This is a genomic window from Streptomyces sp. NPDC101166, from assembly GCF_044768125.1.
Taxonomy (GTDB): Bacteria; Actinomycetota; Actinomycetes; order Streptomycetales; family Streptomycetaceae; genus Streptomyces.
This window is the reverse complement of sequence record NZ_JBIWPF010000011.1, coordinates 70,571-126,861: the sequence shown is the minus strand read 5'-3', so window position 1 is coordinate 126,861 and position 56,291 is coordinate 70,571. Positions and strand designations below refer to the sequence as shown.

Below are 56,291 nucleotides of genomic sequence, written 5' to 3'. Positions count from 1 at the left end.
GCGCAGTTCGAACGCGTAGCTGGTACGACGGTCGATCGGTACGACGATCAGTTTGGGGCCGCCGGGGCGGTAGAGCGGGGTGAGGGTGTACTCGGCGGTGCCGGACGCGCTCGCGCAGCGCACCTGGTCGGTGTCCAGCCAGCCCAGCTTCCACTTGTGCCAGCCGAGCAGGTCGTTGTTGGACCCCCAGTCCTCGCTCATGATGTCCCAGTGGCCGACCGCGCCCCCGCCTTCCTGGGTGTACAGGTCGGGCAGGCCGAAGACGTGGCCGTTCTCGTGGGGGAGGACCCGGTAGCCGGTGCGGTCGTAGGTGCCGGAGCCGTCGTCCTGGCGGGAGTAGACGAAGGACGCGTTGGCGACGGGGACGCCGTCGGCCACCGGGGCCTCGATGTTGCCGGCGAACGTCACCGACAGGACCGTGTCCAGCGCGGAGGGGCCGGCGTTGGGAGTGACCAGCACGTTCATCAGGTCGTACGAGCGAAAGTCGACCTTGGGGTCGGCGGCGGCCACGATGTCCTGGATCAGTCGCCGGTAGCCGGGGTCGAAGGGGGCGCCGCGCTCCATGCCGTACTCCTCGAAGGACTTGGGCATGCGCAGCCAGCCGGGGATCGGGGTGTCGGCGCGGTAGTCGAGGCGGCCGTAGGACGCGGTGCGGAACCATTCCTGGGTCTGCGGGAAGAACTCGCTGTAGCGGTCCAGCGCGTTGCCCGCGCCCGGCGCGTCGGAGAAGTCGATCATCAGCGTGAGGGCGCGGACCGTGCCCGTGGAGCGCGCGTAGCCGCCGGGCGTCGGCACGCCCTCCGACATCTGCACGGTGGGGCTGCCGTAGATCAGGCACGGGGCGTGGGCGGCGGTACGGGCCGGGGAGACCGGGCCGGCCCCGCCCGTCGCCGGGTTCGGGGGGAGCCGTCCGGAACCCGCGGAGGTGCTCACCGCCAGGGTCAGAGCCGTCACGGACGCGAGCGCGGCCGCCCGGCGGGTGCGTATCCGACGGCGGGGCGCGCGGGACAGGGGGGCAAGGGGCGCATCGCCAGGGGTGGCCAGAGGGGTGTCCCCGAAAGCGACCGTGGGCCTCTCCGCGGCGGGGACGGTGGGGCGCAGTCCATGCTCCGCTTCCGTGGCGGGTGAATGCCCCGTTTCCGTGGCGGGGGTATGCCCCGCTTCCGCGGCGGACCCATGCCCCGCTTCCGCGGCGGGCGCGATGGGACGCGCGCCGTCCCCCAGCCGCCCCGGCCCGGCGCTCGTCTCGGGGTGCTCGCGCTGCGGCTGCATGCGGGGACCCTTCGCTCCGGCAGCCGCCGGTCACCGACTGCACCCTTGATATCACCCTCCGTCGCCGACTGGTGGCGCGCGCGTTGGGGCGGCCGATCGTGGGTTACCGATAGGTAGGCATCAAAGGTGACTCAGGTCACAGGAAAAGGGTTCGGCTGCCGGAATTAACGGGGAGCGCTTCCCCGTTTAGTCAGTGTCCGAGCGAAACGGGGAACGCCTCCCCGGTTCGGTTTACAGATCAACCAAGTCGAAGGAGCACACCGTGCAGACCGCTCACCCCGTGACGCGCAAGGCGACCCGGCCGCGCGCCGACGCCCTGCGCAACCGGGAGCGGATCGTCACCGCCGCCCGCGAGATGTTCGTCGAACTCGGCCCCGATGTGCCGCTCGACGACATCGCCCGCCGGGCCGGTGTCGGCAACGCGACGGTGTATCGCAACTTCCCCGACCGCGGCGCGCTGGTCCGCGAGGTCGTCTGCTCCGTCATGGACCGGACGGCCGAGGCGGCCCGGCAGGCGCTCGCGGAGTCCGGCGACGCCTTCGGCGCGCTGGAGCGCTTCGTGCACGTGGCCGCCGACGAGCGCATCGGCGCGCTGTGCCCGATGGTCGCCAGCACGTTCGACGAGAACCACCCCGACCTCGTGGCCGCCCGGCTCCGCGCCGAGCAGTTGATCGACGAGGTCATGGAGCGCGCCCGGCAGGCGGGGCAGCTCCGCGCCGACGTGGGCATCGGTGACCTGCTGGTCGCCGTGGCCCAGCTCAGCCGCCCGCCGGCCGGCACCGCCTGCCTGAGCGCCGACCGTTTCGTCCACCGCCATCTTCAGCTGTTCCTGGACGGACTGCGGGCCCCGGCCCGATCCGTTCTGCCGGGCGCGGCCGTGACCATGGAGGACCTCCGCCAGGCCTGACCCACCTGAGTCACCTCACCCATTCGACCTACGTCACCCAGCCAGACCCGAGCTGACCCGCGTCAGCCTGCAGACATTCCGGCCGTCGCCGTTTCCGTCGACGCGCCGTGGCTTTTCTCGCCTTTTTTCCGTCACGAAGTCCCGAAGTGGGTACCTCCATGTCTGAAACAGCCAGCAAGGCTCCCGGCGCCGTCCAGGCGGACCCGGGCCGCTGGAAAGCGCTCGTCTTCATCGCGTTGGCCCAGCTGATGGTCGTCCTCGACGCCACCATCGTGAACATCGCCCTGCCCTCCGCCCAGCAGGACCTGGGCATCTCCGACGGCAACCGGCAGTGGGTCGTCACGGCCTACGCCCTCGCCTTCGGCGGTCTGCTCCTCTTCGGCGGCCGGATCGCCGACCTGTGGGGCCGCAAGCGGGCCTTCGTCGTCGGCCTGGCGGGCTTCGCCGCCGCCTCCGCGCTGGGCGGCGCGGCCACCAACGAGGCGATGATGTTCGGCGCCCGCGCACTCCAGGGTGTGTTCGGCGCGCTGCTCGCGCCCGCCGCGCTCTCCCTGCTCGCCGTGATGTTCACCGATGCCAAGGAGCGCGCCAAGGCGTTCGGCATCTACGGCGCGATCGCGGGCGGCGGCGGCGCCGTCGGCCTGATCCTCGGCGGCTTCCTCACCGAGTACCTGGACTGGCGCTGGACGTTCTTCGTGAACATCCCCTTCGCCGTCGTCGCCGCGGCCGGCGCGTACTTCGTCATCCGTGAGCCGGAGGGCGGCCGCAACCGTTCGCCGCTCGACATCCCCGGCGTCGTCCTGTCCACCCTGGGCCTGGTCGCTCTGGTGTACGGCTTCACGCGCGCCGAGTCCGAGGGCTGGAGCGACTCCCTGACCGTCGGCATGTTCGTCGCGTCCGGTGTGCTGCTCCTGACGTTCGTGCTGGTCGAGGCGAAGGTCAAGGCCCCGCTGCTGCCCCTGCGCGTGATCACCGAGCGCAACCGCGGCGGCGTCTACCTCTCGCTCGGCCTGGCCATCATCGCCATGTTCGGCCTGTTCCTCTTCCTCACCTACTACCTGCAGGTCGTGAAGGGCTACACGCCGGTGAAGACCGGCTTCGCCTTCCTGCCGATGATCGTGGGCATGATCACCGGGTCCACCCAGATCGGCGCCCGGCTGATGACCCGGGTCCCGCCGCGGCTGCTGATGGGCCCCGGCTTCCTGGTGGCCGCGCTCGGCATGCTGCTCCTGACCCGCATGGAGATCGGCTCCTCCTACGCGACCCTGCTGCTGCCGGCGATGCTGCTGCTCGGCCTGGGCATGGGCTCGGCCTTCATGCCGGCCATGTCCCTGTCCACGCAGGGCGTCCAGGCTCGGGACGCCGGTGTCGCCTCCGCGATGGTCAACACCTCGCAGCAGGTGGGCGGCGCGATCGGCACCGCTCTGCTGAACACCGTCGCCGCGTCCGCGACCACGTCCTACATCACGGACCACATGGCCTCGGCGACCTCCGCCCCGCAGCGGCAGCTGGTCCAGCTGGAGGGCATGGTGCACGGCTACACCAACGCGATCTGGTTCGCCGTCGGCATCCTGGTCACCGCCGCGGTGATCGCCCTGACCCTCGTCAACGCCGGCAAGCCTGACATGGGTGCGGTGACCGGCTCCGACGCCGAGGACGCCGACGACGCGGTGCCGGTCCCGGTGGTCGCCCACTGACACCCGGCCGACAGGGGCGGGTCCTCAGCGACCGGCGTCCGCGCCCCGGCTGAGCCTCACCTCAGCCAGGGCAGGTCCGCCCCCGCCTCATTGGGCTGCAGTCCCTCGGCGATGATCTCCATGATCTCGCCGAGGGACTTCTGCTGTTCCGGGGTGAGCCGGTCGAAGAGCGCGTTGCGTACGGCGTTCACATGGCCCGGCGCGGCGCTCTTCAGCATCTCCAGTCCCTGCTCGGTCAGCACCGCGAACTGGCCGCGCTTGTCGGAGGGGCAGTCCTCGCGGCGCACCCAGCCGTTCTTCTCCAGGCGGGCGACGGCGTGGGAGAGGCGGGAGCGGGTGATCTTCGCCTGCATGGCCAGCTCGGTCATGCGCAACCGTCGGCGGGGGGCCTCGGCGAGTTTGACGAGGAGCCCGTAGTAGACGTGCGGCATCCCCGCGTCACGTTGGAGCTGGCGGTCCATGTGGTCTTCGAGGAGGTACGTGGCGTGCAGGTAGGAGCGCCAGATGCGCTGCTCCTCTGCGGTGAGCCACTGGGGCTCTTCAGCGGGTGCGGCAGCCGTCTTCATGTACTCCACTGTACGGGCTTCGTCCTTGAAACTTAAACAAGTGGTGCGTACAGTGAGATGGAGATGAAGTTTAGACTTCAAGCAAAGCTGTTGAGGGCCCCGGCCCTCGGAGGGAGTCACCGCCATGTCCGCCCCCGCCGCCCAGGAACGCGCCGTCCCGCAGGAGCGGGAGCGCATGCCCGCCCTGTACCTAAGCCACGGCGCCCCGCCCCTCGCGGACGACCCTGTCTGGCCCGGTGAGCTCGCCGCCTGGTCCGCCGACCTGCCCCGCCCCAAGGCGATCCTCATGGTCTCCGCCCACTGGGAGGAGGCCCCCCTCGCCCTCGGCGCTGTGGAGACCGTCCCCCTGGTCTACGACTTCTGGGGCTTCCCCGAGCACTACTACCAGGTGACCTACGGCGCCCCCGGCGCGCCCGAGCTCGCCGAGAGCGTGCGCAAGCTGCTGCGCGCCCCCGGTGTGCCTGTCCAGGACATCCCCGACCGCGGTCTCGACCACGGCGCGTATGTCCCGCTCGTCGAAATGTTCCCGGCCGCGGACATCCCCGTGCTGCAGATCTCCATGCCGACCCTCGATCCGGTGCGGCTGATGGAGATCGGACGCCGGCTCGCGCCCCTGCGGGACGAGGGCGTGCTGATCGTCGGCTCCGGCTTCTTCACCCACAACCTCGCCGCCCTGCGCCACACCGGCGGCGGCGTGCCGGGCTGGTCGACCGAGTTCGACGACTGGGGGCGGCGGGCGCTCGACGCGGGGGACGTCGACGCGCTCCTGGACTTCACCCGCAAGTCCCCGGCGGGCCTGCTCGCCCATCCGCGCACCGAGCACTTCGCCCCCCTGTTCGTGACCATGGGCGCCGCGGACGCGGTCGGTGAGCTGGGGTCGCAGCGGTCGGTGATCGACGGCTTCTGGCTGGGCCTGGCCAAGCGGTCGGTGCAGTTCGGCTGAGTGCGCAGAGGGGCACCGCGCCACGCGGCCCGGCCGAACACCGCCCGGAACCGCCGCGCCATGCCTCATTGGCGTAAGCGCCGCCCTGAAGCGCCGCGCCGCCTCGGCTGGGGCGCTGCCCGACACCGTCGCGCCGCGCCGGCTGGGGCGCTGCTCGGAATCGCTGGGCCGTGCCGCGCCGGCTGGGGCGCTGTCCGGAATCGCCGCGCCGCGCAGCCCCGGCTGATGCACTGCCCGGAACGGCCGCGCCCTGCCGCCTCGGCTGGGGCGCCGCCCGGAACCGTCGCGCCGCTAGGGCGCTGTCCGGAATCGCCGCGCCGCGCAGTCCCGGCTGATGCTCTGCCCGGAACGGCCGCGCCCTGCCGCCTCGGATGGAGCGTCGCCCGGGATCGCCGGGCCGCGCCGCCTCGGCTGGAGCGCCGCCCGGAGCCGCCGCGCTACGCACCCCAGCTGATGCGCTGCCGGAAGCGCCGCGCCCCGCCGCCCCGGCTGGAGCGCTGCCCCGACGTGCCGCGCCGCGCCGACCCGTGCCGTCACAGCTCCTTCTCGTACCAGGCCACGTCCCAGTACCTGCCGAACTTGCGGCCGATCTCCTTGTAGGTGCCGATGTAGCGGAACCCGAAGCGTTCGTGCAGACGGGTGGACGCCTCGTTGGGCAGTGCGATGCCCGCGTACGCGCGGTGCAGATCCTCGCCGGCCAGCGCCTCGAAGAGCGCCTTGTAGAGGAGGGTGCCGACACCGCGACGGCCGGCCCCCGCGGCGACGTAGACCGTCACCTCCACCGACGTCGAATAGGCGGCCTTCGGGCGGTGGGGGCTGGACGTGGCGTACCCCAGAATCTCCTGTGAACCGGAGTCCACGGCAACCATCAGGCGGTACGGCCCGTCTTCAGGGTGGGAGAGCAGCCAAGGGCGGCGCTCTTCCACCGTGAAGGCCACCGTGTCGAATGTGATGGGCGTCTCACGTACGTAGTGGTTGTAGAGCTCTGTGAGGGCTTCGAGGTCCGCCTCGACTCCCGGTCTGACCTGCACCTCTGTACGGTCCGACATCCTCTCGCCTCCCTGCGTGGCCGGACAGGGTACTGCATGATCAGAAAATTCGTGGGGCGGGTTGGGAATTCTGTCCTGATTCCAGTCGTTGTTTCCATCGGATGCCGGGCACACGAGAAGAGTGCCGAGCGTCTACGGACCACCCGCTGACCCACCATCGCAAGGGAGCACGCATGGCAACCCGTGCCGTCGCCCGTCGTCAGTCCGCCACCGGCGAGACCGGCGCGGCAAGCAGTGTTCGCGTCCACGGCGGGGAGCTCGCCGACCGCGATCTGGTCGGCATGTACCTCGACGAGATCGCGCGCACACCACTGCTCGACGCCGCAAAGGAAGTCGAGCTGTCGCAGATCATCGAGGCGGGTGTGTTCGCGCGACAGGTTCTCGACGGATACGAGGAGTCCAAGGCGGACGCCTCCCGTGAGGAGCTCGAGGCCCTCGTCGCCGACGGGGAGCGAGCCAAGGACGTCTTCATCCGTTCCAACCTGCGCCTGGTCGTCGCGGTCGCCCGCCGCTACCCGCGCAGCGGCCTGCCCTTGCTCGACCTGATCCAGGAGGGCAACGCCGGACTGGTGCGCGCGGTCGAGAAGTTCGACTACCGCAAGGGCTTCAAGTTCTCCACGTACGCCACCTGGTGGATCCGCCAGGCGATCACGCGCTCGATAGCGGACCAGTCGCGCACGATCCGGCTGCCCGTCCACCTGGTGGAGGAGCTGGGCCGCATCCGTCGCGTCCAGCGTGAGTTCAACCGGGAGAACGGCCGTGACCCGGAGCCCGTGGAGATCGCCGAGGAGCTGGGCTCCACGCCGGAGCGCGTCATCGACGTGCTCGACTGGGCCCGTGACCCGGTCTCGCTGAACATGGCGGTGGACGACGAGGGAGAGACCCAGTTCGGCGACCTGCTGGAGGACACCTCCGCGGTCTCGCCGGAGCAGTCCGTTCTGACGCTGCTGCGCAGCGAGGAGCTCGACGGCCTGATCGACCGCCTCGACCCGCGCACGGCCTCCATCATCAAGATGCGCTACGGCATCGAGGACGGCCGGGAGCGCACCCTGACGGAGGTCGGCAAGCAGCACGGCCTGACCCGTGAGCGCATCCGCCAGATCGAGAAGCACGCCCTGTTGGAGCTGAAGAAGCTGGCCCGGTCCACCGGGTTCGAGGCGGCGGCGTAGCCGAACGGACCGGTGCGGTCATCGTCAAGGCGCGATGGAGACCGTGGACACGGTGTGCGCCGCTCCTCGCGGGCGGCGCCGCGCCGCCGCGTGGACGAGCTGTGAGCCGCCTCGCGCGCACTGTGGCCGAAGTCCCGCGCGAACATGGCGATACAACGCCGCTTAACCGGTGACACCGGGGGAACAAGAATTCAAGGCACGGGAGTTCGGATCCACCGGACCCCGAAGCCATGAGACGACCACGTGGTTGCGCCGCACCTCGGTTCGCGCCGAGCGTCTGCTTCGCATGCCACACGCAAGGACCCTTCGGACCACGTCCCGACGCACCCCCCCGGCGGCGGGACTGCCCCAGGCCGGGCCTCGGCGCCTTCCCCCCCCAAGGCGCCGGGCCCGGCCTTCTTCTCACCCCGGTCACGCGCGCTCGGCTCTCCCGCCCACGCCTGGACATGCCGAAGGGCGGGTCACCCCGTACCTGAACCCCGGGGTGGCCCGCCTGAATGGCAGATTGTGTCACAGGGGCATAGCCTGCAACTGTGACCAGTTCCACCCCCGCCCCGGTCTCGGCCTCGACCTCGCTGACCGAGCGGCGCAAAGCGGCGACACGGATGGAGATCGCCCGGGCGGCCGCCCGCCTCTTCGTGAGCCGCGGCCTCAAAGCCACCCGGGCCGAGGACATCGCCGGCGCGGCGGGCATCGCTCCCCGCACCTTCTACCGGTACTTCGCCACCAAGGAGGAAGCCGTCGCGCCCCTCTACGCGGAGGGCGCCCGGCGCTGGGCGGACGCGGTGCGTGACGCCCCGCCCGAACTGCCCCTGCCGCAGGCGCTGGAACATGCGGTGCGGCACACCCTCACTCCCGGCGAGGGGGTCTCGGCCGCGTCCTGGGAATGGGCCCGCACCCTGATCCGCCTCGCCGCGAGCAGCCCGGCCCTGGGCAAGGTCTGGGCCGAGGTCTGCCACACCTCGGAGGAGACGCTCGCGCAGATCCTGCGGGAGCGGCGCGAGGGCGCCCCTCAGGCCGGTGACGTCACCGGCCTGACCGCCGACGAGCGGTTCACCGCTGCGATCGCCGACGCCGCGGTGAGGGTGGCCGTGGAGAGCTGGTCCAGGGGCGACCACCCGCCGACCGGTCCGCAGGGCCCGGCCGAACTGGCCCTGCGCAACCTGGAGAAGCTGCGCGGCATCGGCTGGGGCGAGGGTCACTGACCGCCGTCGCCGGGTGAACTCGACGCCCCACCCGCGGTGTTCACGCCCAGCTCCCCACGCCCCAAGCCCCTACCCTTGCGGACCCGTCCCCGCCCTGCCCAGTCTCCCGCCCAACTCCCGCACGCACTGGATGAGTTCACCCGGTCCATGGACCGTGAACTCGCAGCCGACCAGGGCCAGGCGCATCGCCACCCATTCCACCGGGTCACTGGTGACCCCACGGAGGCGACAGCCGCCCGGCGCCCCCTCGTCGGGATCGTCGCCGACTTCCGAGGCCGAGACGAGCCAGGCGGGCAGCCGGGCCGTGACGAACTCGGCCGACTGCGCGAACGTGACGTCGTACGTGTACTCACGGGTGTCCGGGCGGCGGTGGATCGAGCGGCGCAGGTACTCCGCCGCGTCCCCCGCCGGCAGTTCCCGGGGGGTGAAGCGGGCGCCGGTGGCGAAGGGGTCGCGCACCCGGTCGACGCGGAAGGTCCGCCAGTCCTCCCGTTCGAGGTCGTACGCCACCAGGTACCAGCGCCGACCGGTCGACACCAGCCGGTACGGCTCGGTCAGACGGCGGGACTGCGTGCCGTCCTTCGCCCGGTAGGCGAACCGCAGCCGCTCATGGCCGGCCACCGTGGACGCCATCACGGTCAGCGTCTCAGGGGCGATGCTCGCGCCGTCGCCGCTGGTCAGCGGGGTGGTCGCGGCCTGCAGGGTGGAGACGCGGTGGCGCAGCCGGGCCGGCAGCACCTGCTCCAGTTTGGCCAGCGCCCGCACCGAGGCCTCGTCCACGCCCTCCAGCGCGTGTCCGGCGCCGGCCCGCAGGCCGACCGCTATCGCCACCGCCTCCTCGTCGTCGAGGACGAGCGGCGGCATGGCCTTGCCGGCGACCAGTCGGTACCCGCCGTCCGAACCCATCGTGGCCTGGACCGGGTAGCCCAGTTCGCGCAGCCGGTCGATGTCGCGCCGGACCGTGCGCCGGGACACCCCGAGCCGGCCGGCGAGCTCGCCGCCGGGCCATTCGCGGGGCGTCTGGAGGAGGGAGAGGAGCTGCAGCAGCCGTGCCGGAGTGTCCGTCGTCATGCCTTCGAGGATGCCGCACCACTAGGACATGATCTGACCTAGTGGGCTCCTAGTCTTCAGGACATGACTTCCACCGAGACACCGCCGACGTCCACACCCCCGAGCGCCGGGGACCGCCGCCGCTGGTTCGCCCTCGCGATCGTGATGACCGCGGCCTTCATGGACCTCGTCGACGTCACGATCGTCAACATCGCCATTCCGTCCATCCGGCAGGAGGCTGGCGCGTCCTGGAGCCAGATCCAGTGGATCACCGCCGGCTACGCGCTCGCGTTCGCCGCCGGTCTCGTCACCGGCGGTCGTCTCGGCGACATCCACGGCCGCAAGCGGCTCTTCCTCGTCGGCATCGGCGGTTTCACCCTCGCCTCCGCGCTGTGCGGATTCGCCGCGAACCCGGAGATGCTCGTCGCCTCCCGCATACTGCAGGGGGCCATGGCGGCGCTGATGGTCCCGCAGGTGCTGTCGATCGTGCACGCGACCTTCCCGGCGCACGAGCGGGGCAAGGTGTTCGGGCTCTTCGGCGCGGTCGTGGGTCTCGGCGCGGTCTCCGGACCGCTGCTGGGCGCGCTTTTGACGGAGTGGAACCTGTTCGGACTGGGCTGGCGGCCCATCTTCCTCATCAACCTGCCCGTGGGCGTCGCGGGTCTGATCCTCGGCAGCCGCTTCATCACCGAGTCCCGCGCGCCGAGGGCGCTCAAGCTCGACCTCGTCGGCGTCGCGCTGGTGACACTGGGTCTGCTGATGCTGCTCTACCCGCTCACCCGCGGGCGTGAGCTGGGCTGGCCGCTGTGGGGATACGTCTCGATGGCCGGCGCGCTCGTCGTCTTCGGGGCGCTGGTCGCGTACGAGCGGCGCAAGGGCGCGCGGGACGGCTCTCCGCTGATCGAGCTCTCCCTCTTCCGGGTGAAGAGCTTCGCCGCCGGCATCGCGGTCCAGCTCGTCTTCGGCGTCGCCCTCGGCATCTTCTTCCTGGTGTGGACGCTGTACATGCAGGAGGGGCTCGGCTGGACCCCGCTGCGCGCCGGACTGACCGGCGTCCCGTTCTCCCTCGCCGTCTCGACTGCCGCCGGTCTGTCCGTGCAGAAGCTGGTTCCGCGCTTCGGCCGCAAGGTGCTCCAGGCGGGCGCGCTGACCCTGGCCCTCGGCGTCCTGCTCTACATCTGGGAGTCCGCGCGCTACGGCCTCGGCATCACGTCCTGGCAGATGGCGCCGCCGCTGGTCGTGATGGGCGTCGGCATGGGTCTCATCGTCGCGCCGCTGACGGACGCGGTGCTGTCCGGGGTGCCGCGCGAGCACGCCGGGTCGGCGTCCGGGCTGATCAACACCGTGCAACAGATGGGCAACGCGCTCGGTCTGGGCCTGGTGGCGGTGGTCTTCTTCGGCCGGATCGGCGATCGGCTGACCCCGGCCCAGGTGGGCCCGGAGTTCGCGGACGCCTTCCGCTACGCGCTGGGCTGGGTGGCCGCGGTGATGGGCGCGATCTTCCTGCTGATGTTCGCCCTGCCGAAGCGGCCCGCGCAGCACGTGGAAGGCGCGGACGCGGCGGCCGGGGGAGAGGGCGCCGAGGAGGCGGCCGGGCAGCCTGCCGCCGAGCAGCCTGCCGCCGCTGGGAAGCTGCCCGGTCAGCAGGCGGCGTCCGAACTCGTCGGCTGAACGAGGTCTCCGAGGAAGGGCCCGGCGTGGGACGCCGGGCCCTTCGGCGTGTGCGCGGCCCTGCGACGACGTGGCCGCGAAGTCCGTTCATGCCCGAATCGAGTCCGAACCTGTTTACTTTCCTGAAAGCCGGGCGTAGCCTCCCTGTAGAAACCACACGTTCGGGCATGACTCGGAGGCGAAGCGGACATGTACGCACCGGAGCGACAGCAGGCGATCCTGAGGCTCGCCCGTGACGGCGGCCGTGTGGACGTCGTGTCGCTCGCCGAGGAGTTCCAGGTCACGGCGGAGACCATCCGCCGGGATCTGAAGGCCCTCGACCGCGCCGGCCTCGTCCGCCGCGTCCACGGCGGCGCCATACCCGTCGGACGCCTCGACTTCGAGCCGGACCTCGCCGAGCGCGAGAGCACCTCCGCCGACGAGAAGGACCGCATCGCCAAGGCGGCCCTCTCCGAACTGCCGTCCGAGGGCACGATGATCCTCGACGCCGGTACGACGATCGCCCGCCTGGCCGCCGCGCTCCCCCTGGAGGCCTCGCTCATCGCCGTCACGCACTCCCTGCCCATCGCGGCCCGCCTCGCGGATCACCCGGGCATGCAGCTCCACCTGGTCGGGGGGCGCGTACGGCACCGTACGCGCGCCGCCGTCGACGCCTGGGCGCTGCGCGCGTACGGCGAGATCCGCGCCGACGTCCTGTTCGTGGCCGCCAACGGCTTCTCCGCCGAGCACGGTCTGACCACGCCCGACCTGGCCGAGGCCGCCGTCAAGAGCGCGGCGATGGCGGCGGCCCGCCGGGTGGTGCTGCTGGCCGACTCCGCCAAGCACGGCCAGGAGCACTTCGCGCGCTTCGGCGACCTGAGCGACGTGGACCTGCTGATCACCGACAGCGGGCTGAGCCCCGACGACGCCGCCGCCATCGAGCGCGGCGGCACGGAAGTAGTGCGCGCATGATCCTCACCGTCACCCCCAACCCGTCCCTCGACCGCACGTACGAGGTCCCGTCGCTGGAGCGCGGCGAGGTCATCCGCGCCACCGGCGAACGCATGGACCCCGGCGGCAAGGGAGTCAACGTCTCGCGCGCCGTGACCGCCGCCGGACGGCGCACGGTCGCGGTCCTGCCTCTCGGCGGCGCGCCGGGCGCGCTCGTCGCCGATCTGCTCGACGCGCAGGGCATCGAGGTCGCACCGGTGCCGGTCGCCGGGGCCACCCGCTCCAACATCGCGCTCGCCGAGTCCGACGGGGTGCTCACGAAGATCAACGCGCCCGGCCCGGAGCTGAGCGCCGCCGAGCAGGAACTGCTCCTGGAGACGGTGCGAGAGCAGTCGCACGACGCCGACTGGATCGCTTGCTGCGGCAGCCTGCCCCGGGGCCTCGCGCCGTCCTGGTACGCCGATGTCGTCGCGCGGGCGCACGCCGGGGGAGCGCGCATCGCGCTGGACACCTCGGGACGCGCCCTCCTGGAGGCGCTGCGCGAGCGGCCCGACGTGGTGAAGCCGAACGCCGAGGAGCTCGCGGAGGCCGTCGGGCGGCCGCTGGCGACGGTGGGCGATGCGGTGAAGGCGGCTGAGGAACTGCGGCAGATGGGGGCGCGCGCGGTGCTCGCGAGCCTGGGCGCCGACGGGCAGCTGCTGGTCGAGGACGGGGGCGCCTGGTTCGCCTCCGCGCCGGTGGACGCCGTCCGCAGCAACGTGGGCGCCGGCGACTCCTCGCTCGCCGGCTTCCTCATCGCCGGCGGCAGCGGCCCGCAGGCCCTCGCCTCCGCCGTCGCGCACGGCGCGGCCGCGGTCCAGCTCCCCGGCAGCGTGATGCCGACCCCGGCCGATCTGGACCTGGCGGCGGTGACGGTCACGGCGGAACTTCCGACAGACCGCGAACTGAAGGAGCCGGTGTCATGAGCGCACCGCAGGGCACGACCGAGGCCCCCGTCGCCGTCCGGTTCGAAACAAGCTCTGGGCGGGGATGGCGAGCGGATGTGTTACTCGCCGCTCCGGGCGGGCAGCAGGGCAACGGGTCGCGAGGCGACCTGAGCCGCTGTGCCGCACCGCGGAGGCGAGGGGTCCCCCGCCCCGCCTCCACCGCGCCCTTCCCCTCCGTCTCCCCCCTCTCCGCCCCCGTCCCCACCCCCGCCCACCCCACGCTCCGGGCGATACGCGTGCGAAGGAGCCCGCGATGAGTGACATGATCACCGCGGACCTGGTCGACCTCGACCTGTCCGCCGATACCAAGGAAGCGGCGGCGCGATCCCTCGCCGAGCGCATGGTGGCCCAGGGCCGGGTGACCGACCTGGACGGCTTCCTCGCCGACGTCGCCGCCCGCGAGGCGCAGATGCCGACCGGCCTCGACGGCGGCATCGGCATCCCGCACTGCCGCAGCGCCCACGTCACCGAGCCGACACTCGCCTTCGGGCGCACCGCCGACGGCATCGACTTCGGCGCGCCCGACGGCCCCGCCGACCTGATCTTCCTGATCGCCGCCCCGACCGGCGCCGACGACGCCCATCTGACGATCCTGTCCTCCCTGGCCCGTCAGCTGATGAACGCCGACTTCACCTCCGCACTGCGGTCGGTGCGGGACGCGGGCGCCGCGGCCGCGCTGATCCGCGGCGAAGAGCCGGCGGCCGGCACGGACAGCGAGTCGGTCACGGACACCGCGGCCGACTCCGGCCGCACCACCGGCACCGCCGGTGAGCCCACCCAGGACGCCGCCGTGGCGTCGGCGGCGGCCTCCGCCGACGCCACGGCGGGCAGCACCACGCCCGCACCGGCTCCGAGCGACGCCCCCGGCGGGACCGGTGCCGAACGCCCCTTCCGCGTCGTCGCCGTCACCTCCTGTCCCACCGGCATCGCGCACACCTACATGGCGGCCGAGTCGCTGGAGAACGCCGGCCGTGAGGCGGGCGTCGAGCTGGTCGTCGAGACGCAGGGCTCGGCCGGCTTCACCCGGCTCGACCCGGCCGTCATCGCCGCCGCCGACGGCGTGATCTTCGCCCACGACGTGCCCGTCCGCGAGAAGGACCGTTTCGCCGGCAAGCCCACCGTGGACGTCGGTGTGAAGGCGGGCATCAACCGCCCGGCCGAACTGATCTCCGAGGTCCGCGGCAAGGCCGAGCGCGGCGAGGTCAGCGCCTCCGCAGGCGGCGGCACGCCGGTCGAACGCGCCGGGGAGTCCGGCGACGGCTACGGCACCAAGCTGCGCAAGTGGCTGATGACGGGCGTCAGCTACATGGTCCCGTTCGTCGCCGCGGGCGGTCTGCTGATCGCCCTCGGGTTCGCGATCGGCGGCTGGGAGATCAGCAAGGCGCCCGCGGTCACGGAGCACTTCTCCTGGACCCAGGTCGACAGCTGGGCCGCCCTGATGTTCCAGATCGGCGGCGTCGCCTTCGGCTTCCTCATCCCCGTCCTCGCCGGATACATCGCGTACGGCATGGCGGACCGGCCCGGTCTCGTCCCCGGCTTCGTCGGCGGAATGATCTCCTCCACCATCGCCGCGGGCTTCCTCGGCGGCCTGGTCGCCGGTCTGCTGGCCGGTGGCGTGGTCCTCGCCATCCAGCGGATCAAGATCCCGCCGGTGCTGCGCGGCATCATGCCGGTGGTGGTGATCCCGCTGATCTCCTCGATGATCGTCGGCTTCCTGATGTTCGTCGTGGTCGGCAAGCCCATCGCCCAGGCCCAGAAGGCCATGACGGACTGGCTCGCGGGACTGACCGGCTCCAACGCCATCCTGCTCGGCATCCTGCTCGGCCTGATGATGTGCTTCGACCTCGGCGGCCCCGTCAACAAGGTCGCGTACGCCTTCGCCACGGCCGGCATCGCCGTCCAGAACCCCAGCGACTCGGCGATGAAGGTCATGGCCGCGGTCATGGCGGCCGGCATGGTCCCGCCGCTGGCGATGGCCCTGGCCACCACCGTGCGCGGCAAGCTCTTCACCCAGACCGAGCGCGAGAACGGCAAGGCCGCCTGGGTCCTCGGCGCCTCCTTCATCTCCGAGGGCGCCATCCCGTTCGCCGCGGCCGACCCGCTGCGCGTCATCCCCGCCTCGATGGCGGGGGGCGCGGTGACCGGCGCCCTGTCGATGGCCTTCGGCGCGACGCTGCGCGCCCCGCACGGCGGCATCTTCGTGGTCCCGCTGATCGGCAACGCGGTCCTCTACCTGGTCGCCATCGCCGCCGGCGTGTGCGTCACGACCGCCCTGGTCGTCGTCCTCAAGGGCCTGCGCAAGACGGCCCCCGGCGCTTCCGCCGCCGGTCAGGACGCCGGCGCGGCCGCCCCGACTGCGCAGGAGAAGCAGCCGGTCGCGGCGTGAGCCGCGGCGAGCGGTACCGGCCACTCGGCTGACACGATCGGCCGGTCGCGGCCCCGACCCGTGAGGGAGGGCCGCGACCGGCCGTTTCCGTGTGCCCACGCGCCCGCCGAACGGGGCGCTCGAGGCGTCCACCGCACTGCCTGCGAGATAGATCACGATTCGATACCGAATCCCGGATCTTGCTGTGTACTGTGCGCATGCCTGAGGCCCTCTCGATCCACCAGACGGCGAGCGTGGCCGCACTGGCCCTCGTCCTCGCCGCCTGGCTGTTCGTCCTCTTCCGCCTCCTGCGCCGAGGCCGCCCCGGCCCGGCCGCACGAGCCTCCGCCGCGACGGACGGGGCGAGCAGCGACCGCACGGGCGGCGACGACCCCACCGGTGCGAGCGACCGCGCGGGCACGGGCGAACGCACGACGGGAAGCGACCCGACGGGCCGGAGCGGCGGCGGGACGGGAGGGCGACGCCTACGGCGCTCAGGGGAGCGTGCGCGTCCCGCCCGCCCCGACGGGCGCACCCGGCGCGTGCGCAGCTCCAGGGCGGACAGTCTGCGCCTCAACTCCGACGGATGGCGCCGGGGCGCGGCCGCACGCCCCGCTGATCCCGCCGCGCCGCAGGACCTTCCCTCGCTCTCGGGCATGCCGCGTCAGCGACAGGGCCGCCCCCACCTGGAGGCCGTCGAACTGACCCGGGCCGAACAGGCCGCCTTCACGGACCTGGTACGACGGCTCACCGACGGCGACGGCTGAGCCGGCCGCCGGGCGGACGGCTCACACCGGGCGGCGCTCAGGACACCTGCGCCGCCCGCCGCTCCATTGCCTCACGTGCCGCCGCCTCCGACGGATACACCTCGCACATGTGCCGCCCGTCGGGCGTCGCCGTGTGCTCGACCTCCCACAGGGAGATCTCCTGGCCGTCGCGCAGCAGGAACGCGTGCTCGTACAACGCGAAGCCCAGGCCGATGCGCCCGGCACGGCACGGGCGACCGAACGCCTGCGTGATCTGGTGCGCGAACGCCGTCGTCAGCAGCGTCGCCGTGTCCGGGCCGGGCCGGTCGGCGTTCTCCGCGCGGCGCAGCAACCGGCGTGCGTGGTCGGCCGAGTCGTCCGGCACGTACACATGCCGCGGCGCGGGGATCGGCGCCAGTTGCACCAGCACCGGCAGCTCGAAGTCCGGGGTGTCCGGCGGCAGCGGCAGCCGGGCGGTGGCGGCGCGCAGCTCCTCCTCGTCCACATACACCTCGTGCTGCGGCTCGCTGCCCGGCTGAGGGTTGTGCACGAGCTCCCACAGCGTGAGCGCACAGCCGTCGGCCAGTAGCCAGGTGTGCCGGTACGTCTCGCGGTGCAGCCCCGCGCTGTGGTGCGCGGAGTGCAGCGAGCTGTCATGCGCCAGTGCGCAGTCGAGCCGCCTGATCGTGTCGTCGGGCAGCTCGAACGAGTTCAGGGCACGGCCGAGGAGCCGCGCGAGATGCTCCTCCGGAGTCTCGGGCGACTCTGCTGGTCCGTGCGCTTCCGTCTCGTACGGAACGCTCAAGGTCTCTCCCGGCGTCGCTGCATGTCACCTTGTGGGTGCATACCGTAGCCCCTCGGCCGGACATCATGTCCAGGAACCGAGAAAACGTCCGTCGGGAAAACGTCGGGGCCACGCGAGATGTTCCCGCCCCGCCCGACGATCCGTCAGAAACCGCCGGTCAGGACCCCGTTCCACCGGAACGGTGGCACGCGCCGACCGGCGGTCCGGGCGCGCGGCCCGGCGCACGGCCCGCGTGCGCGCGGTCCGGCGCTGCCGCCATGTCCTGCACGGCGGCGGCGCCCCGCCGTGTCAGACCGCGCTGCCGGCCGTCCACTCGCTCCACGCCATGTTCCAGCCGTTCAGCCCGTTGTCCGGGGCCACCGGCTTGTCGGGGGAGTTCTCGACGATCAGCACGTCCCCGACGATCGAGTTGTCGTAGAACCACTTGGCGGGCGTGTCGCCCTGCGCGCCCCGAACGTCCCGCAGCCCCACGCAGCCGTGGCTGGTGCCCACCCGGCCGAACGGCGGCTCACCCTTGTACCAATAGTTCCCGTGGACGAACGTGCCCGACGTGGTCAGCCGCATCGCGTGCGGCACGTCCGGGATGTCGTAGGCGTTGGCGAGGTCGACCGTCCTGCTGTCCATGTGGAGCTGCGTGGACTTCTCCGAGATCACCATCTGCCCGTTGTAGGTGGTGAACTCCGCGCTGCCCGTCGAGACCGGCACCGACTTCAGCGTCTTCCCGTCCCGCACGACCGTCATCATCTGCGTGTTCACGTCCACCGTGGACACCTGGGAACGTCCGACGGTGAAGCTGACCGTCTTCTTCTGCACCCCACGGACGCCGTTCGCGCCCTGCACCCCGTCCAGGTCGATCTTCATCGTGACCTTGGAGCCGGCCTTCCAGTACTCCTGCGGCCGGAAGTCGAGCCGCCGCGACCCGAACCAGTGCCCGACCACCTTCTGCCCGCTGCTGGAGGTCACCGTGATGTGGGACTGCACGGCTTTCCTGTCGGTGATCGTCTTGTCGAAGGTGAACGACACCGGCATCCCCACGCCGACCGTCGTCCCGCCGTCCGGCGTGTACGACCCGATGAAGCTGCCGGCCGCGGTGACCGTGGTGAAGGACGAACCGGCGGTCACCGTCTTGCCGTTCGCGTCCTTCGCGCTCGCCGCTATCTCGTACTTCGTCCCGCGCTCCAGCTGCTCCTTCGGCTTCCAGCTCCTGCCGTCGGCCGCCAGAGACCCCTCGACCGCCTTCCCCGACCCCGCCACCGTCATCTTCACGGCGGTGAGTTCCCCGCCGCTCACCGTCACCCCCGTCGAGTTGATCGACGCGCCCGTCGAGCCGTCCGCGGCCGAGATGGCGATCCTCGCGGTCGCCGTCCTGGCGGAGTCCTTGCCGCCCTTGCCCCCCGCGCCGTCGTTGTCGGCCTTGGCGGTGCCACCGCATGCGGTGAGGGTCAGGGCGCCGACCACGAGGGCGGCACACGCCCCCAGTACGCGCCGCGCTGCTATGTCCGGCGTTGTCACGGGCTGCTCCAACTTCATGCGATGTGCGAGATCCGTTCCCTTACGCGGAACAAGAGGACCCCGGCGGCCGACGGGGTTCCGGGCCGGACGCCGTTGACGCCGTCGCGTGACAGAACCGGGACAATCGCCCTTCGCCCGGCGCGTGTTGAGCCGATCCGTCAGCCGTCGCGGCCGTCGCCGCCGCCGTACAGCTCCGTGTACGACGGCCATGCCCCGCCCGCTCCTTCCACCGGCTCGGCAGCCCGCACCGCCCGCACGATCGCCCGCGTCACCATGTCCGCGCCCGCCGCGAGCACCTCGTTCAGCGCGAGCGGGTTCCCGGCCGCGGACGGTCCACCCGCGGTGAGCGGACGCGCGCCCGTCGCCAGCGCAAACACCGTGTCCCCGTCGTTGAGCAGATGCACCGGCCGCACCGCCCGCGCGATGCCGTCGTGCGCCGTTCCCGCGAGCTTCTGCCCCTGCGCCTTCGTCAGGTCCGCGTCGGTGGCGACCACGGCCAGCGTCGTGTTCAGCGGAGGCGGAGCGTTGCGCGCCGCCGACTCGGCCAGACGCCGGCGCGCCGCGTCCCGCACACCGTCCCCCGGATACTCCACCCGCCCCTGGAACATCTCCCCGTACAACACCCCCGTCTCCGGATCCAGGGCCGAACCCACCGCGTTGGCCACCACCAGGGCGGCCACCGTGATCCCTGAGCCGAGAACCACGCTCGCGCTGCCGATCCCGCCCTTCAACGGTCCGACCACCGCGCCGGTCCCCGCGCCCACGCAGCCCTGCGGCACCGGCTCGCCCGGCCCGGTCGCCGCGGCCGCCTCGACCGCCGCCCGGCCGGTGGCCGCGTCCGGACGGGCCCGGAAGTCGCCGCCGCGCCCCAGGTCGAAGACGCAGGCGGCGGGCACCACCGGCACCACGTGGGTGGGCTCCGGCCCGACGGAGACTCCCCGTCCGCGCTCCTCCAGCCAGGCCATCACCCCGGACGCCGCGTCGAGCCCGTAGGCGCTGCCGCCGGTCAGGACGACCGCCTCCACCCGCTGCACCAGGTTGCGCGGATCCAGGGCGTCGGTCTCCTTCGTGCCCGGACCGCCGCCGCGCACGTCCACGGCGGCCACGGCCCCGCCCTCCGGCGCCAGGACGACCGTCGCACCGGTGAGCCAACCCCCGCCGGCCCGCGTGGCATGGCCCACCCGCACACCGGCGACATCCGTCAGAGCGTCAACTGTCATACGGGCCAGTCTCGCGCGTCCGCCTCGGCCTGCGGTCGTACGCTCGCCGCCGCCGCGACTGTGGCGTGCGGCTGGGAGGAGGATGCCGTTGCCACTCCGACTGCGGCTGCTGCTCCAGTTCCCGCGGTGGCTTTTGGGCGCGGCTCCGGATCCCGCTGCGGCTCCGACCTCGGCTCCCCCCGGCGGGTCGATGACGGCACGGCCGGTCCGGTGCCGGGCCGTACCCTGGACGTATGACCACCCCCTCGGCCCCTGAGCCGCGCGAGCAGCCCAAGCCCGCGCTGATCTTCGACGACCCGCTGGACCAGCAGTCCTCGGACGACACGGACCGCGGGTGGGGCGAGCGCCCGGGCGCCGGCGGCGACAGCGCGGCCGACCTCAGGCGCTTCCTCGACGAGAAGCCGCCCCACCACATCTGACCACGCACCGGCTTCGCCGGACGCGAGGCGACGTCGTCCACGTGCGCGGCCGCGCCCCCGGGGCCGCCGCCCCGTCGGTTCAGCGCCCGCCGTAACCGGGGCCCTGCTGCCCGCCTTGCTGCCGCTGGGCGACCAGCGCGTCGCGGATCTCCTTGAGGACCTCCAGCTCGGTCACCTCGATGACCTCGTGGGTGCTCTCCTTCGCCTTCTTGCGGGCCTCCATCCGCGCCAGGTACTTGGCCATGGGCAGGACCATGAGGAAGTAGACCACCGCCGCGGTGATCACAAAGCTGAGCGTCGCGCCGAGGACCGAGCCCCACAGGATCTGGATGCCCTCCTCGCCCTTGCAGCTCGAGCTCAGGCATGAGCTGTAGTGGTCGAGGTTCTGGGTGCCGATCGCGCCGACCAGCGGGTTGATGATGCCCTTCACCACCGCGTTGACGATGTTCGTGAAGGCCGCGCCGATCACCACCGCGACAGCCAGATCGACGACGTTCCCGCGCATCAGGAAGGCCTTGAAGCCCTGCAGGACGCTCGGCTCCTTCTTGTTCTCGCTCACCTCGGGGACACTCCTCGTCTGCACAGGTCGTGGAACGAACAGCTCCGCAACCTACGTCAGGGCGAGGCGGGCCTGTCCAGCCCGGGGTGGCCGACGAGGGCTCCGACACCGAACCGCACACAAAACGCACCGAACGCTTCACCACAGAGTCACCGCCAGCCGCGCCGTCGCGCCCGCGCCCGCCAGGCGCACCGCCGTGTTCCGCGGCACCGACAGCACCACGAGCGCACCGTCGTCGGCCGGCCCCTTCAGGATCTCCGGCACCTTCGTCACCAGTGCCCGGCGGGCCACCACCCGGGCCTGGCCGCCTCCCGCCGTCTCCTCGGCGGCGATGACGTCGACCCGGTCGCCGGGCCGCAGCAGCCGCACCGTCGCCGCGTCGGCGATCCGCACCGGTGCGGCCACCGTCTCGGCGGGAGGCGGACGGCGCACAGGCTCACCGGTGGGCGCGAGGGCGCCGGCGCTCGGGCTGTCGTCGGGATGGCCGCGGGCGCCCTCGGCGTCCCCCGGCCCCGCCGCCACCAGCGCGGCCGCGGTGACCGCCAGCCCCAGCGCCAAAGCCCGCCTGCGGCCGCGCACCAGCCGACGCGCGTGACACCGCCCGCCGCGCACCCGCACGGGAGGGAACTGCGGCACCCCGCACGGCGCGGGAGCCTCCGGCCCCGGCGGAAGCGCGCCCGGGGCGGACGGAGATGCCGACGCAGACAAAGAGGGAGAAGGAGCGAAGAACACGGAATCACCACCAGCGACGAGGAATCGGCCTGCGAGACCACGATCGGCCATCGCGCCGCCGCCCGCCGAAGCCCGTGGACGACCGAGGGGTTGTGGACAACTCCCTCATCCGAACGGTGACTTCCGCTTCCGCGCCCCTGTGCGAGAACTCCCGCGCCCTCTTACGGCAGCTCGAACCCCGGGTCCATCCCGCCCAGCGCGGTCGCGCACAGACAGTCCCGCTCGCCGTCGGCCGGCAGCGCCGCCACCGCGTCGAACAGCACGCCCCGCAGCCGGTCCACGTTGGCCGCGAACACCTGGAGGACCTCCTCGTGCGAGACCCCCTCGCCGCTCTCCGCGCCCGCGTCCAGATCGGTGACCAGGTTCAACGACGTGTAGCACAGCTCCAGTTCACGGGCGAGCGCCGCCTCCGGATGGCCCGTCATGCCCACCACCGACCAGCCCTGCGCCTGGTGCCACAGCGATTCGGCGCGGGTCGAGAAGCGCGGTCCCTCGATCACGACCAGCGTCCCGCCGTCCACCGGCTCCCACTCGCGGCCGCGCGCGGCCTTCAGCGCCGCCGCGCGTCCCGCGGGGCAGTAGGGGTCGGCCAGCGACACGTGCACCACGTTGGGCACCGTGCCGCCCGGCAGCGGCAACCCGTCGAAGTAGGTTCCCGCCCGGGACTTCGTGCGGTCGACCAGCTGGTCCGGCACGAGCAGTGTGCCGGGCCCGTACTCGGGGCGCAGACCGCCCACGGCGCACGGCCCGAGGATCTGGCGTGCGCCGACCGAGCGCAGCGCCCACAGGTTCGCCCGGTAGTTGATCCGATGGGGCGGCAGATGGTGGCCGCGTCCGTGCCGGGGCAGGAACGCGACCCGTCGGCCGGCGATCTCGCCGAGGAAGAGGGAGTCGCTGGGCGGCCCGTAGGGGGTGTCCACCTGAATCTCGGTCACGTCGTCCAGGAACGAGTAGAAACCCGAACCGCCGATCACGCCGATCTCTGCGTTCGCCATGACCAGCACAGTAGCCGGAATCGAACACCGGCCGTCCCCGCTCCGGCCGTCCCCGCTCCGGGGGCCCGCCGTGTCAGCGGACCCGCCGTGTCAGCGGACGCCGAGGACCCTGTCGTCGTGTCGTACGACGACAGGGTCCTGTGAGCGGACTGTGAGGGTCCTCAGGCGGCGGAGGTGCCGGCGGACGTGCTCGCGCCGGACGACTTCGAGTCCGAGGACGTCGACGCCGAGGACGCCGAGGAGGACGAAGACGAGTCCGAGGACGTCGACGGCTTCGACGACGCCGGCGAGCTGCTCGACGAGGAGCCGCGGCTGTCGTTGCGATAGAAGCCGGAGCCCTTGAAGACGATGCCGACGGCGGAGAACACCTTCTTGAGGCGGCCACCGCAGCTGGGGCACTCGGTCAGGGCGTCGTCGGTGAACTTCTGCACCGCCTCGAGGCCCTCGCCGCACTCGGTGCACTGGTACTGGTAGGTCGGCACTGTCTTCCTCCTGGCACTCTCACTCGATGAGTGCTAACGACGGTCCATAGTGACGCATTCCCGGGGATCAGTCCACTGTCACCGGCACGCGGTGACCCACGCCACGTGCGACGGTACGCTCGCGCGGGCTGACCACCAGCCGTGAACGCAGCGCCAGCAGGACCGCGAGGGCCAGCAGCGTGCCGCCCAGCGGCACCAGGAACCCGGCGCCCGTGCGGAGCCGGTCCTCCAGCTGACCGGCGACCGTGACCGCCGCCGCCTGGCCGAGCGCCACCGCGCCGGTCAGCCAGGTGAACGCCTCGGTGCGGGCCCCGGCCGGCACGAGGCCGTCGACCAGCGTGTAGCCGGTGATCAGGGCGGGCGCGATGCACATGCCGACCAGGAGGCCGAGGCCGGCCAGCACGAGCACCGAGTGCGCGGCCCACAGGCCGGAGGCCGTCAGCGCCAGCGCCGCGTACGCGACGACGAGGCGGTGCTGCGGGGCGGCCTTCCAGGCGATGGCGCCGCAGACCAGACCGGAGAGCATGTTGCCGGCGGCGAACGTGCCGTACAGGACGCCGTTCAGGCCGGGCTCGCCGATCGACTCGGAGTAGGCGGCCAGCGACACCTGCATGCCGCCGAAGACGGACCCGATCCCCAGGAAGGTCACGATCAGCACGCGCACGCCGGGGACGCTCAGAGCGGAGGCGTGCTTCACGCGCGCGTGGCCGCCGTCGGCGACGGACGGCTGGGTGCCCTTCTGCGCGGCGAACAGCAGTCCGCCCACCAGGGTCAGCGAGGCCTCGGTGACCAGGCCGGCGGCCGGGTTCACGGCGGTGCACAGCGCGGTCGCGAGCAGCGGGCCGACGACGAAGGTCAGCTCGTCCGTGACGGACTCGAAGGCAGCCGCGGTGCTCATCAGGGGCGAGCCCTTCAGCTTCACGCCCCAGCGGGCGCGCACCATGGGCCCGACCTGCGGGACCGACGCGCCGGTGGGCACGGCCGCCGCGAACAGTGCCCACAGGGGAGCGTCGGCCAGTGCGAGCGCCGTGAGCGTCAGGGCGGCCACGGCGTGCAGGAGCACCCCGGGGACGAGGACCGCGCGCTGGCCGTGGCGGTCGGCGAGACGGCCGCTGTAGGGCGCGAAGAGGGCCATGGAGACGCCGGTGACGGCCGCGGCGGCGCCGGCGGCGCCGTAGGAGCCCGTGGTGTGCTGCACGAGCAGCACGATGGACAGGGTGAGCATCGCGAAGGGCTGGCGAGCCGCGAAGCCCGGCAGCAGGAACGTCCATGCGCCGCGGGTGCGCAGCAGTGACCCGTATCCGGGGCGGGGGGCGGCCGACGAGTCCTTCGACGGCTCGGAGGTGACCGTGGATGCCACGGCCCGTGCCTTTCTGCCGCCTGGTAGCGCGACCCGGCAGTGGGGCTGCGGGGCGCCGAGAGCTGTCCTCTTGCGCGTACGCGGTAGATACCGGCGCTCACTGCGGAAGGCGTCCCGGCCGCCATACGGTCGCGCCAGCTCTGCGTCAGGCAGAGTTGGTTCGATCAAGGTGCGCCTTCATCGTACAGGGATCACACGCCGAACAGCCTGTGAAAGTGAGCACCCTGGCCGCCCCCGCCTCCGATCCGGGGCGGTGTGAACATGGCGAAACCGGCTGTTAACGCCTGCCCCGCGCGTCCCGTCCGTCGCCTTCCGCGCTCCCGTCGGTGCCCAGCCAGCCGGCCAGCTTGCCGCCGCGGCCCACGGCGCGCAGCCGACGCTCGGCGGCGTCCCGGACCGGATCGGTGGCGACGACGAGGAGTTCGTCGCCGCGCCGCAGCACCGTCGTCGGCAGCGGCACGAACGACGTCCCGTCGCGCACGACCAGGGTGACGGCGGCCCCTGAGGGCAGCCGCAGCTCGTGCACCTCGACGCCGTGCATCTTGGAGCCCTCGGGGATGGCGACGGACAGCAGGTGGCCGCGCAGCCGCTCCAGGGGCGCCGACTCGACGCCCAGGTCGGCGGCCTCGGCGCTCTGGCCCAGGCGCAGCTTGCGGGCCAGCCAGGGCAGCGTCGGCCCCTGAACCAGGGTGTAGACGACGACCAGCACGAAGACGATGTTGAAGATGCGGCGGCTGGCCTCGACGCCCTGCACCATCGGGATCGTCGCCAGGATGATGGGCACCGCGCCGCGCAGTCCCGCCCAGGACATCAGCGTCTGCTCCTGCCAGGGCACCCGGAACGGCGTCAGGCAGGCCACGACGCCGAGCGGGCGGGCCACCATGGTCAGCACCAGGCCGATGACGAGCGCGGGCACCACGTCGTCGCCCAGCTCGTGCGGGGTGACCAGCAGGCCGAGCAGGACGAACATGCCGATCTGGGCGATCCAGCCGAGCCCGTCGGCGAACCCGCGCGTGGCCGGCCAGTGCGGCAGCTTGGCGTTGCCCATGACCATCGCGGCGAGGTACACGGCGAGGAAGCCGCTGCCGTGCGCGATGGCGCCCGCCGCGTAGGCCACGACGGCGATGGCCATGACGGCGATCGGGTAGAGGCCGGAGGCGGGCAGGGCGACGTGCCGCAGTCCCCAGGAGCCCAGGAAGCCCACCGCTATGCCGATGGCGGCGCCGATGGCCAGCTCCAGGAGTATCTCGCCGATCAGCACGTACCAGTGCTCGACGGGCCCCGCGGTGGAGAAGGCGACGACCAGGATGACCACGGGGGCGTCGTTGAAGCCGGACTCGGCCTCCATCGTGCCCGTCACGCGCGCGGGGAGGGGGATCCTGCGCAGGACGGAGAACACCGCCGCCGCGTCGGTCGAGGACACCACCGCCCCGATGATGAGGGCCTGCCGCCACTCCAGCCCGACCAGGTAGTGCGCGCCCGCCGCCGTGACCCCGACGCTCACCGCGACGCCGCCCAGGGCCAGCGCGGTGGCGGCCGGAAGGGCCGGTCTGATCTCCTTCCACTTCGTGCCGAGGCCGCCCTCGGCCAGGATCACGACCAGGGCCGCGTAGCCGATGACCTGGGTGAGCTCGGCGTTGTCGAAGTGGATGTCGCCGATGCCGTCCTGGCCCATGAGGACGCCGATGCCCAGGTACACGAGCAGGCTGGGGAGCCCGCTGCGCGAGGAGATCCGGACCGCTGCGACGGCGACGAGCAGAACGAGCGAGCAGACGAGCAGAAGCTGGTTGAGGTGGTGGACAGTCAGCGGCGGTTCCCTTTCCTGGCGCACGCGACGCGCGCGCGGGTGCACACGTACATCGGACACGAGGGCGACGGGCCGCGCGTCCAACTACTTCATTACCTTACCTAACTCTTGACGATTTCTTGACGTTCGCTCGGGCAGGATCGAACGTCCTTACGGGCTGGTTGCCGACTCCGCGTCAAGTGCCGGGGACCCCTGCGCCTATGGTTGCTCCAGCGCTCATTCAAAAGGACAGCCAGCCCTGCCGCTCGCGTTAGGACAGCAAGGACAGCGATGCCCCCCAACACCACCGCCTCAACGGGTGACAAGCCCGGCAAGTCCGGCAGGAAGAAGGGGCGCAAAGCCCGTCTTATCGTGCTTGTACTGGTGCTGGCCATCATCGGCGGCATCGCCTACGGCGCCTACTGGTCGATCAGCACCGTGCGGGCCTCCTTCCCGCAGACGGAGGGTTCGGCCACTCTGGAGGGCCTGTCCGGCCCGGTCGACGTGAAGCGCGACGGCTACGGCATCCCGCAGATCTACGCTTCCTCCGACCAGGACCTGTTCATGGCGCAGGGCTACGTCCAGGCGCAGGACCGCTTCTACGAGATGGACGTCCGCCGGCACATGACCTCCGGGCGTCTGTCGGAGATGTTCGGCAAGAGCCAGGTGGACAACGACGAGTTCCTGCGCACCCTGGGCTGGGACCGCGTCGCCAAGAAGGAGTACGACACCAAGCTGTCGGCCGCCACCAAGAAGTACCTCCAGGCGTATGCCAAGGGGGTCAACGCGTACCTGAAGGGCAAGGACGGCGAGGACATCTCGCTGGAGTACGCCGCCCTCGGGTTCACCAACGACTACAAGCCCGCGGAGTGGACGCCCGTCGACTCGCTCGCCTGGCTGAAGGCGATGGCCTGGGACCTGCGCGGCAACATGCAGGACGAGATCGACCGCGCGCTGATGACCAGCCGCCTCGGCCCCCAGCAGATCGCCGACCTCTACCCGGGCTACCCCTACGACCGCAACCAGGCGATCGTCCAGGAGGGCGGGTACGACGAGTCGACCGGGGCGTTCGAACAGGACGGCGGATCGTCCAGCGGCTCCAGCGGCTCCAGCGGCTCCAGCGGCTCGGGTGGCTCGGGTGGCTCGAGCGGCTCCGGCACCTCGAGCGGCTCCGGCACCTCGTCGAGCGGCTCCGGCGGCAGCAGCTCGGGCAGCGGCAGCGGCAGCGGCACCGGGGGCTCCGCGGTGCAGAGCCAGCTCTCCGGTCTCTACGGCGTGCTCGACGACCTGCCCACCGCCGTCGGCGTGAACGGCAACGGCATCGGCTCCAACTCCTGGGTCGTCGCCGGGTCGCACACCATCACCGGCAAGCCCCTGCTCGCCAACGACCCGCACCTGTCGGCCTCGCTGCCCTCCGTCTGGTACCAGATGGGCCTGCACTGCCGCGCCGTCTCCAGCAACTGCCAGTACGACGTCTCCGGCTACACCTTCGCCGGAATGCCCGGTGTGATCATCGGACACAACCAGAAGGTCAGCTGGGGTATGACCAACTCCGGGGTCGACGTCACCGACCTCTATCTGGAGAAGCTCACCGGCGACGGCTACCTCTACGACGGCAAGGTGAAGCCGTTCACCACGCGCGAGGAGAGCATCCAGGTCGCCGGCGGCGCCACCAAGAAGATCGTCGTCCGGCAGACCGCCGACGGGATGCCCCTGCTGTCCGACCGCAGCAACCAGCTCGTGAAGGTCGGGCAGAAGGCCGGCGTCGACACCCAGGCGCCCGACCGCGGGGACGGCTACGCCGTCGCCCTGAAGTGGACCGCGCTGGACCCGGGCACCTCCATGGACGCCGTGTTCGCCATGAACAAGGCGGCCGGCTGGGACGACTTCCGCGCCGCGGCCAAGCTCTTCGACGTCCCCTCGCAGAACCTGGTCTACGCGGACACCGACAACCACATCGGCTACCAGCTGCCCGGGAAGATCCCCACGCGCGCGAAGAACCACAAGGGTTCGGTCCCCGCGCCGGGCTGGGACCCGAAGTACCGGTGGACGAAGTACATCGACTTCGACAAGCTGCCCTACGAGTTCGACCCCGAGCGCGGCTACATCGTCACCGCCAACCAGGCCGTCGTCGACCAGGACAAGTACCCCTACACGCTCACCACGGACTGGGGATACGGCACCCGCAGCCAGCGCATCACCGATCTGATCAAGCAGAAGATCGAGGGCGGCGGCAAGGTCTCCACCGACGACATGCGCCAGATGCAGATGGACAGCGACAGCCAGATCGCGCGGCTGCTCGTGCCCACCCTGCTCAAGCTCAACCTCAAGGACCCGGACGTCCGCCAGGCGCAGGACCTGCTCCAGGGCTGGGACTACACGCAGGACGCCGACTCGGCCGCCGCGGCCTACTTCAACGCGGTCTGGCGCAACATCCTGAAGCTGGCCTTCGGCAACAAGCTGCCCAAGGAGCTGCGGGTCGAGGGACAGTGCCTGTGGGTCGACCCGGTCAACAACACCGGACCCGTCGACGCCACCGGCAAGGTCCGCGAGTGCGGTCAGCGCGACGCCGAGCAGGCCCAGCCGGACGGCGGCGACCGCTGGTTCGAGGTCGTGCGCAACCTGATGGACAAGCCCCGCAGCGACTGGTGGACCACCCCCGAGAACGGCAGGCGCCCCGGCGCCGACCACAACCGCGACAAGCTGTTCGAGCGCGCCATGATCGACGCGCGCTGGGAGCTGACCGCCAAGCTCGGCAAGGACGTCGACACCTGGAGCTGGGGCCGGCTGCACCGCCTGTTCCTGAAGAACCAGACCCTCGGCACCAGCGGCCCCGGCTTCCTGCAGTACGTGCTCAACCGCGGCCCGTGGGAGCTCAGCGGCGGCGAGGCCGCGGTCAACGCGGCGGGCTGGAACGCCGCCGGCGGCTACGACGTCGTATGGGTGCCGTCGATGCGGATGGTGGTCAACCTCGCCGACCTCGACAAGTCGAAGTGGATCAACCTCACCGGCGCCTCCGGACACGCCTTCAGCGCCCACTACACCGACCAGACGGGCAAGTGGGCCAAGGGCGAACTGCTCGACTGGGCCTACTCGGCGAAGGCGGTCGACGGCAGCACGAGCGACGCCCTCGTCCTCAAGCCCTGACGCCGGCCCCGGTCTGAGGACCACCCGGGAGGGGCGCTCCACGCACACACGCGTGGAGCGCCCCTCTTCCGTTCCCTCCCGTGCCGGCCGTCCGCCGCTCAGGTGAAGCGGCGCACCCCGGACGGCGTCACCACGGCGTGCACCGGCGCGTCGTGCGCCTCCTCGGGGACCCGGGCGACGACCTCGCCGTCGTACAGCAGCACCACCAGCGAGGGGCGGGCCCCGGCACGCTCCAGACGTGCCAGGACACGGTCGTAGGAGCCCCCGCCCCGTCCGAGCCGCATCCCGCGCCCGTCGACCGCCAGGCCCGGCAGCAGCACCACGTCGGCGTCCGTGACGGCGTCGGGACCGAGGCGCTCGCCGGAGGGTTCGAACAGGGCCATCCTGCCGCCGTGCCGCACGCGCGTGAGGGAGCCCTCACCGTCGTACGCGCCCCAGTCGAGGTCGTTGTCGGGCAGCAGCACCGGCAGCAGCACCTTCACGCCCCGCGCGCGCAGGGCGTCCAGCAGGGCGAGGGTCCCGGGCTCGGCGCCCACCGAGACGTAGGCGGCGACCGTCCCGGCCCGGGCCAGCTCCGGCAGGTCCAGGGCGCGCCGGGCCAGCGCCCCGGCCGCCTCCCGCAGACCGTCCGCCGTCAGTGCGCTCCTCGTCGCGAGGAGCTCCCGCCGCAACCTACGCTTGTCGGACTCCGGACCGCCGGTGGCGTGCCCCATGTGTCACTCCCGCCTCAACCTGTACGAATGCGCTCATATGAGCACGATCCAGCCGGGGGTGCGGTTTCCCGTCCAGGGCACCGGATATGGTGACCGGCATGACTCAGTCGCACCCCAGGATCAGCAAGGCTGTCATCCCCGCAGCCGGCCTCGGCACACGGTTCCTGCCGGCGACCAAGGCCACTCCCAAGGAGATGCTGCCGGTCGTCGACAAGCCCGCGATCCAGTACGTGGTCGAGGAGGCCGTCACCGCCGGCCTCGACGACGTTCTCATGGTCACCGGCCGCAACAAGCGCCCCCTCGAGGACCACTTCGACCGCAACTACGAACTCGAGTCTGCGCTGTCGAAGAAGGGCGACGCCCACCGGCTCGCCAAGGTCCAGGAGTCCAGCGACCTGGCGACCATGCACTACGTGCGACAGGGTGACCCCAAGGGCCTCGGCCACGCGGTGCTGTGCGCCGCGCCGCACGTCGGCCAGGAGCCGTTCGCCGTCCTCCTGGGCGACGACCTGATCGACCCGCGCGACCCGCTGCTCCAGCGGATGATCGAGGTCCAGGAGCGGCACGGCGGCAGCGTCATCGCGCTCATGGAGGTCGAGCCCGAGCAGATCCACCTCTACGGCTGCGCCGCGGTCGAGCACACCGCCGACGGCGACGTCGTCAAGGTGAGCGGCCTCGTGGAGAAGCCCGACCCGGCCGACGCCCCCTCCAACTACGCGATCATCGGCCGTTACGTCCTCGACCCCGCCGTGTTCGGCGTGCTGCGCGAGACCGAGCCGGGCCGCGGCGGCGAGATCCAGCTCACCGACGCCCTCCAGCAGCTCGCCCAGGACGAGAAGGTCGGCGGCCCCGTGCACGGCGTCGTCTTCAAGGGCCGCCGCTACGACACCGGTGACCGCAGCGACTACCTGCGGGCGATTGTCAGACTCGCGTGCGAACGTGAAGACCTGGGCCCGGACTTCCGGACCTGGCTTCGCAGTTACGTCACGGAGGAGATGTAGCCACTGTGAGCACCGCCGCGCCCCGCGCCACCGGTCAGGAACGCCTCTGGTCGGTGGACGAGCACCTGGACGACGTCCTCGCCACGGTCCGCCCCCTGGAACCGATCGAGCTGCAACTGCCCGACGCCCAGGGCTGCGTCCTGGTCGACGACGTCACGGTCCCGGTGTCGCTGCCGCCGTTCGACAACAGTTCGATGGACGGGTACGCGGTGCGGGTCGCCGACGTCGAGGGCGCGAGCGAGGAGTTCCCCGCCGTCCTGGAGGTCGTCGGGGACATCGCGGCGGGACAGCCGGGCCTGCTGCACGTCGGCCCCGGACAGGCCGCCCGGATCATGACCGGCGCGCCGCTGCCGCACGGCGCGGAGACCGTTGTCCCCGTTGAATGGACCGACGGCGGGCTCGGCGAGGGACCGGTCGACTCGATGCGGGCCCGCGGTCCGGCCCCCGAGCAGGCCGAAGGGCACGTAAGCGTGTACCGGCCCGCGAGGGCACGCGCGCACGTGCGCGCCAAGGGCAGCGACGCGAAGGCCGGAGACCGCGCCCTGGACGCCGGCACCGTCCTCGGCCCGCCGCAGATCGCCCTGCTCGCCGCGATCGGCCGCGGCACGGTCCGGGTGCGCCCACGCCCGCGTGTGGTGGTCATGTCCACCGGCAGCGAACTCGTCCAGCCCGGCGAGGAGTTGGGCAAGGGGCAGATCTACGACTCCAACAGCTTCGCCCTCACCGCGGCCGCCCGGGACGCCGGCGCGATCGCCTACCGCGTGGGCGCGGTGGCCGACGACGCCGAGACCCTCCGCTCGACCGTCGAGGACCAGCTGGTGCGCGCCGACCTCGTCGTCACCACGGGCGGCGTGAGCGTCGGAGCGTACGACGTCGTCAAGGAGGCCCTGTCGTACGTCGGGGACGAGGACCAAGGGGGCGGCGGGGTCGAGTTCCGCAGACTCGCCATGCAGCCCGGAAAGCCCCAGGGGTTCGGCGCCATCGGCCCCGACCACATCCCGCTGCTGGCCCTGCCCGGCAACCCGGTGTCGTCGTACGTCTCGTTCGAACTGTTCGTACGGCCCGCGATCCGCACCATGATGGGCCTCAAGGACATCCACCGGCCCACCACGCGCGCGAGGCTCGTCGCCGACGAGGCGCTCACCTCGCCCGGGGGGCGCCGTCAGTTCCTGCGGGCCACCCACGCCGAGGGGACCGTCCGCCCGGTCGGCGGCGCCGATTCGCACCTGGTCGCCGCCCTCGCCCACGCCGACGCGCTGATCGTCGTCCCCGAGGGTGTGGAGTCGGTCGAGCCCGGAGCCGAGGTCGAGGTGGTCCTGCTCGGCTGAGCAGGCCTCGTTGCGGGTAGCGTGTCGCGCACGACAGGACCGCGCGGCGCAGCGTGCCGGGCCCGGACCGGGAGTGCGACACAGCATGAGCAGGCAGGACCGCCAGGACCGGCAGGACCGGCAGGACGGGCAGGACCGGCTGACGCACATCGACGACGCGGGCGCCGCCCGCATGGTCGACGTGTCGGCCAAGGACGTGACCGCGCGCACCGCGCGCGCGAGCGGACGCGTCCTCGTCTCGCCCCGCGTGGTCGACCTGCTGCGGGGCGAAGGCGTCCCCAAGGGCGACGCGCTGGCCACCGCGCGGATCGCGGGCATCATGGGCGCCAAGCGCACACCCGATCTGATCCCGCTGTGCCACCCCTTGGCGGTCTCCGGTGTGAAACTGGACCTGTCGGTCGCGGACGACGCCGTGGAGATCACCGCCACGGTGAGGACGACGGACCGCACGGGCGTCGAGATGGAGGCCCTCACCGCGGTCTCGGTCGCCGCGCTCACCGTGATCGACATGGTGAAGGCGGTCGACAAGGGAGCGGTCATCACGGACGTGCGCGTGGAGGAGAAGACGGGCGGCAAGTCGGGCGACTGGAGCCGGGCATGACACTTGATGCGTCGATCGGCGGCGCGCTGCTCTCCCCCTACAGCGCGCTGGTCGTGACGGCGTCCAACCGGGCCGCCGCCGGCCTCTACGAGGACCGGGGCGGGCCGCTGATCGCCGAGGCACTCAGGCGCTTCGGCTTCGCCGTCGACGGCCCCCAGGTCGTCCCGGACGGCGACCCCGTCGAGGCCGTCCTGCGCGCAGGCGTGGACGCCGGGTACGACGTGATCGTCACCACCGGCGGCACCGGGCTCTCGCCCACCGACCGCACGCCGGAGGCGACCCGCGCCGTGATCGACCAGGAGGTGCCGGGGATCGCGGAGGCGATCCGGGCCTTCGGCCGGGAGAAGGTGCCGACCTCGGCGCTCTCCCGGGGGCTGGCGGGTGTCGCGCGCGGGACGCTGGTCGTCAACCTGCCCGGTTCCACCGGCGGGGTGAAGGACGGGCTGGCGGTCCTGGAGCCCCTGCTGACCCACGCCGTCGACCAGCTGCGCGGCGGTGACCACCCCAGACCCGGCGACAGCAGTGGGGGTGCGCGCTGAACAGCCTGTCCTGGCCCGTCGAACTGGCGGAGGGCGATGTCGTCCTGCGGCCGATAAAGCTGCGCGACCAGCGGGCCTGGCGCGAGGTCAACCGGCGCAACCGGGACTGGCTGCGCCCCTGGGAGGCGACCATCCCGCCGCCCGCGCCGAGCGGGCCGATCGCGCACCGGCCGACCTACCGTCAGATGGTGCGCCATCTGCGGGCGGAGGCGAACGCCGGGCGGATGCTGCCGTTCGTCATCGAGTACCAGGGCCGTCTCGTCGGGCAGTTGACGGTGGCCGGGATCACCTGGGGGTCCATGTGCTCGGGGCACGTCGGCTACTGGGTGGACCAGTCCGTGGCGGGGCGCGGGGTGATGCCCACGGCGGTGGCGCTCGTCGTGGACCACTGTTTCCGCACCGTCGGGCTGCACCGCGTCGAGGTCTGCATCCGGCCCGAGAACCGGCCCAGCCTCCGGGTGGTGGAGAAACTCGGATTCCGGTCGGAGGGGCTGCGGCCCCGCTATCTCCACATCGACGGGGCCTGGCGCGACCACCTCGTCTTCGCTCTCACGGCGGAGGAGGTCCCGGAGGGCCTGCTGAGCCGCTGGCGACGCGCGCGGCCGCGGAGCGTTCCCGACGAACCGGCCGAGCCCCGTGACCCGCGGAGCGCTCCGCGGAATCGGACCAGCCCCGGTAATTGAATAAGTGTTCGAAATTGATCGAGCGATGACCGTCTTGAGGCTTTCAATTCACTGCAGGGCGGCGCGGTGATCGCATCCGTCACAAAAAAAGTTCGAAATATCAGCCAGATCGTGCGACACACCGGCCCAATTGGCGGATGGCCTCATGCAAACCCCTCTACCGTGTGAGGCGTGAGCAGCAGCGGCCTCATCTACGCAGTCATCGTCGGGGCCTGGGCCGCCTACTTGGTGCCGATGTGGCTCCGTAGGCAGGACGAGCTGAACGAGGCCCGTCCGACGGAACGCTTCAGCACCGCCATCCGGCTGCTGTCCGGACGGGCGGGGATGGAGCGCCGGTACGCCAAGGACCTGCGGGCGCGTTCCTCCGAGGAGGGCGAGCCCGACGCCGACGTCCCGGACGCGGTCACCGAATCGGTGGACGTCCGGGCCTTCGCCATGCCCCCGACCCGTCCGCAGACCAAGGTGACGGTGCAGGAGCGCGAGCAGTCGCGCCCGGAGGGGACGCGTGATCCTTCGCGGGACGCGCCGCGTGAGCCTGCGCGCGATCCGGTCCGTGATCAGGCGGCCCCGTCCGCCCAGGCCCCCGCCCCTCCCGCGTCCGCGGCCTCCGCCGCCTCCACGCAGGCGGCGGCCGCCCGGGCCAAGCGCTCGAAGGCGCTCGCGCGCCGCCGGCGCACCACCGTCCTGCTCTTCCTCGCCTTCACGCTGGGCGCGATCGTCGCGGCCGTCGGCGGACTGGCGTTCCTGTGGGCGCCCGGTGTGCCCGCCGTCCTGCTCAGCGGCTACATCGCCTACCTGCGCACCCAGGAGCGCCGGCGCTTCGCCTACCAGATGGACCGCAGACGCGCCGAGGCCGCCGCGCAGCGGCTGCGCGAACGTCAGCCCCGCCGGCGCGGCTCCACGGCAGGAGCGGCGCACCCGCCGTCGCTGGACGCCGACGCCGAAGCCGGCGCCGAGGAACCGCACGCCGCCGCCGAGCCCGAGACCGACCCGGGCCTGCTGGCGCTCGCCGCGGACCGCAGGGCGCTCGTCGAGCAGACCGACCACGCCGAGTGGGTCGACCAGCAGCGCGAGCGGCAGCGCCGGCCCGGGCGCGGCGAGAGCTGGGACCCGGTGCCGGTCCCGCTGCCCACGTACGTGACCGCCCCGGTCGCCCCGCGTGCCACCTCCGACGTGGACCTCGGCGCGCCGGACGCCTGGAGCTCGGCCCGTTCGAGTTCCTCGGCCCCGCCGGAGCAGGAGACGGCCGACGCGGCCGCGGACACCCCGTCCGCGTCGGACACGGCGGACACCGGGAGCGGCGAGCCGGCCGCCCCGGAGGACGGCGAACGCAGCGACGCACGGCGCGCCGCGTCCGCCCGGCGCTCCCGCGAGCGGGGCCGCACCCCGCTGTTCGACCAGTACGAGGACGGGGAACGCCCCCGGGCCGCCAACGAGTGAACGGCCGGTCCGTCCGCCCCGGCAGGGGCCCGGGAACGGATTTCCAAGCAGCCCGATGGGGGTGCTAGAGTTTCACTCGTTGCAAGGGCCTGTGGCGCAGTCCGGTAGCGCACCTCGTTCGCATCGAGGGGGCCAGGGGTTCAAATCCCCTCAGGTCCACTGCAGCTCAAAGCCCCGGTCGGGAATCCCGACCGGGGCTTTGGCCATTTCGTGCAGCGGCGAAGTACAGCGACTACTGCGGATCTTGCTTTCCGAGGCGCTTGCCCGACCTGCGCGGTGCCCAACGGGTGGCTTCCGACGGGAGGTGCGCCTACACCTCCGTCGTCACTGTGATCTTGCTGTGCCGAAGGATCTGCATCGCCACCGACCACAGCTCACCGGCCGCCTGCTTCGCCAACTCCCGCACCCTCCGCCGACGCTGGGGAGCCGCGACTTCGCCGGGCGGGCTTCCCGGCTCCGCTGCGGGCGCCGCTCCTGCCTCCGGCCCGCTCCGCCCGCCCTGCGCCGACGCGCGCCCACATGTGGACAGGGCCCGGAGGCCATGAGTCGATCACCGCAGAGAGCCGAGCTGGGGAGAGTGTGGGTTGAGAAGGAGCGGACGGTGCGGGCAGGAGAAGGATTCAGCCTCTCTTCCGGCCACGATGGCAGCCGGAGCCTTTCTGGCGGTTCGTGCCGAGGCAGAGGCCAGTAGGTTGGCCGCATGTCTTCTGTACTTGTCGTCGGTTACGACCCGCAGGCAATACCAGGCGTCGACGCGGAGGCCCTTCGCGCGGCTCTCGACAAGGAGCTTGCCCGCTTCGGTGAGCACGGCATCGAAGCAGCCATGACGTTGGTCGTGTTCGGCGAGTCGGCCGAGCCCACTATCGTCTCGTCGTTGGCCGAACGTCCGTGGGACGTGGTGGTCGTCGGGGGTGGGATTCGCAAGACCGAGCAGTTGCTCCCCCTCTTCGAACAGATCGTGAACCTGGTTCACCGCCATGCGCCTCAGGCCGCCATCGCCTTCAACACCAGTGGCGGGGACAGCGTGGAGGCGGCGGAACGCTGGCTTTAGTGCGCTGAGGGTGACTTGTCGAGAGGGCACATGGACGAAAACGAGATCAGGCGTGCGGTGGCGCGGGGCATGGACGACTACGAGAGGTCCCGGCCGAAGCCCAAGGGAATCATCGCTGAGACGGAGAGCGCCGTAGGCGGCTGCGTCGCGATGTTCCTGATCGCTCTTGTGATTCTGGGCGTCGTCGCCGCCTGCAACAGGTGACGTCCGGGCCGTGCGAGAACACTCTCCATCGTCCGGCCTCACGCCGTCGGGCCGCGTCGCATGGTCCACGCCGTCGGGATCAGTGTCGCCGTCAGTGCGAGCAGCGCGCAGGCGGCCGTCGTCCAGGCCAGTGCCGGCCACGGTACGACCACGGTCACCGGTGCCGCCAGCAGGTGCAGGGCCGCCGCCATTGCGGCGAGGCTGACCGCCGTCACCGCCAGGCCCAGTACCGCGCCCAGGCCGACCACCGTCAGCGCCTCCGCGGCGGCCAGTCGCAGCACCTGGCCGCCCGTCGCCCCGGCCAGCCGCAGCGCGGCCGTCGCCCGGCCCCGCTCCCCGGCGGCCATGGCCAGGGTGTTGGCGAGGAAGAGCCCGGTGTACACAAGCGCGATGCCGAGGACGAGGAACGTCCCGAGCCTGGTCCTGGAGTCGGAGTCGGTTCGGGGTTCCGCGTCGGCCGCCCACTGCGCCCCGCTAGCCACCCGGGCCCCGTCGACCGCCCGCAGTCCCGCCGCGACCGCCCCCGCGTCGGCCCCCGGCCGCACCCGCACGTCGACCCGGTCCACACCCGCCCCGCCCGCGTTGGCCGCCGTCACGTACACGCCGTTGTCCCCGGTGCCGGTGGCCAGCACGGCGGCGATCCGCAGCGACCTCGGCGTGCCGTCCCCGAGCCAGACCCGCACCGTCTCTCCCACCCGGTGCTCGGCCCACTCCTCGTTGACGACGATCGAAGCGTCGTCCAGGTCCGCGAGCCGCCCGGCCGTCACCGGCAGCCGTACCGTCGAGGCGAGCAGCCCCGGATCGACGGCCCGCGCCTCGGACGCGATCAGCGCCACCCCGTCCTCCAGCGTGTACACGGCGCTGCCGGCGGTGGGGGACGCCACCGCGCCGGGCACCCGCCCAAGTGCCGCCGTGTCCAAGGGTGTTCCGGTGTCCGAGGTCACCACGAAGTCGGCCGTCGTGCGCTCCCGCACCTCCGCCGCCCGCGCCCCGTTCAGCGTGGCCGTGGCACCCAGCAGCGAGCCGGCGAGGGCCACTGTGACCAGGACCGGCGCGGCGACGGCGGCGGTGCGCCGGACCCCGGCGACCGCGTGCGCCCGCACCAGCATTCCCGTCGTCCCGGGCAGGCGGGGCGTCAGCGGCCGTACGACGGCGGGCGCCAGCAGCGCCACCGCCGTGATCAGCAGCATCGGACGGCTGATGTACGTCTTGCGGTGCAGCAGTTCACCCGGATCGCTCAGCAGCGTGTACGCCGCGGCCGCTCCGGCCGCCAGCAGCAGAGCCGTACCGCACAGCCGCCGTCCCCAGGTCAGCGCCCGTCCGTCCGCCGCCGCCTCGCGCAGCGCCTGGGCGGGAGCGGTCCGCCCGGCCCGCCAGGAAGCGGCCACCGCGCCGACGACGGCGACCGTGAGGCCCGTCCAGAAGGCGAGATGGTACGGCCAGACGGCCCCGCCGATCGTGTACCAGCGCGGTGCGAGGCCGCCGTCGACGACCGCCCCGCCCAGCCACGGCGCCCCGTACGCCCCCAGCGCGCACCCCGTCGCCGAGGCGAGCACACCCACCCCCAGCGCTTCCGCCAGCACCGTCCGCCGCACCTGCGCCGGGGTGGCGCCGGCGGTGCGCAGCAGGCCGAACTCCCGGCGCCGCCGCTCCACCGCGAAGGCGAACGTGGAGGCCACGACGAACACCGACACGAAGGCCGTCACCCCGCCCGCTGTGCCGAACAACGCGTTCAGCGCGGTGAGCGCCTCGGCGTCGCGGCGGGGATCGGCGTCGGCCAGCCGCCGCTCGTCCCCGGTGAGCACCCGGACGCCGCTGCCGGCGACCGCCGCCCGCACGGCAACCGCGTCCGCCTCGACCGCCAACTGTTCTGATGTCGGCGAGAGTTGTGCGGCCCGTGCGTCGGTGTAGAACACGGCCTCCTCGAAGCCGAGCCCGCGCACGGTCCCGACCACCCGTTCACCGCCGCTCAACCGCGCCCCCACGACAGCCCATTCACCCGTGACCACGACCTCGCCGTCCGTGCGCGGAGCCCGGCCCGCGCTCAACTCGTAGGGGGCGAACCGCGCGACGGACCAGGGATGCCCGAGCAGGCCGTCCGGCCCGCCCGCCGCACGCACCGGGAAGGAGCGGTCCTCCGTGACCGGCCCGAGCGCCCGCAACGCGGCGACCACGGCGTCCGGCACCGTGCGCGGATTCGCCAACTCCGCCGTCCGCACCCCGACCGGCGTGTCCACCCGCAGGACGTCCTGCCCCCGCACCACCGCCGGAGCCGCCGCGAACCGCTCCGGCGGCCGCACCGGCGCCCTCGTCGACGCCGCCAGCGCCTGCCCCATCACGGCCAGCAGCCCCACCCCCACCGCCAGGGCGACGAAACTCCCCGCGAAGGACGCCCAGCGGGCACGCAGCGTGCACCACGCGACACTCAGCACGAGGCGCCCTCCAACGAGTCGTCCCCCGAGCGGACTTGTACGGCACGTCCGCCACCGCTCTCCAGCCCCGTCATCCGAGCCGCGATCGACTCGGCGTCCCCGCCCGCCAGTTCGCCGTGCACCCGCCCGTCGACCAGGAAGACCACCCGGTCCGCGTACGAGGCGGCCACCGGGTCGTGGGTCACCATCACCACCGTCTGGCCCTCGCCGTCGACCATGCCGCGCAGCAGCGTCAGCACCTCGCGACCCGTCGCCGTGTCCAGCGCCCCCGTCGGCTCGTCCCCGAACAGCACGTCGGGCCGGGTGATCAGCGCACGGGCCAGCGCCACCCGCTGCTGCTGCCCGCCGGACAGCTCACCGGGCCGGTGCCCGCCGCGCTCGCCCAGTCCGACCTGCCGCAGCACCTCACGCACCCGCGCCCTCGACGGACGGCGGCCCGCCAGCCGCAGCGGCAGCGCCACGTTCTGCTCGGCGGTCAGCGCCGGGAGCAGGTTGAACGCCTGGAACACGAACCCGATCCGCTCGCGCCGCAACAGCGTCAGCCGCCGCTCGCTCAGCCCGGTCAGCTCCGTCCCGCCGATCCGCACCGACCCCGAGTCGGGCCGGTCCAGCCCGGCCGCACACTGCAGCAACGTCGACTTGCCCGACCCGGACGGCCCCATCACGGCGGTGAAGGAACCCCGGGGCAGGGCGAGGCCGACGCCGTCGAGGGCGGTCACCCCGGCGGTCGTGGACCCGTACCTCCGCCTCAAGGCGGTCAGTTGGACGGCGTACTCGCTCATCTCGGCCCGTACTCCCCTTGGTCGGCATGTCGGCGGTGCCACGAAGCCTCGTGGGAACGCCTGTCGGCGTGTCGATGGCTCCAGACAACCGTGCGGCGGCACCCCGGGTCGCTGGGGCAGGGACGAGAACCGGGGTAGGGCCAGGCATACCTCCGGACGACCCACTGGACCCATGGCCCGACGCCCCCGCCCCCTTCTACGGTGATCCGCATGACCCCCCGACCCCCCCGAACCGCGCCCTCCGCGCCGGCGTCCGTGTGGCAGGCACTCGCCCGACCGCACTACCTGCTGTCGCCGTGGCCCTGGCGCGCCGCCGCCTATCTGCTGACGGGCACGCTGAGCGGGGCGGTGGTCCTGGTGGGCCTGATGATCTGGGCGGCCGCCGGCGCAGTCCTCGCGATCGGCCTCGTCGGGCTGCCCCTCCTCGCCGCCCTGCCCCTCGCCGGGCTGCCCGTGGCCGCCCTGGAGCGGCGAAGGCTGCGGCTGATCGACCCCGGCGACGGCCCGGCCACGGACGATCCGCACGACGAACCGCCCGCCCCCGGACTGCGCAGCTGGCTCACCACCAGGCTGCGCGAGCCCGCCACCTGGCGCGAGCTCGGCCACACGCTCCTCACCGCGGGCCTGCTCTGGCCGGCCGAGGCGCTGCTGCTCACGACGGCCCTGGCCGCGCCCGCCGCGGTGATCGCCACCCCGCTGCTGATGGCGACGGCCGGCGAGGGCCGGGAGGCGAAGGTGCTGAAGGCGTGGACCGTCACCGACTGGCCGACCGCCTGGGCCGCCGCAGCGCTCGGCGTCCTGCTGCTGGCCGCTGGCGCCTACGCCCTCGGCGCCGCGGCCGGCGCCCGGGCCGCCCTGACCCGGCTGCTCATCACCCCGGACGACGGCGACCAGCACGCCAGAGTCGTCGAACTGACCCGATCCCGGGCCCGGTTGGTGGACGCCTTCGAGACGGAACGCCGCCGTGTCGAACGCGACCTGCACGACGGCGCCCAACAGCGCCTCGTCGCCCTCACCATGAGCCTCGGCCTGGCCCGCCTCGACGCCCCGCCCGGCGGCCCCCTCGCCGAACAGCTCGCGCGCGCCCACGAGGAGGCGGGCGCCGCCCTCGCCGAACTGCGCGAGCTGATCCACGGCATACACCCCAAGGTCCTCGCCGACTACGGGCTGGAGGCCGCCGTCGCCGACGCCGCCGACCGCTCGCCCGTCCCCGTCGACGTGGACCTCACACTGCCCTGCCGGCTGCCGCGGACCGTCGAGAGCGCCGCGTACTTCGTCGTCCGCGAGGCGCTGGCCAACGTCGCCCGGCACAGCGGCGCGGGCCGTGCGCGGGTGGGCGGCGGACACCACGACGGCCGGCTCTCGCTGGAAGTGGAGGACGACGGCCACGGCGGCGCCGACGCGGACCACGGCACCGGACTCACCGGTCTCGCCGACCGGGTGTCCGTCCTCGATGGAAGACTGACGCTGACCAGCCCGCCCGGCGGGCCGACCCTGCTGCGTGTGGAGATCCCTTGCGAGCCGACGGAACCGGCCTGCGTGTCATCCTCGCCGAGGACAGCGTCCTGCTCCGCGACGGACTGACGACGCTGCTCACCCGCTTCGGCCACGAGGTCGTCGCGGCCGTCGGCGACGCCCCGGCCCTGCTCGCGGCGGTCGCCGCCGACACCCCCGACATCGTCGTCACCGACGTCCGGATGCCGCCCGCCTTCCAGGACGAGGGCCTGCACGCCGCCGTCCGGCTGCGCGCCCAGCGCCCCGCGCTGCCGGTGCTCGTCCTCAGCCAGTACGTCCAGCGCGCCTACGCCGCCGAACTCCTCGACTCCGGCGACGGCACCGGAGTCGGCTACCTCCTCAAGGACCGCGTCGGCCAGGTCGAGGAGTTCGTGGACGCCCTGCGGGAGGTCGCCGCCGGCGGCACCGTCGTCGACCCCGAGGTCGTCCGCCAACTGCTGCGCCGCCGCCGGGACCCGCTGGCCCGCCTCACCCCGCGCGAGCGGGAGGTGCTGGCGCTGGTGGCGGAGGGCAGGTCCAACGGGGCGATCGCACGCACCCTGGTCGTCTCGGAGGCCGCCGTCGGCAAGCACATCGGCGGCATCCTCACCAAGCTGGACCTGCCCCCGGCGGACGACACCCACCGCCGGGTGCTGGCGGTCCTCGCCTACCTCAGAAGCTGAGGCTCCGTCAGGGAACGTCGTGGCCCAGCGGCTTGGCGTAACAGCGGCTGTCCTCGTAGAACCGGTAGTAGCCGAACTTGACGCACGGCTCGTACCCGCTGGAGGTGTACAGACCGATCGCCTCGGGCTGCTGCGTGCCGGTCTCCAGCACCATGCGGCGCCGGCCGGCCGCGCGGGCGTCCTCCTCCAGCGCGCTCAGGACACGGCGCGCCAGGCCCAGCCCGCGCATCTCCCGGATCACGAACATCCGCTTGAGCTCGGCGTCACCGTCCTCGTTGCCCTCGCCGTTGTGGTCCTGGCTGCGCCAGCCGCCCGTGGCCACGGGACGCTCCAGCGCGTCGTAGGCGATGAGGTAGACCCCGCGCGGCGGCTCGAAGTCGGCCGGCTCCAGCGAGGTGGCGTCGCCGCCGTCGCCGTAGCGCTCGTGGTACTCGGCCTGGACCTCGTCGTTCAGTTTCACGGCGTCGGGGTGGTCGAAGGGGACGCGGCGTATGTCCATGCTAGTCAAGGTACGTCTGTGCATTCTCTGCGGGAGGTGGAATCCGGACTGCGTCCAGTGTGCCGGTATCGTGCCCGGGTGCTGACCGTGACCTCCGTGAACGTGAATGGGCTGCGGGCCGCCGCGAAGAAGGGCTTCGTGGAGTGGCTCGCCGACACCTCCGCCGACGTGCTGTGCCTGCAGGAGGTGCGCGCCGAGGCGAAGCAGCTGCCCGACGAGGTCCGCGCCCCCGAGGGCTGGCACGTCACCCATGCCCCCGCCGCCGCCAAGGGCCGCGCCGGCGTCTCCCTCTACACCCGGCGTGAGCCCGACGCCGTCCGCGTCGGCTTCGGCTCGGCCGAGTTCGACACCGCCGGCCGCTACGTCGAGGCCGACCTGCCCGGCGTCACGGTCGCCTCCCTCTACCTCCCGTCCGGCGAGGTCGGCACCGACCGCCAGGACGAGAAGGTCCGCTTCATGGACGAGTTCCTCGCCCACCTCAAGGACCTGCGCGAACGCGCCGCCGCCGACGGCCGCGAGGTCCTGGTCTGCGGCGACTGGAACATCGCCCACCAGCAGGCCGACCTGAAGAACTGGCGCGCCAACCAGAAGAACTCCGGCTTCCTGCCGGAGGAACGGGAGTGGCTGACGCAGGTCCTCGCCCCGGAAGCGGGCGGCTACGTCGACGTCGTACGGGCACTGCACCCGGACGTCACCGGCCCGTACTCCTGGTGGTCGTACCGCGGTCGGGCTTTCGACAACGACTCGGGATGGAGGATCGACCTTCATGTCGCGACGCCTCGTCTCGCCGAGAAGGCCGTCAAGGGCTTCGTGGAGCGGGCGGCCACGCACGGCGAGCGCTGGTCGGACCACGCGCCGGTGACCGTGGTGTACGACTTCCAGGATTTGTCAGACAGGCCTTAGGACTCGCCCGTCGCGGACCGGTCCCGCTGGTGCAGGCGACGGTCCAGGGCCAGGGACAGTTCCGCCTCCACCACGCTGCGGGCCAGGGGGCGCAGTCGGGACAGGTCGTTCTCGTCCGCGTGGCTCAGGACCATGTCGGTGAAGAGGTCGGCCAGCGCGTCGGCGTGTTCGCGGACGCGGGCTCCCGCGGCGAGGACCGCGGCGAGCGGGATGCCCTCGCGGACCAGGGCGGCGGAGACGTCCAGCAGGCGCCGGCTGATGTGGACGATCTCGTCGCCGTCGGTGCCGAGGTAGCCGAGGTCGAGGGCGGCGGCGAGGTTCTCCGGGGTGACCTGGCCCTCGAAGCGGGCGGCGAGTTCCTCGGGGGTGAGGCGGACCGGCTCCTCCTCGGTGGGGCCGCTGACGCCGAGCAGGTCGGCGACGTCGCGGCCGTGGTCGAGGGCGTCGGCGAGTTCGGCGATGCCGTTGAGGGTGTGGCCGCGCTCCAGCAGCGCCGCGATGGTGCGCAGACGGGCCAGGTGATGGTCGTCGTACCAGGCGATGCGGCCCTCGCGGCGGGGTGGCGCGAGCAGCTTGCGTTCGCGGTAGAAGCGCAGGGTGCGCACGGTGATGCCGGCCTCCTTGGCCAGCTCCTGCGTCCGGTACTCCCTCTTGTCCGCCACGCCGGAAGCCTATGCCGTGCCGCCGGTGCCCGCGGCGGCGGCCGTTGATGTGAAACGTCCCCCGCGCGGCCCCTACCCATCGGTACGCGGCTGCTCTACGCTCCCACTGCGCCAGTGTTCACTGGCAAGGTCGCGTTGAGGCGGGAGGCGTCGGGATGACCGAGCACGTCCATGTGCGGGTGGCGGTGATCGGATCGGGGTTCGGCGGACTCGGGGCGGCCGTGCGGCTGCGCCGGGAGGGGATCACCGACTTCGTCGTGCTGGAGCGGGCCGGCGGCGTCGGCGGCACCTGGCGGGACAACAGCTACCCCGGGTGCGCCTGCGACGTTCCCTCCCACCTCTACTCGTTCTCCTTCGCGCCCAACCCCGAGTGGCCGCGCACCTTCTCCGGGCAGGAGCACATCCGCGCCTACCTGGAGCACGTCACGGACACCCACGACCTCCGCTCCCACCTGCGCTTCGACTCCGAGGTCAAGCGGATGACGTGGGACGCGGAGCGGCTGCGGTGGGACATCGAGACGACGAGCGGCGCGCTCTCGGCCGACGTGGTGGTCTCCGCGACCGGCCCGCTGTCCGATCCGAAGATCCCCGACATCCCCGGCCTCGACTCCTTCCCCGGCAAGGTCTTCCACTCCGCCCGCTGGGACCACGACTACGACCTGGCCGGCAAGCGCGTCGCCATGGTCGGCACCGGGGCCTCCGCCATCCAGATCGTGCCCGCGATACAGCCGGTGGTGGACCGGCTGACCCTCTTCCAGCGCACCCCGCCGTGGGTGATGCCCCGCATGGACCGGGGGATCACCCGCGCCGAGCGCTGGCTGCACAAGAGGCTGCCCTTCACCGCGCAGGCCCGGCGCGGGCTGCTGTGGGGCATCCGGGAGCTCCAGGTGCAGGCCTTCACCAAGCACCCCGAGGAGCTCGGCTTCGTCGAGCGGCTGGCCCGCGGCAACATGGCCCGCGCGGTGAAGGACCCGGAGCTGCGCGCCAAGCTCACCCCGGACTACCGCATCGGCTGCAAGCGGATCCTGCTCTCCAGCGAGTACTATCCGGCGCTCACCCGCCCGAACGTCGACCTCGTCGCCGCCGGGCTGCGCGAGGTCCGCGGCTCCACCCTCGTCGCCGCCGACGGCAGCGAGTCGGAGGCCGACGCGATCGTCTTCGGCACCGGCTTCCACGTCACCGACATGCCGATCGCCGACCGGGTCGTCGGCGCGGACGGGCGGACGCTCGCCGAGAGCTGGAAGGGCGGCATGGAGGCCCTGCGGGGCGCGAGCGCGGCCGGCTTCCCCAACTGGATGACGATCATCGGGCCCAACACCGGCCTCGGGAACTCCTCCATGATCCTCATGATCGAGTCCCAGTTGAACTACATGGCCGACTACCTGCGCCAGTTGGACGTCCTCGGCGGCCCGGGTGTGCGGGCCGCGCTCGACGCCCGGCCGAGCGCCGTGCACGCCTGGAACCGGCGGGTGCAGGACCGGATGCGGCGCACGGTGTGGAACACGGGGGGCTGCACCAGCTGGTACCTGGACCCCGAGGGCCGCAACACCACCATCTGGCCGGGCACGACGAGCGAGTTCCGCCGGGCGACGCGACGGGTGGAGCTCGCGGAGTACGAGGTGCTGCGGACGTCGTCCGTGCCGAGCCAGGGGAAGGGCGCGGGCGCCGCCGCGGAGGTGACCGCGTGAGCGTGACGGGCGCTGTTCTCGCCGACCTCTACGATCCGCCCGCCCCCTCCCGCGTCCTGACCGTCCGTTCGGCCGACGGCGCCACCCTCCATGTGGAGGTGCACGGCCCCGACGATGGCGCGGTCGGTGCTCCCGCCGTGGTCCTCGCCCATGGCTGGACCTGTTCCACCGCGTTCTGGGCGGCGCAGATCCGCGCCCTGCGCGCCGACCACAAGGTGATCGCCTACGACCAGCGCGGCCACGGCCGTACCCCGGTGAGCCCCGCGTGCAGCACGGACGCCCTCGCCGACGACCTCGAAGCCGTCCTGGAGGCCACCCTCGCGCCCGGTGAGCGGGCGGTGGTCGCCGGGCACTCGATGGGCGGCATGACGGTGATGGCGGCCTCCGCCCGCCCCGCGTTCCGGGCTCACGTGGCGGCCGTCCTGCTGTGCAGCACGGGCAGTTCGCGGCTGGTGGCCGAGTCGACCGTGCTGCCGCTGCGGCCCGGGCGGCTGCGGACCTGGCTGACCGGGCACATCCTCGGCTCGCGGGCGCCGCTCGGCCCGGTCACGCCGGTCGCGCGGCGCATCCTCAAGTACGCGACGATGGGGGCCGGTTCGGCCCCGCACATGGTGGAGGCGTGCGCCAGGATCGTGCACGCCTGCCCGCGCCGGGTGCGGTACTCCTGGTCGCATGTCCTGGACCTGCTCGATCTCGACCACGCCGTACGGGAGTTGAGGGTGCCGACGGCCGTGGTGGCGGGCACCGCGGACCGGTTGACGCCGCCGGTGCACGCACGCCGGCTTGCCGAGGCGCTGCCGGACTGCGCCGGCCTGACCGAACTGGCCGGCGTCGGCCACATGACGCCGGTCGAGTCCCCGGACGTGGTGACCGCCGCGATCCGTGAACTGGCCGCGGCGCACGTCACGCGGGACGGGCACAGCGGGCACACCGCCCAGGACGCTCAAGAGCAGCAGCATCTCAAGGAGGGCGCATGAGCAGGGTCGGTCTCGAAGGGCAGGTCGTGGTGGTCACCGGGGCCGCCCGCGGCGTCGGGGAGCTCCTCGCCCGCAAGCTGTCCGCGCGGGGGGCGAGCATCGCGCTGGTGGGGCTGGAGCCGGACGCGCTCAAGCAGGTCGCGGAGCGGCTGCACGGCGACGGCGCCCACTGGTACGCCGACGTCACCGACCACGAGGCGATGGTCCGCGTCGCCGCGGAGGTGAAGGAGCGGTTCGGGAGGGTGGACGTGGTGGTGGCCAACGCGGGCGTCGCCACCGGTGGTCCCTTCGCCGACTCCGACCCGGAGTCCTGGCGCCGGGTCATCGAGGTGAACCTCGTCGGCTCGGCGGTCACCGCCCGGGCCTTCCTGCCGCTGCTGACGGAGAGCCGGGGCTATCTGTTGCAGATCGCCTCGCTCGCCGCGATCACCCCGGCGCCGATGATGTCGGCGTACTGCGCGTCCAAGTCGGGCGTGGAGGCGTACGCGCACTGTCTGCGGGCCGAGGTGGGCCCCAAGGGCGTGCGGGTCGGGGTGGGTTACCTGTCCTGGACCGACACCGACATGGTGCGCGGGGCCGACCGGGACGAGGTGATGAGGGAGTTGAGGCAGCGGCTGCCGTGGCCGGCGAACAAGACGTACCCGCTGGGCCCGGCCGTCGACCGGCTCGTCGCCGGCGTCGAGCGTCGCTCCGCCCATGTGTACGGGCAGGGGTGGCTGCGCGCGATGCAGGGGGTGCGCGGCTACCTGCCCGGGATCATCGGGACGGTGGGCCAGCGGGAGGTGAGGCGGTTCGCGGACCGGCTCCAGAGCGTGCGGACGGGCCTGGTGGGAGCGGGCGGAGCGGCCGACGAGCAGGCCCGGGCTGGGCGTATCACGCACCGTAGTTGATCGAAATGCGAGCGTTGTCCTCCCGTGTGAATCTGGTCGAGGCCCGGTCAAGGGCCGTTCCCCCTCACCCTCCACGGGAGTGAACCCACATGGGTATGAAGGACAAGATGAAGGACCAGGCCGAGCAGTGGCAGAACCAGGCCAAGGAGAAGATGGACCAGGCCAAGGAGCAGGGCCAGCAGCGCGGCCGTCAGCGTGACCGCGAGGAGGACCCGCAGCGCACGCAGCGCGAGCGCGAGGAGCAGGACCGGTTCGACCGGGACGACTTCGAGGTCTGACCTGAGTGTCCGGACCGGACTCCTCGGCGGTTCGGGGCCGTTCGACGGCCCGCCGCTGAAAGGAAGGGGCGCCCTTGCGGGGGCGCCCCTTTCCCCGTTCTCTCACCGGCGCGGCGGCAGCTTCGGGCGGGAGCGGTCGGGGATGTCGCCGCGGTCCGGGGGCGACGCCGGCGGGTCGGTCTCCAGGAGGTCCAGGGCGAGGCGCACGGCGTCGTCGAGTTGGGCGTAGCGGCCTTCCGCCCAGTCCAGGGGCGTGCGCAGGGCCTCCAGGTCGGGGGCGACGCCGTGGTTCTCGACGGACCAGCCGTAGGCGTCGAACCAGGCCGCGTTCATGGGCACGGTGATGACCGTGCCGTCGCCGAGCCGGTGCCGGCCGGTCATGCCGACGACGCCGCCCCAGGTGCGCTGGCCCACGACCGGCCCGAGTCCGAGCAGTTTGAACGCGGCGGTGATCATGTCGCCGTCGGAGGAGGTGGCCTCGTCGGCGAGGGCGACCACCGGCCCCCGGGGCGCGTCGGACGCGTACGACACCGGCTGGGCGTCCCGGGTCAGGTCCCAGCCGAGGATCGTGCGGGTGAGTTTCTCCACCACCAGTTCGCTGATGTGCCCGCCCGCGTTGCCGCGCACGTCCACCAGCAGGGCGGGGCGGGACATCTCCATGCGCAGATCGCGGTTGAACTGGGCCCAGCCGGAGCCGCCCATGTCGGGGATGTGCAGATAACCGCACCGGCCGCCGCTCAACTGCCGTACGACCTCCCGCCGTTTGGCCACCCAGTCCTGATAGCGCAGCGGCCGTTCGTCGACGAGGGGCACGACGGCCACCCGCCGGGGCTGCGATTCGCGGCCCCCGGCCGGTGTGAACGTCAGCTCCACCGTGGAGCCGCCCGCCCCCGCGAGCAGGGGGTACGGGCCGGTCACCGGGTCCACCGGGCGGCCGTCCACATGGGTGAGGAGGGCGCCCTCCCGGATGCCGGTGCCGGCCAGGGGGGAGCGGGCCTTGGAGTCGGAGGAGTCACCGGGCAGGACCCGGGCGACCGCCCAACCGTCCTCGCCGCGCACGAGGTTGGTCCCCAGCAGGCCCTGCCGGCGCTGGTAGTGCGGCGGGCCCTCGTTGCGGCGGGCGGCGGTGACGTAGGCGTGGGAGGTGCCCAGTTCGCCGAGCACCTCGCGGAGCAGATCGGCGAACTCGTCGGGGGAGGCGACCCGTTCGACCAGCGGCCGGTACTGGTCCAGCACCGCGTCCCAGTCGATGCCGCACATCCCCGGGTCCCAGAAGTAGGCGCGGATCAGCCGGCCGGCCTCCTCGTAGGCCTGCCGCCACTCCGCGCCGGGGTCGACTTCGTGCAGGATGCGGCGCAGGTCTATCCAGACCGTGGTGTCGGGGTCGCCGGACTCCGTGGACGGCGTCGCCCGCAGCTCGCCCTCGTCGACCACGACCAGCCGGGAGCCGTCGCCGCTCACCGCGAACCAGTCCAGGTGGCCCACGAGTTCGGATCTCTTGGCCTTGCCGATGGTGAAGTGCTCCAGCGTGGGCCGCCCGCTGGTGTCGTCGGGGTTGGCGAAGGTCTCGCCCAGCGCGCCCGAGATCGGCCAGCGCAGCCACACCAGGCCGCCGCCCGAGACCGGGTGCAGCGCCGAGTACTTGGACGCGGGCACGGGGAACGGCGTCACGCGGTTCGCCAGCCCCTCCACCTCGACGGTGACCGTCCCGTCGCCGCCCTCGTCGTCCTCCAGCGGGTCCAGCCCTCCGGCGGCCGGCCGGCCTTCCGGGTTCAGCGCGAAGGGGGAGGGGGTGGCCGAGGACAGGGGCACCAGGTAGGGGCGGCAGCCCAGCGGGAAGGAGAGATCGCCGGTGTGCACGTCGTAGACGGGGTCGAAGCCGCGCCAGGACAGGAACGCGAGGTAGCGGCCGTCCCGGGTGAAGACGGGGTTCTCGTCCTCGAACCGTCCGTCGGTCACGTCGACGACCAGCGGCTCGCCCTTCGGGGGGCCGTTGACGCGAGCCATCCTGATCTGCCGCAGGGACCGCCCGATCCCCGGGTGCGACCAGGTCAGCCAGGCCCCGTCCGGGGAGAACGCGAGGTCGCGCACAGGTCCGTTGACCGAGCGGACGAGTTCGGTGACGCCGCCGTCGGAGGTCTCGGCGGATTCTCCCGCGGAGGCTTCGCCCGATTCCCCGGCGGACTTGTCGTCGGAGCTCTCGTCGAGGCCTTCGCCGGAATCCCCGCCGAGGCTCTCATCCGAGGCCCCGCCCGTGTCGAGGAGCAGCAGCCGGCCGTCGTGGGAGGCGAGGGCGAGCCGTTCGCCGTCGGGGCCGGCGACCATCTCCAGGACCCGTCCCAGCCGCCCGGAGGCCAGCCGCCTCGGTGCGCGGTCCCCGCTGGCACGCGGGAGGTGGGCGATCTCGACGGCGTCCTCGCCCTCGGCGTCGGTCACATAGGCGACCCGCCCGCTCGAACCGAGCATCTCCGGGAGCCGGACCCGTACGCCTGGCGTGTCGGTGATGGTGCGCGCGGGCCCGTCCCGGTGGGTGAGCCAGTGCAGGCTGCCGCGCACCACCACGGCACTGGCCCGTCCCGTCTCGTCCACGGAGATGCCGTCCACGTGCTGTGCCGCCGGGATCTGGTACGGCCGCCGCCCCGCGCGCGGACCGCAGAGCCGTACGTCGAGCCGGTGGGGCTCGGAGTCGGCGGAGAGGTCTTCGACCATCCACAGGTCCCCGGCGCACTGGTAGACGACCCGCGCGCCGTCGCTCGCGGCGTGCCGGGCGTAGAAGGCGTCGTGGTCGGTGTGCCGGCGCAGGTCGGAGCCGTCGTGGGCGCAGGAGTAGAGGTTGCCGACGCCCTCGTGGTCGGAGAGGAAGGCGACACGCCCGCCGACGAGCATCGGGGAGTGCAGGTGTCCGCCGAGTCCGGGCAGCAGCCGGCGCCCGTTCAGCCAGAGCCGGCCCATGGCGCCGCCCCGGTAGCGCTTCCAGGAGGCCGGCTCGTGCGGCGGGGTGCCGGTGAGCAGGAGGGTGTCGCGCTCGCCGTCGGCGCCGGCGGACTGGAGGTCGGTGACGGGTCCCCAGGGCAGCTTGCGGCCGGGGTCGCCGGCGGGGGAGACCTTGTAGGCCCAGGTGAAGTACGAGAAGGGCTGGCCGTGGGAGGCGACGGCGAGGATGTCGGCGGCGCCGTCCCGGTCCGGGGGCGTCCAGCCGCAGACCCGGGTGTCGGGGCTTCCCCAGTACGTCAGCCGCCGTCCCGGGCCGCCGTCCACCGCGGCGAGGTGGATCTCGGGCGCGAGGCTGCGCCAGCTCGTGTACGCGATGTGGCGGCCGTCGGGCGAGAAGCGGGGGTGACCGGCCTTGGCGCGGTCCACGGTGATCCGCCAGGCGCGGCCCGGTCCGTCGAGGGGGGCCAGCCAGAGGTCGTCCTCGGCCACGAAGCACAGGAGGTCGCCGCTGACGTGCGGCAGGCGCAGATAGGTCACCTCCCCATGCTTTTCCTCCGGATGGACCAGGGCAACTCGTACCGAAAGGGGCGGGTGCGGGAGGATGTCCCGGACTCGTCCCGGACGTGACCCACGACACGAACGAAACCGTTTCGTTTCGAAGAGGGGCTGCGCTACGCTTCTCGTGTACGAAACGGTGTCGTTTCGGAGTTCGCTCCGGAACCGACGCCAGGAGCGGAAGGAGGCGGAGGGCGAGATGACGCAGACCACGAGCGTGCGGCGCAGTCGGATCACCCCCGAGCGTGCGGCCGAGCTCTACGAGGCCGTGCTCGACCTGCTCCGCGAGGTCGGCTACGACGCCCTCACCATGGACGCCGTGGCCGCCCGCACCCGGTCCAGCAAGGCGACGCTCTACCGCCAGTGGGGCGGCAAGGCCGAGCTGGTCGTCATGGCGCTGCGGCACGACAAGCCGGGGTCGGCCGACGAGATCGACACCGGTTCCCTGCGGGGCGACCTGCACACGCTGGTGACCCGCGAGGACGACTGCACCATGGAGCGCAACACCGCGCTGATGCGGGGCGTCGCCATGGCGATCCACAACGACGCCGAGCTGCGCCAGGTGTTCCGCGAGCAACTGGTCGAACCCGAGATGGCCGCCTTCGGGCGCGTCCTGCAACGGGCCGTCGACCGGGGCGAGATCCGCGCGGACTGTCCCGCGCTGGACTTCCTGATCCCCATGCTGGTCGGGGCGTTCGCCACCCGCGCCCTGCTCGACGACCAGCCGCCGACCCAGGCCTACCTCCAGTCCTACATGGACGCCGTGGTCCTCCCCGCCCTCGGCGCGCCTCCCCTCTGATCCCCTCGCGCGACCGTCCCCAAGGTCCGCCTCACCACCCTGACGCCACCGCTCACGTCGTCGGGCCGATCACCCCTGCCTGCCCGCCGGGTTGATCACCCCTGCCCTCGGGGCCCGCGCCGGAACTCCGGCCGGCCGCCCGCCGCACACGACCTGACCGGGAGAACGCCTCCGTGGCCATGTTCCTCAGCAAACTCGGCCGGCTCGCCTTCAGGCGACGCCACTTCGTCGCCCTCATATGGGTGGCGCTGCTGACGCTCGCGGGCGTCGGCGCCGCCTCCGCGCCCACCGCCGGCAACACCTCCTTCTCCATTCCCGGAACGGAGGCGCAGAAAGCTTTCGACCTGCTGGAACAGCGCTTCCCCGGGATGAGCGCCGACGGCGCCACCGCCCGCGTCGTCTTCAAGGCCCCCGACGGCCGGAAGATGACCGACCCCGCCAACAAGGCCGTCGTCGAGAAGACCGTGCGGGACCTGTCCGACGGCTCGGAGGTCGCCTCCGTCGCCGACCCCTACAAGGGGCACGCCGTCAGCGAGAACGGCGCCATCGCGTACGCGTCCGTGAAGTACGACGTCTCCGGCATGGAGCTGGAGGAGTCCTCGCGCGAGCAGCTGAAGGACGCCGCGAAGAAGGCACAGGACGCGGGTCTGACCGTCGAGATCGGCGGTGACGCCCTTCAGGCCGCGCCCGAGACCGGAGCGACCGAGGTCATCGGCCTCGCCGTCGCCGCCGTCGTCCTCGTCATCACCTTCGGCTCCCTGATCGCGGCGGGCATGCCCCTGCTGACGGCGGTCATCGGCGTCGGCATCGGCGTCTCCACGATCACCGCGCTGGCCTCGACGCTGGACCTCGGCTCCACCACGTCCACCCTCGCCTCGATGATCGGCCTCGCCGTCGGCATCGACTACGCGCTCTTCATCGTCTCCCGCTACCGGGGCGAGCTCGCCGAGGGCCGCTCCCGCGAGGACGCGGCCGGCCGCGCCGTAGGCACCGCGGGCTCCGCGGTCGTCTTCGCCGGACTGACCGTCGTCATCGCCCTCGTCGGCCTCTCCGTGGTCAACATCCCGATGCTGACGAAGATGGGCGTCGCGGCGGCGGGCACGGTCGCCGTCGCCGTGCTCATCGCCCTCACGATGATCCCGGCGCTCCTCGGCTACGCCGGCCGCAAGGTGCGCCCGGCGGGCGAGAAGAGCCGGCTGCTCGGCGGGGGCCGCGCCCCGTCCGCCGAGAAGGCCGCGAAGCCCAACATGGGCACCCGCTGGGCGAGTTTCGTGGTCCGCCGCCCGGTCGCCGTCCTCCTGCTCGGCGTGATCGGCCTCGGCGCGGCCGCCGTACCGGCCGCCTCGCTCGAACTGGGCCTGCCCGACGACGGCTCCCAGCCCACCTCCACCACCCAGCGCCGCGCCTACGACCTGCTCTCCGAGGGCTTCGGCCCCGGCTTCAACGGCCCGCTGCTGATGGTCGTCGACGCCAAGGGCAGCGACGACCCCAAGAAGGTGTTCGCCGACGTCGGCGACCAGGTCAAGAAGCTCGACGGCGTCGAGACGGTCACCCCTGCCGCGCCCAACAAGGCCGGCGACACCGCGACCATCACCGTCATCCCCGACTCCAAGCCCTCCTCGGTCACGACGGAGAACCTGGTCCACGCCATCCGGGACACGGGCGAGCGGATCAAGGCCGACAAGGGCGCCGAGGTCCTGGTCACCGGTTCCACGGCCATGAACATCGACATCTCGCAGAAGATGAACGACGCGCTGATCCCGTACCTGATCCTGGTCGTGGGCCTGGCGTTCCTCCTGCTGATCGTGGTCTTCCGCTCGATCCTCGTCCCGCTGAAGGCGGCCCTGGGCTTCCTGCTCAGCGTCCTGGCCGCGCTCGGCGCCGTCGTCGCGGTCTTCCAGTGGGGCTGGCTGTCCGGCCTGATGGGCGTCGAGGAGACCGGACCGGTCATGTCGATGATGCCGATCTTCATGGTCGGCGTGGTCTTCGGCCTCGCGATGGACTACGAGGTCTTCCTCGTGACCCGTATGCGCGAGGCGTACGTCCACGGGGAGAGCCCCGCCCAGGCCGTCGTCACCGGCTTCCGCCACGGCGCGCGCGTGGTCACCGCCGCCGCGGTGATCATGATGGCGGTGTTCGCCGGCTTCATCGGCTCGTCCGAGGCGATGGTCAAGATGATCGGCTTCGGCCTGGCGATCGCGGTCTTCTTCGACGCGTTCGTCGTCCGCATGGCCATCGTCCCCGCGGTGCTGGCCCTGCTCGGCAAGAAGGCCTGGTGGCTGCCCAGGTGGCTGGACCGCGCCCTGCCCGACGTGGACATCGAGGGCGAGGCCCTGCGCGCCGAGGACGACCCGCGGGACGAGGACCGCGAACTGGCCCGCGCCTGACAGCGACACGAACGCGGCACGCCGGCAGCCTCAAGCACGGGGCGCGGCGTGCCGACGTGATCGGCAGTGGATCGTGCGGTGCGGGCGCCGCACACGGTGCGACGGGAGCGGAAGGCTGTGACCCACTTTCGGGTGACGGCCTCCGGCCGCAAGGGCCGTCAAAGGCTCAACCAAGGGCACCGCGTCCATTCAGTGCATGGATGGACATTGCATCCGTCTGTCACTGGAATATGGACGATCGGTAACACAGTGCGCGGTCGATCCCACGCGCTCCGAAATCGGTGGTCAGCTGTGCGTGCCGCAGCCGAACGGGCTGCGGCCCGCACCACGCAAGGAGACCTCGTGACCGTTTCGACCGTTTCCGCCCGCCGTCTGGCCGCCGCCTCCCTCGCGGCCGCCGCCCTCCTCGGCGCGGCAGCGCTGCCGGCGACCGCAGCCGACCGCTTCCCGAACCGGCCGCCGGTGGAGATCAGTGACGTGCAGTACGACGCGCCCGGCCACGACCGGCGCGCCAACCACTCGCTGAACAAGGAGTGGGTGGAGCTCAAGAACAACACCCGGCACGCGATCAACCTCAGGGGCTGGACGCTGACCGACCAGGACGGCGACCGGTACACGTTCCGCAACTACCGCCTCGCCCCCCGCGCCACCGTCCGCGTCCACACGGGCGAGGGCCGCGACACCCTCGGGGACGTGTTCCAGGACCGCAACCGCCACATCTGGGACAACCGCTCCGACACGGCCACCCTGCGCGACGACCACGGCCGCGTCATCGACCGCGAGTCCTGGAACGAGCGCCGCCACCACGGCGGCGACCGCCACCACGGCGACCGCCACCACGGCGACCGCCACCACGGCGGCGACCGCCACCACCACGGCGGTGACCGCCACTAAGGCCTAGCAGCACACGGACAGCGGCGGGGGCGCCCCCCCCCCCCCGGGGGGGCCCCCCCCCCCCCCCCCCCGGCCCCCCCCCCCCGCCGCTCGTTCGTGTCTGCCGCTAGCGTGCCTCGCATGACGATCACCGGAGCCCCCGCCCGCCCCCGCCCCGCCGGCTCCCCGAGCGAGCGCGTCGCGTGACCCCGCTGGTCACCGCAGCCGTCCTGCTCGCCGCGGTCACGCACGCGTCCTGGAACGCGATCGCCCACCGCATCACCGACAAGCTCACCGGCTTCGCCCTCATCTCCGGCGGCGG

General features: G+C 72.5%; 50 protein-coding genes and 1 tRNA gene (2 of these 51 running past the window's edge). 32 read left to right on the top strand and 19 right to left on the bottom strand.

All coding sequences use genetic code 11. The features are described from left to right. Positions 1–954: the 5' portion of a M6 family metalloprotease domain-containing protein gene (locus tag ACIRS4_RS20625; protein ID WP_404197767.1), read on the bottom strand. Its footprint begins 273 nt before the window's first position; 954 of the gene's 1,227 nt are visible here — the first part of the coding sequence; the start codon lies at positions 952–954; the stop codon falls past the left edge of the window. A 580-nt stretch (positions 955–1,534) separates the two neighbouring features. Between ACIRS4_RS20625 and ACIRS4_RS20620 the strand changes: the two genes are divergently transcribed. Together ACIRS4_RS20620 and ACIRS4_RS20615 are read left to right on the top strand one after the other, a co-directional pair. Beyond that, positions 1,535–2,179 (top strand): TetR/AcrR family transcriptional regulator, encoded by a 645-nt coding sequence (locus tag ACIRS4_RS20620; protein ID WP_404197764.1) that lies wholly within the window; start codon positions 1,535–1,537, stop codon positions 2,177–2,179. Positions 2,180–2,337: 158 nt separating this feature from the next. Then, a complete protein-coding gene (locus ACIRS4_RS20615; protein ID WP_404197761.1) occupies positions 2,338–3,876 on the top strand; it encodes an MFS transporter in 1,539 nt (512 codons plus the stop codon). A 56-nt stretch (positions 3,877–3,932) separates the two neighbouring features. Here ACIRS4_RS20615 and ACIRS4_RS20610 read toward each other — a convergent pair whose 3' ends face one another. Further along, positions 3,933–4,442 (bottom strand): MarR family winged helix-turn-helix transcriptional regulator, encoded by a 510-nt coding sequence (locus ACIRS4_RS20610; RefSeq protein ID WP_130442254.1) that lies wholly within the window; start codon positions 4,440–4,442, stop codon positions 3,933–3,935. Between the two features lie 175 nt (positions 4,443–4,617). Here ACIRS4_RS20610 and ACIRS4_RS20605 point away from each other — a divergent pair, with 175 nt between their 5' ends. Continuing rightward, on the top strand, positions 4,618–5,385 hold the full coding sequence (locus ACIRS4_RS20605) for a dioxygenase (protein WP_404198136.1): 768 nt from the start codon (positions 4,618–4,620) through the stop codon (positions 5,383–5,385). Positions 5,386–5,918: 533 nt separating this feature from the next. Here the strand turns inward: ACIRS4_RS20605 and ACIRS4_RS20600 are convergent. Then, entirely contained in the window at positions 5,919–6,434 is a 516-nt protein-coding gene (locus ACIRS4_RS20600; protein WP_404197758.1) for a GNAT family N-acetyltransferase, read from the bottom strand. A 173-nt stretch (positions 6,435–6,607) separates the two neighbouring features. On the opposite strand from ACIRS4_RS20600, the gene ACIRS4_RS20595 reads away from it, so the two are divergent. Together ACIRS4_RS20595 and ACIRS4_RS20590 are read left to right on the top strand one after the other, a co-directional pair. After that, on the top strand, positions 6,608–7,603 hold the full coding sequence (locus tag ACIRS4_RS20595; RefSeq protein ID WP_404197755.1) for an RNA polymerase sigma factor RpoD/SigA: 996 nt from the start codon (positions 6,608–6,610) through the stop codon (positions 7,601–7,603). Positions 7,604–8,208: 605 nt separating this feature from the next. Continuing rightward, positions 8,209–8,808 (top strand): TetR/AcrR family transcriptional regulator, encoded by a 600-nt coding sequence (locus ACIRS4_RS20590; protein WP_404198133.1) that lies wholly within the window; start codon positions 8,209–8,211, stop codon positions 8,806–8,808. Between the two features lie 69 nt (positions 8,809–8,877). Here the strand turns inward: ACIRS4_RS20590 and ACIRS4_RS20585 are convergent, their stop codons facing one another. After that, positions 8,878–9,879 carry a helix-turn-helix transcriptional regulator gene (locus ACIRS4_RS20585; RefSeq protein ID WP_404197752.1) on the bottom strand — a complete coding sequence of 334 codons (1,002 nt, stop codon included), beginning with the start codon at positions 9,877–9,879 and terminating at the stop codon, positions 8,878–8,880. A gap of 63 nt (positions 9,880–9,942) precedes the next feature. On the opposite strand from ACIRS4_RS20585, the gene ACIRS4_RS20580 reads away from it, so the two are divergent. From ACIRS4_RS20580 to ACIRS4_RS20560, 5 genes are all read left to right on the top strand, one after another. Further along, on the top strand, positions 9,943–11,529 hold the full coding sequence (locus tag ACIRS4_RS20580) for an MFS transporter (protein WP_404197749.1): 1,587 nt from the start codon (positions 9,943–9,945) through the stop codon (positions 11,527–11,529). Positions 11,530–11,718: 189 nt separating this feature from the next. Further along, complete coding sequence (locus tag ACIRS4_RS20575) at positions 11,719–12,480, top strand: DeoR/GlpR family DNA-binding transcription regulator (RefSeq protein ID WP_130442264.1); 762 nt, start codon at positions 11,719–11,721, stop codon at positions 12,478–12,480. After that, positions 12,477–13,424 carry a 1-phosphofructokinase gene (gene pfkB / locus ACIRS4_RS20570; RefSeq protein WP_404197746.1) on the top strand — a complete coding sequence of 316 codons (948 nt, stop codon included), beginning with the start codon at positions 12,477–12,479 and terminating at the stop codon, positions 13,422–13,424. The genes ACIRS4_RS20575 and pfkB overlap by 4 nt, the downstream gene beginning before the upstream one ends. A gap of 274 nt (positions 13,425–13,698) precedes the next feature. Next, positions 13,699–15,831 carry a fructose-specific PTS transporter subunit EIIC gene (locus tag ACIRS4_RS20565; protein ID WP_404197743.1) on the top strand — a complete coding sequence of 711 codons (2,133 nt, stop codon included), beginning with the start codon at positions 13,699–13,701 and terminating at the stop codon, positions 15,829–15,831. Positions 15,832–16,028: 197 nt separating this feature from the next. After that, positions 16,029–16,577, top strand: coding sequence for a hypothetical protein (locus ACIRS4_RS20560; protein WP_404197740.1), 549 nt, complete (start codon positions 16,029–16,031; stop codon positions 16,575–16,577). 37 nt (positions 16,578–16,614) lie between these two features. On the opposite strand, the gene ACIRS4_RS20555 is transcribed toward ACIRS4_RS20560, so the two are convergent. The 3 genes from ACIRS4_RS20555 to ACIRS4_RS20545 form a co-directional block, all read right to left on the bottom strand. After that, positions 16,615–17,361 (bottom strand): DUF6227 family protein, encoded by a 747-nt coding sequence (locus ACIRS4_RS20555; RefSeq protein ID WP_404197736.1) that lies wholly within the window; start codon positions 17,359–17,361, stop codon positions 16,615–16,617. A gap of 288 nt (positions 17,362–17,649) precedes the next feature. Further along, positions 17,650–18,873 carry an Ig-like domain-containing protein gene (locus ACIRS4_RS20550; RefSeq protein ID WP_404197733.1) on the bottom strand — a complete coding sequence of 408 codons (1,224 nt, stop codon included), beginning with the start codon at positions 18,871–18,873 and terminating at the stop codon, positions 17,650–17,652. Between the two features lie 158 nt (positions 18,874–19,031). Next, positions 19,032–20,093 carry a P1 family peptidase gene (locus ACIRS4_RS20545; protein WP_404197730.1) on the bottom strand — a complete coding sequence of 354 codons (1,062 nt, stop codon included), beginning with the start codon at positions 20,091–20,093 and terminating at the stop codon, positions 19,032–19,034. Positions 20,094–20,326: 233 nt separating this feature from the next. Between ACIRS4_RS20545 and ACIRS4_RS20540 the strand changes: the two genes are divergently transcribed. Further along, positions 20,327–20,512 carry a hypothetical protein gene (locus ACIRS4_RS20540; RefSeq protein ID WP_404197728.1) on the top strand — a complete coding sequence of 62 codons (186 nt, stop codon included), beginning with the start codon at positions 20,327–20,329 and terminating at the stop codon, positions 20,510–20,512. Between the two features lie 79 nt (positions 20,513–20,591). Here ACIRS4_RS20540 and mscL read toward each other — a convergent pair whose 3' ends face one another. The 6 genes from mscL to ACIRS4_RS20510 all read right to left on the bottom strand — a co-directional run bounded on the left by mscL (position 20,592) and on the right by ACIRS4_RS20510 (position 26,507). Further along, entirely contained in the window at positions 20,592–21,071 is a 480-nt protein-coding gene (mscL, locus tag ACIRS4_RS20535; protein ID WP_404197725.1) for a large conductance mechanosensitive channel protein MscL, read from the bottom strand. A gap of 138 nt (positions 21,072–21,209) precedes the next feature. Next, positions 21,210–21,854 carry a hypothetical protein gene (locus ACIRS4_RS20530; protein ID WP_404197723.1) on the bottom strand — a complete coding sequence of 215 codons (645 nt, stop codon included), beginning with the start codon at positions 21,852–21,854 and terminating at the stop codon, positions 21,210–21,212. A gap of 110 nt (positions 21,855–21,964) precedes the next feature. Further along, positions 21,965–22,798, bottom strand: coding sequence for an S-methyl-5'-thioadenosine phosphorylase (locus tag ACIRS4_RS20525; protein WP_404197721.1), 834 nt, complete (start codon positions 22,796–22,798; stop codon positions 21,965–21,967). 161 nt (positions 22,799–22,959) lie between these two features. Next, a complete protein-coding gene (locus tag ACIRS4_RS20520; protein WP_404197718.1) occupies positions 22,960–23,280 on the bottom strand; it encodes an FmdB family zinc ribbon protein in 321 nt (106 codons plus the stop codon). A 67-nt stretch (positions 23,281–23,347) separates the two neighbouring features. Beyond that, the gene (locus ACIRS4_RS20515; RefSeq protein WP_404197715.1) at positions 23,348–24,640 is read right to left on the bottom strand and encodes an MFS transporter; all 1,293 of its coding nucleotides are present in this window, start codon (positions 24,638–24,640) and stop codon (positions 23,348–23,350) included. A 277-nt stretch (positions 24,641–24,917) separates the two neighbouring features. After that, entirely contained in the window at positions 24,918–26,507 is a 1,590-nt protein-coding gene (locus ACIRS4_RS20510; protein WP_404197712.1) for a potassium/proton antiporter, read from the bottom strand. A 210-nt stretch (positions 26,508–26,717) separates the two neighbouring features. Between ACIRS4_RS20510 and ACIRS4_RS20505 the strand changes: the two genes are divergently transcribed. Then, positions 26,718–29,573, top strand: a complete 2,856-nt coding sequence (locus ACIRS4_RS20505) for a penicillin acylase family protein (protein ID WP_404197709.1) — start codon at positions 26,718–26,720, stop codon at positions 29,571–29,573. Between the two features lie 98 nt (positions 29,574–29,671). Here ACIRS4_RS20505 and ACIRS4_RS20500 read toward each other — a convergent pair whose 3' ends face one another. Further along, complete coding sequence (locus tag ACIRS4_RS20500) at positions 29,672–30,286, bottom strand: 5-formyltetrahydrofolate cyclo-ligase (RefSeq protein ID WP_404197706.1); 615 nt, start codon at positions 30,284–30,286, stop codon at positions 29,672–29,674. A gap of 98 nt (positions 30,287–30,384) precedes the next feature. Between ACIRS4_RS20500 and galU the strand changes: the two genes are divergently transcribed. The 9 genes from galU (at position 30,385) to ACIRS4_RS20455 (ending at position 37,133) form a co-directional block, all read left to right on the top strand. After that, entirely contained in the window at positions 30,385–31,287 is a 903-nt protein-coding gene (galU, locus tag ACIRS4_RS20495; RefSeq protein WP_358800361.1) for a UTP--glucose-1-phosphate uridylyltransferase GalU, read from the top strand. 5 nt (positions 31,288–31,292) lie between these two features. Next, positions 31,293–32,615 (top strand): gephyrin-like molybdotransferase Glp, encoded by a 1,323-nt coding sequence (gene glp, locus ACIRS4_RS20490; RefSeq protein ID WP_404197703.1) that lies wholly within the window; start codon positions 31,293–31,295, stop codon positions 32,613–32,615. A gap of 85 nt (positions 32,616–32,700) precedes the next feature. Beyond that, a complete protein-coding gene (moaC, locus tag ACIRS4_RS20485) occupies positions 32,701–33,216 on the top strand; it encodes a cyclic pyranopterin monophosphate synthase MoaC (RefSeq protein WP_404197700.1) in 516 nt (171 codons plus the stop codon). Further along, entirely contained in the window at positions 33,213–33,755 is a 543-nt protein-coding gene (locus ACIRS4_RS20480) for a molybdenum cofactor biosynthesis protein B (protein ID WP_404197697.1), read from the top strand. The genes moaC and ACIRS4_RS20480 overlap by 4 nt, the downstream gene beginning before the upstream one ends. Beyond that, positions 33,752–34,438: a GNAT family N-acetyltransferase gene (locus tag ACIRS4_RS20475; protein ID WP_404198130.1), complete on the top strand. Its 687-nt coding sequence runs from the start codon at positions 33,752–33,754 to the stop codon at positions 34,436–34,438. Before ACIRS4_RS20480 ends, ACIRS4_RS20475 begins: the two co-directional genes overlap by 4 nt. 171 nt (positions 34,439–34,609) lie before the next feature. After that, positions 34,610–35,878, top strand: coding sequence for a gephyrin-like molybdotransferase receptor GlpR (gene glpR / locus ACIRS4_RS20470; RefSeq protein ID WP_404197694.1), 1,269 nt, complete (start codon positions 34,610–34,612; stop codon positions 35,876–35,878). An 85-nt stretch (positions 35,879–35,963) separates the two neighbouring features. Then, positions 35,964–36,037, top strand: a tRNA-Ala gene (locus ACIRS4_RS20465). Positions 36,038–36,578: 541 nt separating this feature from the next. Then, positions 36,579–36,929, top strand: coding sequence for a hypothetical protein (locus ACIRS4_RS20460; RefSeq protein WP_404197691.1), 351 nt, complete (start codon positions 36,579–36,581; stop codon positions 36,927–36,929). A 30-nt stretch (positions 36,930–36,959) separates the two neighbouring features. Continuing rightward, on the top strand, positions 36,960–37,133 hold the full coding sequence (locus tag ACIRS4_RS20455) for a hypothetical protein (RefSeq protein ID WP_404197688.1): 174 nt from the start codon (positions 36,960–36,962) through the stop codon (positions 37,131–37,133). A gap of 38 nt (positions 37,134–37,171) precedes the next feature. On the opposite strand, the gene ACIRS4_RS20450 is transcribed toward ACIRS4_RS20455, so the two are convergent. Continuing rightward, positions 37,172–39,565, bottom strand: coding sequence for an FtsX-like permease family protein (locus ACIRS4_RS20450; RefSeq protein WP_404197685.1), 2,394 nt, complete (start codon positions 39,563–39,565; stop codon positions 37,172–37,174). Continuing rightward, the gene (locus tag ACIRS4_RS20445; RefSeq protein ID WP_404197682.1) at positions 39,559–40,347 is read right to left on the bottom strand and encodes an ABC transporter ATP-binding protein; all 789 of its coding nucleotides are present in this window, start codon (positions 40,345–40,347) and stop codon (positions 39,559–39,561) included. Before ACIRS4_RS20445 ends, ACIRS4_RS20450 begins: the two co-directional genes overlap by 7 nt. A gap of 210 nt (positions 40,348–40,557) precedes the next feature. Between ACIRS4_RS20445 and ACIRS4_RS20440 the strand changes: the two genes are divergently transcribed. Together ACIRS4_RS20440 and ACIRS4_RS20435 are read left to right on the top strand one after the other, a co-directional pair. Beyond that, positions 40,558–41,931 carry a sensor histidine kinase gene (locus ACIRS4_RS20440; protein WP_404197679.1) on the top strand — a complete coding sequence of 458 codons (1,374 nt, stop codon included), beginning with the start codon at positions 40,558–40,560 and terminating at the stop codon, positions 41,929–41,931. Next, complete coding sequence (locus tag ACIRS4_RS20435; protein ID WP_404198128.1) at positions 41,892–42,524, top strand: response regulator; 633 nt, start codon at positions 41,892–41,894, stop codon at positions 42,522–42,524. The genes ACIRS4_RS20440 and ACIRS4_RS20435 overlap by 40 nt, the downstream gene beginning before the upstream one ends. Before the next feature lie 7 nt (positions 42,525–42,531). Here ACIRS4_RS20435 and ACIRS4_RS20430 read toward each other — a convergent pair whose 3' ends face one another. After that, positions 42,532–43,023 (bottom strand): GNAT family N-acetyltransferase, encoded by a 492-nt coding sequence (locus tag ACIRS4_RS20430; RefSeq protein WP_404197676.1) that lies wholly within the window; start codon positions 43,021–43,023, stop codon positions 42,532–42,534. Between the two features lie 78 nt (positions 43,024–43,101). On the opposite strand from ACIRS4_RS20430, the gene ACIRS4_RS20425 reads away from it, so the two are divergent. After that, entirely contained in the window at positions 43,102–43,926 is an 825-nt protein-coding gene (locus ACIRS4_RS20425) for an exodeoxyribonuclease III (RefSeq protein WP_404197673.1), read from the top strand. On the opposite strand, the gene ACIRS4_RS20420 is transcribed toward ACIRS4_RS20425, so the two are convergent. Then, complete coding sequence (locus ACIRS4_RS20420; protein WP_404197670.1) at positions 43,923–44,588, bottom strand: MerR family transcriptional regulator; 666 nt, start codon at positions 44,586–44,588, stop codon at positions 43,923–43,925. The genes ACIRS4_RS20425 and ACIRS4_RS20420 overlap by 4 nt on opposite strands. Positions 44,589–44,743: 155 nt before the next feature. On the opposite strand from ACIRS4_RS20420, the gene ACIRS4_RS20415 reads away from it, so the two are divergent. From ACIRS4_RS20415 to ACIRS4_RS20400, 4 genes are all read left to right on the top strand, one after another. Beyond that, positions 44,744–46,276: a flavin-containing monooxygenase gene (locus ACIRS4_RS20415; protein ID WP_404197667.1), complete on the top strand. Its 1,533-nt coding sequence runs from the start codon at positions 44,744–44,746 to the stop codon at positions 46,274–46,276. Continuing rightward, positions 46,273–47,253, top strand: coding sequence for an alpha/beta fold hydrolase (locus ACIRS4_RS20410; RefSeq protein WP_404197664.1), 981 nt, complete (start codon positions 46,273–46,275; stop codon positions 47,251–47,253). The genes ACIRS4_RS20415 and ACIRS4_RS20410 overlap by 4 nt, the downstream gene beginning before the upstream one ends. Further along, complete coding sequence (locus ACIRS4_RS20405; protein WP_404197661.1) at positions 47,250–48,143, top strand: SDR family oxidoreductase; 894 nt, start codon at positions 47,250–47,252, stop codon at positions 48,141–48,143. Before ACIRS4_RS20410 ends, ACIRS4_RS20405 begins: the two co-directional genes overlap by 4 nt. Before the next feature lie 89 nt (positions 48,144–48,232). Continuing rightward, complete coding sequence (locus ACIRS4_RS20400; RefSeq protein ID WP_358798713.1) at positions 48,233–48,421, top strand: hypothetical protein; 189 nt, start codon at positions 48,233–48,235, stop codon at positions 48,419–48,421. A gap of 102 nt (positions 48,422–48,523) precedes the next feature. Here the strand turns inward: ACIRS4_RS20400 and ACIRS4_RS20395 are convergent, their stop codons facing one another. Beyond that, positions 48,524–51,892: a S41 family peptidase gene (locus ACIRS4_RS20395; RefSeq protein ID WP_404197658.1), complete on the bottom strand. Its 3,369-nt coding sequence runs from the start codon at positions 51,890–51,892 to the stop codon at positions 48,524–48,526. Between the two features lie 217 nt (positions 51,893–52,109). Here ACIRS4_RS20395 and ACIRS4_RS20390 point away from each other — a divergent pair, with 217 nt between their 5' ends. The 4 genes from ACIRS4_RS20390 to ACIRS4_RS20375 form a co-directional block, all read left to right on the top strand. After that, on the top strand, positions 52,110–52,709 hold the full coding sequence (locus ACIRS4_RS20390) for a TetR/AcrR family transcriptional regulator (RefSeq protein ID WP_404197655.1): 600 nt from the start codon (positions 52,110–52,112) through the stop codon (positions 52,707–52,709). 173 nt (positions 52,710–52,882) lie between these two features. Beyond that, positions 52,883–55,096, top strand: a complete 2,214-nt coding sequence (locus ACIRS4_RS20385) for an MMPL family transporter (protein ID WP_404197652.1) — start codon at positions 52,883–52,885, stop codon at positions 55,094–55,096. Positions 55,097–55,438: 342 nt separating this feature from the next. Then, positions 55,439–55,990: a lamin tail domain-containing protein gene (locus ACIRS4_RS20380; protein ID WP_404197649.1), complete on the top strand. Its 552-nt coding sequence runs from the start codon at positions 55,439–55,441 to the stop codon at positions 55,988–55,990. 182 nt (positions 55,991–56,172) lie between these two features. Then, positions 56,173–56,291, top strand: partial view of an EamA family transporter gene (locus ACIRS4_RS20375; protein WP_404197646.1) — the 5' portion only. 727 nt of this gene lie beyond the right edge of the window; the window shows 119 of its 846 coding nt (coding positions 1–119); the start codon lies at positions 56,173–56,175; the stop codon falls past the right edge of the window.

What these genes read in the sequence shown, in the direction of transcription:
- ACIRS4_RS20480 (WP_404197697.1), top strand. Translation starts at nt 33,213, where the DNA reads ATGACACTTGATGCGTCGATCGGCGGCGCGCTGCTCTCCCCCTACAGC.
- ACIRS4_RS20405 (WP_404197661.1), top strand. Translation starts at nt 47,250, where the DNA reads ATGAGCAGGGTCGGTCTCGAAGGGCAGGTCGTGGTGGTCACCGGGGCC.
- ACIRS4_RS20580 (WP_404197749.1), top strand. Translation starts at nt 9,943, where the DNA reads ATGACTTCCACCGAGACACCGCCGACGTCCACACCCCCGAGCGCCGGG.
- ACIRS4_RS20615 (WP_404197761.1), top strand. Translation starts at nt 2,338, where the DNA reads ATGTCTGAAACAGCCAGCAAGGCTCCCGGCGCCGTCCAGGCGGACCCG.
- galU (WP_358800361.1), top strand. Translation starts at nt 30,385, where the DNA reads ATGACTCAGTCGCACCCCAGGATCAGCAAGGCTGTCATCCCCGCAGCC.
- ACIRS4_RS20595 (WP_404197755.1), top strand. Translation starts at nt 6,608, where the DNA reads ATGGCAACCCGTGCCGTCGCCCGTCGTCAGTCCGCCACCGGCGAGACC.
- ACIRS4_RS20560 (WP_404197740.1), top strand. Translation starts at nt 16,029, where the DNA reads ATGCCTGAGGCCCTCTCGATCCACCAGACGGCGAGCGTGGCCGCACTG.
- ACIRS4_RS20605 (WP_404198136.1), top strand. Translation starts at nt 4,618, where the DNA reads ATGCCCGCCCTGTACCTAAGCCACGGCGCCCCGCCCCTCGCGGACGAC.
- ACIRS4_RS20400 (WP_358798713.1), top strand. Translation starts at nt 48,233, where the DNA reads ATGGGTATGAAGGACAAGATGAAGGACCAGGCCGAGCAGTGGCAGAAC.
- ACIRS4_RS20460 (WP_404197691.1), top strand. Translation starts at nt 36,579, where the DNA reads ATGTCTTCTGTACTTGTCGTCGGTTACGACCCGCAGGCAATACCAGGC.
- ACIRS4_RS20415 (WP_404197667.1), top strand. Translation starts at nt 44,744, where the DNA reads ATGACCGAGCACGTCCATGTGCGGGTGGCGGTGATCGGATCGGGGTTC.
- ACIRS4_RS20525 (WP_404197721.1), bottom strand. Translation starts at nt 22,798, where the DNA reads ATGGCGAACGCAGAGATCGGCGTGATCGGCGGTTCGGGTTTCTACTCG.
- ACIRS4_RS20590 (WP_404198133.1), top strand. Translation starts at nt 8,209, where the DNA reads ATGGAGATCGCCCGGGCGGCCGCCCGCCTCTTCGTGAGCCGCGGCCTC.
- ACIRS4_RS20500 (WP_404197706.1), bottom strand. Translation starts at nt 30,286, where the DNA reads ATGGGGCACGCCACCGGCGGTCCGGAGTCCGACAAGCGTAGGTTGCGG.
- ACIRS4_RS20565 (WP_404197743.1), top strand. Translation starts at nt 13,699, where the DNA reads ATGAGTGACATGATCACCGCGGACCTGGTCGACCTCGACCTGTCCGCC.
- moaC (WP_404197700.1), top strand. Translation starts at nt 32,701, where the DNA reads ATGAGCAGGCAGGACCGCCAGGACCGGCAGGACCGGCAGGACGGGCAG.
- ACIRS4_RS20505 (WP_404197709.1), top strand. Translation starts at nt 26,718, where the DNA reads ATGCCCCCCAACACCACCGCCTCAACGGGTGACAAGCCCGGCAAGTCC.
- ACIRS4_RS20585 (WP_404197752.1), bottom strand. Translation starts at nt 9,879, where the DNA reads ATGACGACGGACACTCCGGCACGGCTGCTGCAGCTCCTCTCCCTCCTC.
- ACIRS4_RS20455 (WP_404197688.1), top strand. Translation starts at nt 36,960, where the DNA reads ATGGACGAAAACGAGATCAGGCGTGCGGTGGCGCGGGGCATGGACGAC.
- ACIRS4_RS20440 (WP_404197679.1), top strand. Translation starts at nt 40,558, where the DNA reads ATGACCCCCCGACCCCCCCGAACCGCGCCCTCCGCGCCGGCGTCCGTG.
- ACIRS4_RS20430 (WP_404197676.1), bottom strand. Translation starts at nt 43,023, where the DNA reads ATGGACATACGCCGCGTCCCCTTCGACCACCCCGACGCCGTGAAACTG.
- ACIRS4_RS20575 (WP_130442264.1), top strand. Translation starts at nt 11,719, where the DNA reads ATGTACGCACCGGAGCGACAGCAGGCGATCCTGAGGCTCGCCCGTGAC.
- ACIRS4_RS20530 (WP_404197723.1), bottom strand. Translation starts at nt 21,854, where the DNA reads ATGGCCGATCGTGGTCTCGCAGGCCGATTCCTCGTCGCTGGTGGTGAT.
- ACIRS4_RS20540 (WP_404197728.1), top strand. Translation starts at nt 20,327, where the DNA reads ATGACCACCCCCTCGGCCCCTGAGCCGCGCGAGCAGCCCAAGCCCGCG.
- pfkB (WP_404197746.1), top strand. Translation starts at nt 12,477, where the DNA reads ATGATCCTCACCGTCACCCCCAACCCGTCCCTCGACCGCACGTACGAG.
- ACIRS4_RS20445 (WP_404197682.1), bottom strand. Translation starts at nt 40,347, where the DNA reads ATGAGCGAGTACGCCGTCCAACTGACCGCCTTGAGGCGGAGGTACGGG.
- ACIRS4_RS20610 (WP_130442254.1), bottom strand. Translation starts at nt 4,442, where the DNA reads ATGAAGACGGCTGCCGCACCCGCTGAAGAGCCCCAGTGGCTCACCGCA.
- ACIRS4_RS20600 (WP_404197758.1), bottom strand. Translation starts at nt 6,434, where the DNA reads ATGTCGGACCGTACAGAGGTGCAGGTCAGACCGGGAGTCGAGGCGGAC.
- ACIRS4_RS20390 (WP_404197655.1), top strand. Translation starts at nt 52,110, where the DNA reads ATGACGCAGACCACGAGCGTGCGGCGCAGTCGGATCACCCCCGAGCGT.
- ACIRS4_RS20545 (WP_404197730.1), bottom strand. Translation starts at nt 20,093, where the DNA reads ATGACAGTTGACGCTCTGACGGATGTCGCCGGTGTGCGGGTGGGCCAT.